Source organism: Neobacillus ginsengisoli (assembly GCF_030813055.1).
The window spans coordinates 57672-115342 of sequence record NZ_JAUSTW010000010.1 but is presented as its reverse complement, the minus strand read 5'-3'; the positions used below and the strand labels follow the sequence as shown (position 1 = coordinate 115342).

At 40.7% G+C, this 57671-nt stretch carries 53 protein-coding genes (2 of these 53 cut by a window edge); 47 read left to right on the top strand and 6 right to left on the bottom strand.

All coding sequences use genetic code 11. From position 1 onward, the window contains the following. The 5 genes in view from purF to purD are tightly spaced (at most 15 nt apart) and all read left to right on the top strand, a layout consistent with a single transcriptional unit that may run on beyond the window. On the top strand, positions 1-244 hold the 3' end of the coding sequence (gene purF, locus J2S10_RS23925; RefSeq protein WP_307413121.1) for an amidophosphoribosyltransferase. 1169 nt of this gene lie to the left of the window's left edge; 244 of the gene's 1413 nt are visible here — the last part of the coding sequence; its start codon lies beyond the left edge, outside the window; its stop codon occupies positions 242-244. Between the two features lie 11 nt (positions 245-255). After that, positions 256-1290 carry a phosphoribosylformylglycinamidine cyclo-ligase gene (gene purM / locus J2S10_RS23920; RefSeq protein WP_307413119.1) on the top strand — a complete coding sequence of 345 codons (1035 nt, stop codon included), beginning with the start codon at positions 256-258 and terminating at the stop codon, positions 1288-1290. Then, complete coding sequence (gene purN / locus J2S10_RS23915; RefSeq protein WP_307413117.1) at positions 1287-1889, top strand: phosphoribosylglycinamide formyltransferase; 603 nt, start codon at positions 1287-1289, stop codon at positions 1887-1889. Before purM ends, purN begins: the two co-directional genes overlap by 4 nt. Then, the gene (gene purH / locus J2S10_RS23910; RefSeq protein ID WP_307413115.1) at positions 1864-3402 is read left to right on the top strand and encodes a bifunctional phosphoribosylaminoimidazolecarboxamide formyltransferase/IMP cyclohydrolase; all 1539 of its coding nucleotides are present in this window, start codon (positions 1864-1866) and stop codon (positions 3400-3402) included. The genes purN and purH overlap by 26 nt, the downstream gene beginning before the upstream one ends. A 15-nt stretch (positions 3403-3417) precedes the next feature. Beyond that, on the top strand, positions 3418-4683 hold the full coding sequence (purD, locus tag J2S10_RS23905; RefSeq protein WP_307413151.1) for a phosphoribosylamine--glycine ligase: 1266 nt from the start codon (positions 3418-3420) through the stop codon (positions 4681-4683). A gap of 52 nt (positions 4684-4735) precedes the next feature. Here the strand turns inward: purD and J2S10_RS23900 are convergent, their stop codons facing one another. Further along, positions 4736-5038 (bottom strand): YgaP family membrane protein, encoded by a 303-nt coding sequence (locus tag J2S10_RS23900; protein ID WP_307413112.1) that lies wholly within the window; start codon positions 5036-5038, stop codon positions 4736-4738. Between the two features lie 166 nt (positions 5039-5204). Between J2S10_RS23900 and J2S10_RS23895 the strand changes: the two genes are divergently transcribed. The 8 genes from J2S10_RS23895 (at position 5205) to pruA (ending at position 16523) form a co-directional block, all read left to right on the top strand. Further along, the gene (locus tag J2S10_RS23895; RefSeq protein ID WP_307413109.1) at positions 5205-6947 is read left to right on the top strand and encodes an adenine deaminase C-terminal domain-containing protein; all 1743 of its coding nucleotides are present in this window, start codon (positions 5205-5207) and stop codon (positions 6945-6947) included. 77 nt (positions 6948-7024) lie between these two features. Continuing rightward, on the top strand, positions 7025-8077 hold the full coding sequence (locus J2S10_RS23890) for a DUF3048 domain-containing protein (RefSeq protein WP_307413106.1): 1053 nt from the start codon (positions 7025-7027) through the stop codon (positions 8075-8077). A gap of 23 nt (positions 8078-8100) precedes the next feature. Continuing rightward, on the top strand, positions 8101-8418 hold the full coding sequence (locus J2S10_RS23885; protein ID WP_307413103.1) for a YerC/YecD family TrpR-related protein: 318 nt from the start codon (positions 8101-8103) through the stop codon (positions 8416-8418). Positions 8419-8620: 202 nt separating this feature from the next. Further along, on the top strand, positions 8621-9304 hold the full coding sequence (gene pcrB, locus J2S10_RS23880) for a heptaprenylglyceryl phosphate synthase (protein ID WP_307413101.1): 684 nt from the start codon (positions 8621-8623) through the stop codon (positions 9302-9304). 68 nt (positions 9305-9372) lie between these two features. Then, on the top strand, positions 9373-11613 hold the full coding sequence (pcrA, locus tag J2S10_RS23875; protein ID WP_307413098.1) for a DNA helicase PcrA: 2241 nt from the start codon (positions 9373-9375) through the stop codon (positions 11611-11613). Positions 11614-11689: 76 nt separating this feature from the next. Next, positions 11690-13696 carry an NAD-dependent DNA ligase LigA gene (gene ligA, locus J2S10_RS23870; RefSeq protein ID WP_307413096.1) on the top strand — a complete coding sequence of 669 codons (2007 nt, stop codon included), beginning with the start codon at positions 11690-11692 and terminating at the stop codon, positions 13694-13696. 14 nt (positions 13697-13710) lie between these two features. Then, entirely contained in the window at positions 13711-14856 is a 1146-nt protein-coding gene (locus J2S10_RS23865) for a CamS family sex pheromone protein (RefSeq protein WP_307413092.1), read from the top strand. Between the two features lie 119 nt (positions 14857-14975). Continuing rightward, positions 14976-16523, top strand: a complete 1548-nt coding sequence (pruA, locus tag J2S10_RS23860; RefSeq protein ID WP_307413090.1) for an L-glutamate gamma-semialdehyde dehydrogenase — start codon at positions 14976-14978, stop codon at positions 16521-16523. 131 nt (positions 16524-16654) lie between these two features. On the opposite strand, the gene J2S10_RS23855 is transcribed toward pruA, so the two are convergent. Beyond that, positions 16655-17407, bottom strand: coding sequence for a hypothetical protein (locus J2S10_RS23855; RefSeq protein ID WP_307413087.1), 753 nt, complete (start codon positions 17405-17407; stop codon positions 16655-16657). Between the two features lie 397 nt (positions 17408-17804). Between J2S10_RS23855 and J2S10_RS23850 the strand changes: the two genes are divergently transcribed. The 11 genes from J2S10_RS23850 to J2S10_RS23800 all read left to right on the top strand — a co-directional run bounded on the left by J2S10_RS23850 (position 17805) and on the right by J2S10_RS23800 (position 29724). Then, positions 17805-18038: a hypothetical protein gene (locus J2S10_RS23850; RefSeq protein WP_307413086.1), complete on the top strand. Its 234-nt coding sequence runs from the start codon at positions 17805-17807 to the stop codon at positions 18036-18038. 20 nt (positions 18039-18058) lie between these two features. After that, on the top strand, positions 18059-19045 hold the full coding sequence (locus tag J2S10_RS23845) for a hypothetical protein (RefSeq protein WP_307413082.1): 987 nt from the start codon (positions 18059-18061) through the stop codon (positions 19043-19045). Positions 19046-19248: 203 nt separating this feature from the next. Continuing rightward, complete coding sequence (nirB, locus tag J2S10_RS23840; RefSeq protein ID WP_307413080.1) at positions 19249-21678, top strand: nitrite reductase large subunit NirB; 2430 nt, start codon at positions 19249-19251, stop codon at positions 21676-21678. Beyond that, entirely contained in the window at positions 21675-21995 is a 321-nt protein-coding gene (nirD, locus tag J2S10_RS23835) for a nitrite reductase small subunit NirD (RefSeq protein ID WP_307413078.1), read from the top strand. Before nirB ends, nirD begins: the two co-directional genes overlap by 4 nt. Positions 21996-22033: 38 nt before the next feature. Further along, positions 22034-23482, top strand: coding sequence for a uroporphyrinogen-III C-methyltransferase (cobA, locus tag J2S10_RS23830; RefSeq protein ID WP_307413076.1), 1449 nt, complete (start codon positions 22034-22036; stop codon positions 23480-23482). A 2-nt stretch (positions 23483-23484) separates the two neighbouring features. After that, positions 23485-24180 carry a sirohydrochlorin chelatase gene (locus J2S10_RS23825; RefSeq protein ID WP_307413074.1) on the top strand — a complete coding sequence of 232 codons (696 nt, stop codon included), beginning with the start codon at positions 23485-23487 and terminating at the stop codon, positions 24178-24180. Further along, a complete protein-coding gene (locus J2S10_RS23820; RefSeq protein ID WP_307413072.1) occupies positions 24177-24794 on the top strand; it encodes a precorrin-2 dehydrogenase/sirohydrochlorin ferrochelatase family protein in 618 nt (205 codons plus the stop codon). The genes J2S10_RS23825 and J2S10_RS23820 overlap by 4 nt, the downstream gene beginning before the upstream one ends. Before the next feature lie 97 nt (positions 24795-24891). Next, positions 24892-25941, top strand: coding sequence for a glycoside hydrolase family 15 protein (locus J2S10_RS23815; RefSeq protein WP_307413070.1), 1050 nt, complete (start codon positions 24892-24894; stop codon positions 25939-25941). Positions 25942-26163: 222 nt separating this feature from the next. Continuing rightward, complete coding sequence (gene aceB, locus J2S10_RS23810) at positions 26164-27756, top strand: malate synthase A (protein ID WP_307413069.1); 1593 nt, start codon at positions 26164-26166, stop codon at positions 27754-27756. 35 nt (positions 27757-27791) lie between these two features. Continuing rightward, positions 27792-29081: an isocitrate lyase gene (gene aceA / locus J2S10_RS23805; RefSeq protein ID WP_307413067.1), complete on the top strand. Its 1290-nt coding sequence runs from the start codon at positions 27792-27794 to the stop codon at positions 29079-29081. Between the two features lie 211 nt (positions 29082-29292). Beyond that, the gene (locus tag J2S10_RS23800) at positions 29293-29724 is read left to right on the top strand and encodes a YueI family protein (protein WP_370876275.1); all 432 of its coding nucleotides are present in this window, start codon (positions 29293-29295) and stop codon (positions 29722-29724) included. A gap of 67 nt (positions 29725-29791) precedes the next feature. On the opposite strand, the gene J2S10_RS23795 is transcribed toward J2S10_RS23800, so the two are convergent. Beyond that, entirely contained in the window at positions 29792-30244 is a 453-nt protein-coding gene (locus tag J2S10_RS23795) for an OsmC family protein (RefSeq protein WP_307413063.1), read from the bottom strand. Between the two features lie 140 nt (positions 30245-30384). Here J2S10_RS23795 and fosM point away from each other — a divergent pair, with 140 nt between their 5' ends. After that, positions 30385-30807 (top strand): FosM family fosfomycin resistance protein, encoded by a 423-nt coding sequence (gene fosM / locus J2S10_RS23790; RefSeq protein WP_307413062.1) that lies wholly within the window; start codon positions 30385-30387, stop codon positions 30805-30807. A gap of 196 nt (positions 30808-31003) precedes the next feature. On the opposite strand, the gene J2S10_RS23785 is transcribed toward fosM, so the two are convergent. Further along, the gene (locus J2S10_RS23785) at positions 31004-31654 is read right to left on the bottom strand and encodes a lysozyme family protein (protein WP_307413060.1); all 651 of its coding nucleotides are present in this window, start codon (positions 31652-31654) and stop codon (positions 31004-31006) included. A gap of 349 nt (positions 31655-32003) precedes the next feature. Here J2S10_RS23785 and J2S10_RS23780 point away from each other — a divergent pair, with 349 nt between their 5' ends. The 6 genes from J2S10_RS23780 (at position 32004) to gatB (ending at position 39256) form a co-directional block, all read left to right on the top strand. After that, positions 32004-33479, top strand: a complete 1476-nt coding sequence (locus J2S10_RS23780) for a MurT ligase domain-containing protein (protein ID WP_307413059.1) — start codon at positions 32004-32006, stop codon at positions 33477-33479. Then, positions 33388-34086 (top strand): type 1 glutamine amidotransferase, encoded by a 699-nt coding sequence (locus tag J2S10_RS23775; RefSeq protein WP_307413150.1) that lies wholly within the window; start codon positions 33388-33390, stop codon positions 34084-34086. The genes J2S10_RS23780 and J2S10_RS23775 overlap by 92 nt, the downstream gene beginning before the upstream one ends. 205 nt (positions 34087-34291) lie before the next feature. Beyond that, positions 34292-35827, top strand: a complete 1536-nt coding sequence (locus tag J2S10_RS23770) for a peptide MFS transporter (RefSeq protein WP_307413057.1) — start codon at positions 34292-34294, stop codon at positions 35825-35827. A 221-nt stretch (positions 35828-36048) separates the two neighbouring features. Continuing rightward, positions 36049-36342, top strand: a complete 294-nt coding sequence (gene gatC / locus J2S10_RS23765) for an Asp-tRNA(Asn)/Glu-tRNA(Gln) amidotransferase subunit GatC (protein WP_307413056.1) — start codon at positions 36049-36051, stop codon at positions 36340-36342. 16 nt (positions 36343-36358) lie between these two features. Next, positions 36359-37816: an Asp-tRNA(Asn)/Glu-tRNA(Gln) amidotransferase subunit GatA gene (gene gatA, locus J2S10_RS23760; protein WP_307413055.1), complete on the top strand. Its 1458-nt coding sequence runs from the start codon at positions 36359-36361 to the stop codon at positions 37814-37816. A gap of 12 nt (positions 37817-37828) precedes the next feature. After that, a complete protein-coding gene (gatB, locus tag J2S10_RS23755; protein WP_307413052.1) occupies positions 37829-39256 on the top strand; it encodes an Asp-tRNA(Asn)/Glu-tRNA(Gln) amidotransferase subunit GatB in 1428 nt (475 codons plus the stop codon). Positions 39257-39711: 455 nt separating this feature from the next. Here gatB and J2S10_RS23750 read toward each other — a convergent pair whose 3' ends face one another. Next, positions 39712-40623: a DNA-3-methyladenine glycosylase family protein gene (locus tag J2S10_RS23750; RefSeq protein ID WP_307413051.1), complete on the bottom strand. Its 912-nt coding sequence runs from the start codon at positions 40621-40623 to the stop codon at positions 39712-39714. A 142-nt stretch (positions 40624-40765) separates the two neighbouring features. Here J2S10_RS23750 and J2S10_RS23745 point away from each other — a divergent pair, with 142 nt between their 5' ends. The 11 genes from J2S10_RS23745 to J2S10_RS23695 all read left to right on the top strand — a co-directional run bounded on the left by J2S10_RS23745 (position 40766) and on the right by J2S10_RS23695 (position 50795). Continuing rightward, complete coding sequence (locus tag J2S10_RS23745) at positions 40766-41389, top strand: bifunctional transcriptional activator/DNA repair enzyme AdaA (RefSeq protein ID WP_307413148.1); 624 nt, start codon at positions 40766-40768, stop codon at positions 41387-41389. Further along, on the top strand, positions 41373-41921 hold the full coding sequence (locus J2S10_RS23740) for a methylated-DNA--[protein]-cysteine S-methyltransferase (protein ID WP_307413049.1): 549 nt from the start codon (positions 41373-41375) through the stop codon (positions 41919-41921). Before J2S10_RS23745 ends, J2S10_RS23740 begins: the two co-directional genes overlap by 17 nt. After that, entirely contained in the window at positions 41914-42627 is a 714-nt protein-coding gene (locus J2S10_RS23735; RefSeq protein ID WP_307413045.1) for a 2OG-Fe(II) oxygenase, read from the top strand. Before J2S10_RS23740 ends, J2S10_RS23735 begins: the two co-directional genes overlap by 8 nt. Positions 42628-42653: 26 nt before the next feature. After that, the gene (locus tag J2S10_RS23730) at positions 42654-43472 is read left to right on the top strand and encodes an SPL family radical SAM protein (RefSeq protein WP_307413044.1); all 819 of its coding nucleotides are present in this window, start codon (positions 42654-42656) and stop codon (positions 43470-43472) included. Between the two features lie 446 nt (positions 43473-43918). Continuing rightward, positions 43919-45166, top strand: a complete 1248-nt coding sequence (locus J2S10_RS23725; RefSeq protein ID WP_307413042.1) for an NAD(P)-dependent malic enzyme — start codon at positions 43919-43921, stop codon at positions 45164-45166. A gap of 149 nt (positions 45167-45315) precedes the next feature. Further along, positions 45316-46917, top strand: a complete 1602-nt coding sequence (gene dcuS, locus J2S10_RS23720; protein ID WP_307413040.1) for a DcuS/MalK family sensor histidine kinase — start codon at positions 45316-45318, stop codon at positions 46915-46917. Then, positions 46914-47621, top strand: coding sequence for a response regulator (locus J2S10_RS23715; protein ID WP_307413038.1), 708 nt, complete (start codon positions 46914-46916; stop codon positions 47619-47621). The genes dcuS and J2S10_RS23715 overlap by 4 nt, the downstream gene beginning before the upstream one ends. A 274-nt stretch (positions 47622-47895) precedes the next feature. Next, on the top strand, positions 47896-49101 hold the full coding sequence (locus tag J2S10_RS23710) for an NAD(P)-dependent malic enzyme (RefSeq protein WP_307413036.1): 1206 nt from the start codon (positions 47896-47898) through the stop codon (positions 49099-49101). A 42-nt stretch (positions 49102-49143) separates the two neighbouring features. Then, complete coding sequence (locus J2S10_RS23705) at positions 49144-49326, top strand: YolD-like family protein (RefSeq protein WP_307413035.1); 183 nt, start codon at positions 49144-49146, stop codon at positions 49324-49326. A gap of 163 nt (positions 49327-49489) precedes the next feature. Continuing rightward, positions 49490-50026, top strand: coding sequence for a DUF1697 domain-containing protein (locus J2S10_RS23700; RefSeq protein ID WP_307413033.1), 537 nt, complete (start codon positions 49490-49492; stop codon positions 50024-50026). Between the two features lie 214 nt (positions 50027-50240). After that, positions 50241-50795, top strand: a complete 555-nt coding sequence (locus J2S10_RS23695) for a thioredoxin family protein (RefSeq protein WP_307413031.1) — start codon at positions 50241-50243, stop codon at positions 50793-50795. A 38-nt stretch (positions 50796-50833) separates the two neighbouring features. Here the strand turns inward: J2S10_RS23695 and plsY are convergent, their stop codons facing one another. Next, positions 50834-51460 carry a glycerol-3-phosphate 1-O-acyltransferase PlsY gene (gene plsY, locus J2S10_RS23690; RefSeq protein WP_307413029.1) on the bottom strand — a complete coding sequence of 209 codons (627 nt, stop codon included), beginning with the start codon at positions 51458-51460 and terminating at the stop codon, positions 50834-50836. 108 nt (positions 51461-51568) lie between these two features. Between plsY and J2S10_RS23685 the strand changes: the two genes are divergently transcribed. From J2S10_RS23685 to rlmD, 5 genes are all read left to right on the top strand, one after another. Continuing rightward, positions 51569-52351, top strand: coding sequence for a class I SAM-dependent methyltransferase (locus tag J2S10_RS23685; RefSeq protein ID WP_307413027.1), 783 nt, complete (start codon positions 51569-51571; stop codon positions 52349-52351). A gap of 87 nt (positions 52352-52438) precedes the next feature. After that, on the top strand, positions 52439-53071 hold the full coding sequence (locus tag J2S10_RS23680; RefSeq protein WP_370876274.1) for a pentapeptide repeat-containing protein: 633 nt from the start codon (positions 52439-52441) through the stop codon (positions 53069-53071). A 197-nt stretch (positions 53072-53268) separates the two neighbouring features. Beyond that, complete coding sequence (locus tag J2S10_RS23675; RefSeq protein WP_307413146.1) at positions 53269-54210, top strand: diacylglycerol kinase; 942 nt, start codon at positions 53269-53271, stop codon at positions 54208-54210. A 238-nt stretch (positions 54211-54448) separates the two neighbouring features. Further along, entirely contained in the window at positions 54449-55912 is a 1464-nt protein-coding gene (locus tag J2S10_RS23670) for a nicotinate phosphoribosyltransferase (RefSeq protein ID WP_307413023.1), read from the top strand. Positions 55913-56383: 471 nt separating this feature from the next. Continuing rightward, positions 56384-57671, top strand: partial view of a 23S rRNA (uracil(1939)-C(5))-methyltransferase RlmD gene (rlmD, locus tag J2S10_RS23665; RefSeq protein WP_307413021.1) — the 5' portion only. Its footprint extends 83 nt past the window's final position; only the first 1288 of its 1371 coding nucleotides appear in the window; it begins with the start codon at positions 56384-56386; the stop codon falls past the right edge of the window.

Sequence of the window (57671 nt, the reverse complement as noted above, 5' to 3'; positions counted from 1 at the left end):
TCCGTGTTTCTATGGGATTGATACATCAACGAAGGAAGAATTGATAGCTTCTGGTAATTCAGTAGAGGAAATAAGAGAACTGATTGGTGCGGATTCACTAACATTTTTAAGTGTAGAAGGAATGGTTGAAGCCATCGGTAAAAAAGACGGTGAGGGAACAGAAGGGTACTGTCTTGGTTGTTTTACCGGAAAATACCCAACAGAAATTTATCCTGATACATTGCAATATTATTATCAAAAATAGGAGGGGCAGTCATGGCTAATGCATATAAAGCAGCAGGAGTAGACATCGAAGCGGGCTATGAAGCTGTTTCGAGAATGAAAAAGCATGTTCAAAAAACGGCACGGGCCGGAGTACTGGGAGGCTTGGGCGGTTTCGGCGGCATGTTCGATCTGTCAGCCCTAAACTTAAAAGAACCCGTTCTTGTATCAGGGACCGACGGGGTCGGTACGAAGCTGATGATTGCCTTTATGATGGACCGACACGACACGATCGGCATTGATGCTGTAGCGATGTGTGTGAATGACATTGTGGTACAAGGTGCTGAGCCGTTATATTTTCTCGACTATATTGCCTGCGGAAAAGCGGTTCCTGAAAAAATCGAAGCGATTGTTAAAGGCATTGCCGATGGCTGCGAGCAGGCCGGCTGTGCGTTAATTGGCGGAGAAACGGCAGAAATGCCCGGTTTATATAGTAAAGATGAGTACGACCTCGCAGGTTTTTCAGTGGGCGCCTGCGAAAAATCTGCTGTAATCACAGGGGAAACGATCCGCTCCGGAGATGTGCTCATCGGCCTCTCTTCAAGCGGGATTCACAGCAATGGCTATTCACTTGTTCGGAAAGTATTTGCAGATTCGTCGTTAACCGAATTTGTTGCGGAACTAGGGTGTACATTAGGCGAGGAACTACTCAAACCGACAAAAATTTATGTGAAACCGATTTTATCTGCTATGAAAAAATTCACCTTAAAAGGGATGGCTCATATCACCGGCGGCGGTTTTATCGAGAATATTCCAAGGATGCTGCCTGCAGGTCTTGGTGCGGAAATCTATGAAAACAGCTGGAGCATTCCACCGGTGTTCCGTTTGCTATCTTCCCTTGGACAAATCAATCCGCAAGAGATGTATAATATCTTTAACATGGGAATCGGCATGGTAATAGCAGTCGATCGCAAAGATGCTGACGCAGTGTTGGAACATTTTAGTCAATGCGGTGAAACGGCGTATGAAATTGGTGTTGTAACGGAAAATGACGGGATCACGATTACCGGTGATGGAGGAAGAAAATGAAAAATATCGCTGTGTTTGCGTCGGGTAGCGGAAGCAATTTTCAAGCCATTGTAGATGTTGTTCAAGCAGGAGAGCTTGATGCAAACCTTTCTCTTCTCGTTTGTGATCGACCGGGTGCAATTTGTCTCGAGCGAGCCGAAATGGCAGGGATTCCCAGCTTTGTTTTTAAGGCTAAAGACTATAGCAGTAAGGAAGACTATGAAAATGAAATCTTGGCAGAATTAAAAAAACATCAGGTGGAATTTATTGTCTTAGCAGGTTACATGCGGTTAATTGGTTCAACATTATTAAGAGAATTTGAAGGGCGGATTGTCAACATCCATCCATCCTTGTTGCCTGACTTTCCCGGTAAGGATGCAATTGGCCAGGCATTGGTTGCCAGAGCGAAATGGAGCGGTGTCACCATCCACTTTGTTGACGAAGGAATGGATACAGGACCGATTATTGTCCAGGAGCGGGTGCGCTTAGATAAAAATGAAACAAGAAAAAGCCTGCAAGAGAAAATTCATAAAATTGAGCACAAGCTATATCCATCGATTTTACAGATGCTGCTAACACAAGGAGGAGTTACAAATGACAAAAAAACGCGCGCTTATTAGTGTTTCCGATAAAAATGGAATTACCGAGTTTGCCAAAAATCTTGTCAGCCTCGGTTTCGAACTCATTTCTACGGGAGGGACGAAAAAAGCCCTTCAAGAACAAGGAATCCCTGTCCTAAGTGTGAGTGATGTAACTGGATTTCCTGAGATCCTGGAAGGACGTGTCAAGACGTTAAACCCTTTTATTCATGGTGCCCTTTTAGCCAAGCATGATGATGAGCAGCATCAACAGCAATTGAATGAACACCAAATCCAGCCCATCCAATTAGTGTGTGTGAATCTCTATCCATTTCAGCAAACGATTGAAAAGCCCGGGGTGACTGTTGCTGATGCGATCGAGAATATTGATATTGGCGGTCCGACAATGCTTCGTGCTTCAGCGAAAAATCATCAATATGTGACAGTTGTGGTTGACCCGGCTGATTATCAAACGGTTTTAACAGAATTAAAGTCTGACGGTGAAACAAGTCTGGCAACGAGAAGAAAGCTGTCGGCGAAGGTTTTCCGCCACACGGCAGCCTATGATGCATTAATCGCTGAGTACATGACTGATTTAGCTCAGGAGGAAATGCCTGAAAAATTAACAGTGACCTATGAATTAAAGCAAGCACTGCGTTATGGGGAAAATCCTCATCAAAATGCAGCTTTTTATAAGAGACCGCTCGGATCAACGTTCTCTATTGCTAATGCGGAGCAGCTTCACGGAAAAGAGCTTTCCTATAATAATATCAATGATGCTGATGCCGCACTTCAGATTGTGAAGGAATTTACAGAACCAGCTGCAGTAGCGGTAAAACATATGAATCCATGCGGTGTTGGTACAGGAAAAACGGGATATGAAGCTTTTACAAAAGCGTTCGCTGCAGACCCTGTTTCTATTTTTGGCGGCATCATTGCTTTTAACCAGGAAGTAGATGCTCAAACTGCACAAAAACTACATGAAATTTTCTTAGAAATTATTATTGCCCCTTCTTATTCAGAAGAAGCTCTCGCTATTTTAACGGGGAAAAAGAATCTTCGTTTATTGACGATTCCATTTGAACAAGCGAAAAAAGCGGAAATGAAGATGACAACAATTGAGGGCGGATTGCTCGTTCAAGAACAAGACCGCTTTACATTAGAGGATGCGAACATCACGATTCCGACGAAAAGACAGCCAACTGATGAAGAGTGGGAGTCATTAAAGTTAGGCTGGAAGGTTGTTAAACATGTGAAATCGAATGCGATTGTTGTTACAAGCGAGGATATGACCATTGGAATTGGTGCAGGACAGATGAATCGCGTTGGTGCAGCAGAAATTGCCTTAAAGCAGGCAGGTAAAAAAGCTGAAGGCGCATCCCTGGCATCTGATGCCTTTTTCCCAATGGGTGATACCGTAGAGGCAGCAGCCAAAGCAGGAATAACAGCAATTATTCAACCAGGTGGCTCCATCCGTGATGAGGACTCCATCAAAAAGGCGGATGAATATGGGATTGCCATGGTATTTACGGGAGTAAGACATTTTAAACATTAAGCGGGGGTGTGAATGGTGAAGGTTTTAATCATTGGCCAGGGCGGAAGAGAGCATGCCATCTGCCGAAAAGTTAAGGAAAGCCCGCAAGTTAACAAGGTATTTGTAGCACCGGGTAATCCGGGGATGGTAGATGTGGCAGAGCTCGTCTCTATTACAGACCATGAACAGCTTCTGCAATTTGCCAAAGAACAGCAAATTGATTTGACGATTATCGGGCCGGAGGTACCGCTCCTAGAAGGGCTCGCCGACAAATTCATGGAAGCAGGCTTAGCTGTATTTGGACCACGGAAAGCGGCTGCTGAAATCGAAGGCAGTAAAGCATTTGCGAAGGAACTGATGGACAAATATCAGATTCCTACTGCTGAGTATGCGGTGTTTACCTCTTTTGAAGAGGCGCGTCTATATATAGAAGAAAAAGGGGCACCGATTGTCATTAAGGCAGACGGACTAGCGGCTGGAAAAGGTGTAACGGTTGCCTTAACCATTGAAGAGGCAATCCAAAGTCTTGAAGAAATGCTTATTGGCGGGAAGTTCGGTGAATCCTCCTCCCGGGTGGTCATTGAAGAATTTTTAAGCGGTGAGGAATTTTCATTGATGGCTTTTGTAAATGGGGAAACCGTTGTTCCGCTTGAAATTGCACAAGACCATAAGCGGGCATTTGATGGTGATCTAGGGCCGAATACCGGTGGAATGGGTGCTTATTCACCGGTTCCGCATATTAGTGATAATGTGGTCCATATGGCAATTGAAACTGTTCTTAAGCCCGCAGCAAAAGCGATGGTACAGGAAGGTCGAAGCTTTTGCGGAATCCTGTATGCAGGTTTAATTGAAACAGAAAATGGTCCAAAGGTAATTGAATTTAACGCCCGTTTCGGTGATCCTGAGACGCAAGTCATTTTACCAAGATTAAAATCGGATTTAGTCCAAACCATTATTGACCTGCTAGACGGAAAGTGTCCGGTTCTAAAATGGGATGAACAGGCAATGCTTGGTGTTGTGGTTGCTGCAGCAGGTTATCCTGAAGCAGTTGAAAAGGGTGCGGTATTAGAGGGGTTATCGGAAATAGATAAAGATGTTTTTACCTTCTATGCGGGAGTTTCCAAAAATAAATCCGGTGAATTAATTACGGACGGCGGCCGGGTTCTCCTTGTCGGGGCGAGAGCGGAAAATTTACATGAAGCTCAGAAAAAAGTGTATGTGGAACTGAAGAAATTAACGTGTGACGGAGTCTTTTACCGGAAAGATATCGGTGGAAAAGCAATAAAGCACTTTATTTATTAAATTCCCAAAACATATTCGCGGACTGACCAATAAGGTCAGTCCCTATTTCTTCTTAAGAAGGATTGTAAGGGAGTACCTGATCGATATCGGTATTTGATCCATCCGCCTCTTCAACGGAATTCTGTGTACGATTTTGGTCTTCCATCCAATTTTGATATCTTTCACATAAGGCAGTAACAGGGCAAAAACGAACAATACCCTCGGCAACCTTCATTGCTCCGCATAATGCAACAAACAGATAGGAATCTCTCCAAGGCTGTTTAACAAGTTTTGCCGTGCACCAAGATAAGACAGTTAATCCAATCGTGATTCGTATTAAAGCATTCAAAATACTTATATTCGGTTTAATATTCACATTGTTCACTCCTTCACAATATTTTTACAATATTTATCAATTCTTTAATGCTTTAAACAGTAAAATATGATAGTATAGAAACAAAAGATTTTTTGTAAGGGCTTTCTTTACTGCTAAATCAACCTTTATATAGATTAATAGTATTTTTAAAAGGGAGGGATATTGTATGCTAGAACAACGTTACCGCTGGAAAAACAGACATTTACGCATGCATGTATCCATTTTGGATGGCAAAGAATCACCGACGATTTTATTGAAAAATGCTTTGTATTTAAATCAAACCTTTCGTCAATGGATGAGGGCAAATATTTGGATTTATGAAGATCGAATTGTTTATGTTGGAAAAAATTTGCCCGCTCATATTGGAAACTGCGAAATAATTGATTGTACGGATGAAATTCTTGTACCGGGATACATCGAACCGCATGCTCACCCATTTAATTTATATAATCCCCATACGCTCGCGGCCTATGCATCCCAGTTTGGAACGACGACCTTAATCAATGACAACATGCCCATGCTTTTAAATTTAACTAAAAAGGAAGCGTTTTCATTATTGAAAGATCTGCGTTCTATTCCGACTACCATGTTTTGGTGGAGTCGTTTTGATTCGCAAACGGAGCTTTTAAATGAAGATGAAATTTTTTCCCACAGCAATATTAAATCATGGCTTGAGCATGATGCCGTTCTGCAAGGCGGGGAATTGACAGGGTGGCCAAAATTGTTGGACGGCGATGATATGATGCTTCATTGGATTCAGGAAACAAAGAGGATGCGAAAGAAAATCGAAGGACATTTTCCCGGTGCTTCCGAAAAAACACTGGCCAAAATGATGCTGCTTGGAGCAGATAGTGATCATGAGTCGATGACCGGTGAAGAGGTGTATAACCGGTTAATGCAAGGCTATATGGTGTCATTACGTTATTCGTCAATCCGTCCGGATTTACCTGAATTATTAGATGATTTAAAACGATTGGGAATTCAGGCATATGATCGCTTAATGCTTAACACGGATGGTTCATCATCGACCTTTTATGAACAGGGAATAACGGATCAAATGATTAGGATTGCAATCGAAAAAGGGGTTCCAATCATTGATGCCTATAATATGGCGACAATTAATATTGCCCGTTATTACGGTATTGACCATTTACATGGTAACATTGCCACAGGACGTGTAGCCAATATCAATTTTTTATCAGGTATTGAAGACCCTACACCGGTTTCAGTACTTGCAAAAGGAAAATGGGTCAAACATCGCGGAGAGAATACAAATGCATACGGCTCTATCAACTGGGGGGAATATGGTTTAAAACCGATGGAATTGGATTGGGAATTATCTATGGATGATTTGCAATTTTCCATGCCTTTTGGGATCAAAATGGAGAATTCTGTCATCACGAAGCCTTATTCTATTGCGATTGATGTTTCAGGAGATGAGCTGGCAACGAATTATGATGAATGCTTTTTTACCCTCATTGACCGAAATGGGAAATGGAGAATTAATACGCTTTTAAAAGGTTTTGCTACAAATTTACCGGCTTTGGCCAGTTCTTTTTCCAGTACGGGCGATATCATCTTAATTGGGAAAAGCAAACCGGATTTGCTCCATGCATTTAACAGAATGAAAGAACTTGGCGGAGGAATTGTCATGACAGAAGGCGGCGAAACCATTTGTGAGCTTGGTTTACCATTAGGTGGAGCTATGACGGACCTTCGTATGGAAGAGTTAATGAATCAAGAAAAAGAATTGCTGGAAAAATTGCAGGAGCGGGGCTATGCGTTTTCAGATCCCCTTCACTCCTTGTTGTTCTTTTCATCGACGCACTTGCCATATATACGCATTACCCAACAGGGAATGTATGATGTGATGAACAAAACTGTACTCTTTCCGTCAATAATGCGTTAAAATGTAAATGTACTAACGAACTACAGCGAGAAAGAATTGACACCGTAGTTGGATTAGGAAACAGAGGTGTTCATAATATGAGAAAATGGGCGGTTGCGATAATTGCTGTTCTTTTATTACTCGCAGGCTGCAGTGATAAAAAGGCCGTCAAAGAGCCTGTCAAAAAGGAAAAGGAAGTAACAAAGCCTGCGAAAAAAGAAGAAGAGAAAAACCAATACCCTTATTATTTTCCTTTAACGGGGAAGGGCTCTCAAACACAAACTGACGGCAGAGCCATTGCGGTTATGGTTAACAACCATCCTTTGGCAAGACCGCAATCCGGGTTGAACAAGGCTGACATCGTTTATGAAATTCTCGCAGAAGGAGATATTACCCGCTTTCTTGCTGTATTTCAAAGTGAAAAACCGAGAAATATCGGACCTATTCGAAGTGCCAGAAAATATTATATGGAACTGGCCAAGGGACTGGATGCACTGTATATTCATCATGGTGAAAGTCCGGAAGCAGAAGAAATGCTAAAACAGGGCTATATTAATGATCTTGATGGTATGGTCTATGATGGCACCCTTTTTCAACGGGCAAGCTTTCGGAAAGCGCCTCACAATTCCTATATTACGTATGAAAACATTTTAAAAGGTGTGAAGCTAAAGAAATATTCAATGGATCAGACACCTCCTGCCTTCACGTTCATGCCTGAGGAAGATAGTAAGAAGATTACAGGAAACGATGCGTCATCCGTAATGATTTCCTATTCTTCCAGCCATACCTCTGATTCATCTTTTGTGTTTGATGCAACTCTTGGCAAATATAAGCGGTTTTCAGGTAGTGAACAAACTGTTGATTTAGAAACAAAAGAGCCAATTTTACTTGATAATGTCTTTATTGTTGAGGCTGTCCACAAAATTGTAGACTCAGGGGGACACAGGAGCATTGATTTAGTATCCGGTGGAAGAGGCTACTTATTGCAAATGGGCAATGTGAATGAAGTGGAATGGAAAAATGAAAACGGAAGAATTGTTCCGGTGAAAAATGGTAAAGTTGCTCCATTTGTCCAAGGAAAGACATGGGTAAATGTTGTCCCAACAAACCCTGGTCTCGAAAAAAGTGTTTCGTTCAATGTGAAACAATAATATCAATTAAAGGGGTAAAAAATATGCAAATAAATAAATTACGGGGAAAAGAGCTCGATCAATTATTCCTGGGAATTCTTTCATTAAAGGATTTGGAGGAATGCTACCGCTTTTTTGATGATTTGTGCACGATTAATGAAATTCAATCGTTAGCACAGCGTTTAGATGTAGCAAGGATGCTTCGCGAAGGAAACACCTATCATAAAATCGAAACAGAGACAGGTGCTAGCACAGCAACGATTTCACGTGTAAAACGTTGCTTAAACTATGGAAACGACACGTACGAATTAGTGCTTGAAAGGCTTAAAGAAGAAAACAGTACAAAAGTTGTGGAAGAATAATAATGCCAAACCGGAGAGAGAACTCTTCGGTTTTTTTATGTCCGGCTCTGCGCCCGGCGACAGTTGTACTTCGCTTAATGGAAACTTACGCTTTTCTATCAATGGTTAAGATTTCTATTTAGAGAATTACGGTTTTCTTTTTGTATCGTTTCGGCCTAATGCTATAATGGTGTAATGGAAAGATGAATGGGAGGATTTTGGGATGTATGATTTTCGCGAGTGGTGCCATGTGTTTAAACTCGACCCAAATAAAGAGATATCGGACGAAAAATTAGAAAAAATTTGTGAATCAGGTACCGACGCGGTCATCGTAGGTGGAACAGATGGGGTAACACTCGAAAAAGTCCTCGATTTAATGGCAAGAATTCGCCGGTTTACCGTTCCTTGTGTACTCGAAATCTCAAGCATCGAAACGGTGACACCGGGATTTGACCTGTATTTTATTCCGACAATAATAAATAGTAATGATCCAAAGTGGATAACGGGACTTCACCGGCAGGCTGTAAAAGAATTCGGTGACATTATGGATTGGGAAGAAATCGTCATGGAAGGCTATTGTATCCTGAACAAGGATTGCAAAGCGGCAAAGCTGACATCTGCCGATTCTGAGTTAACGACTGAAGATGTCAAAGCTTACGCCATGATGGCAGAAAAAATGTTTCAGTTGCCGATTTTTTATTTAGAATACAGCGGTCAATATGGCAATGTAAACTTGGTAGCTGATGTAAAAAAGGTGCTTAATAACACAACATTATTTTATGGCGGTGGAATTACTACCCCTGAAAAGGCAGCAGAAATGGCTAATCATGCAGATGTAGTAGTGGTGGGCAACGCCATCTATGAAGACTTTGATAACGCATTAGCAACTGTTAAAAGTGTAAGATAAAATTTGCTAGAGAACGAAAATAGCATTAAAATAAAACTAGAACAAATGTTTGGTATGGTGGTGACGAAATGCAATATTTATCAGACAAGCTTTTAAATGGCTTGAATCCGGAGCAACAAAGTGCTGTAAAAGCGACAGACGGACCGCTTTTATTGATGGCCGGTGCCGGAAGCGGTAAAACAAGAGTGCTAACGCATCGAATTGCTTATTTAATAGTAGAAAAAAGGGTTAATCCCTATAATATTTTAGCAATTACGTTTACCAATAAAGCCGCAAGAGAGATGAAAGAAAGAATCGGAAAAATGATGGGCAGGGCTGCCGAAGAAATTTGGATTTCCACCTTTCACTCCATGTGTGTGAGAATTTTACGCAGAGATATTGACAGATTAGGCTTTAATCGTAATTTTACAATTTTGGATTCCGGTGAACAGCAGTCAGTTGTGAAAGCAATCCTGAAGGATAAAAATATTGATCCGAAAAAATTTGATCCGAGGGCAATCTTAGGTTCAATTAGTTCTGCAAAAAACGAACTGATTGAACCTGAAGAGTATGCTAAAACAGCGGGAGGTTATTTTGAACAAGTCGTCAGTGATGTTTACGAGGAGTATCAAAAGCGTCTTCGCCGAAATCAATCCCTTGATTTTGATGACTTAATTATGATGACAATTCAATTATTTAGTCGAATACCGGAAGTGCTCGAGTATTATCAACGGAAATTTCAATACATTCATGTTGACGAGTATCAGGATACAAACAAAGCACAGTATCTTTTAGTAAAATTACTGGCAACTCGTTTTAAAAACCTTTGCGTGGTGGGAGACTCCGATCAATCCATCTATAGGTGGAGAGGTGCGGATATTGCTAATATCCTATCCTTCGAGAAAGACTACCCGAATGCAGCAGTTATTCTGCTTGAACAAAACTACCGCTCAACAAAGCGGATTCTCTTGGCGGCCAATAAGGTTATTGCCAATAATATGAATCGTAAAGCGAAAAATCTTTGGACGGAAAACCCGGAGGGTAATAAACTAGTTTATTACCGTGCCGACAGTGAACAGGGTGAAGCCCAATTTGTCGCAGGCAAAATTAAAGAATTAACCCGAAACGGTGAATATAAGTTGGCGGACATTGCCATTCTTTATCGGACAAACGCTCAGTCCCGTGTGATGGAGGAAGTTTTACTAAAATCAAATATCCAATACAGCATCGTTGGCGGAACGAAGTTCTATGACAGAAAAGAAATCAGGGATATGCTCGCCTATTTGCGGTTAATTTCCAATCCGGATGGCGACCTAAACTTGCAGCGTGTCATTAATGTTCCAAAACGCGGGATTGGCTCCAGTTCGCTTGATAAAATAGCCGATTTTGCGGCGATGCATGATTTATCCTTATATCAGGCACTTGATTCAATTGAATTGATCGGTTTAAGCCCGAAAATTACAAAAGCAGCAAGAGAATTCCATGATATGATTCGCAATTATTCACAAATGCAGGAATTTCTTTCTGTAACAGAATTAGTTGAAGATGTTCTTGAAAAGACCGGTTACAGGGAAATGCTAAAGGCGGAAAAATCGCTTGAAGCACAGAGCCGCTTGGAAAACTTAGAGGAATTATTATCAGTTACCAAAAACTTTGAAGAATCGAACGAAGATAAAAGTCTTATTGCCTTCTTAACAGATTTAGCACTTGTTGCGGACATTGATTCGATGGATGATGAAGGCGAGAAGGCCGATTCCATTGTGCTTATGACCCTGCACTCTGCAAAAGGATTGGAATTCCCCGTTGTCTTCTTAATTGGTATGGAAGAGGGAGTATTCCCGCACAGCCGATCGCTTACGGAAGAAGCCGAAATGGAAGAGGAACGCCGTCTTGCCTATGTAGGTATCACAAGGGCAGAACAAACTCTGTTCCTTACCAATGCACAGATGAGAACCTTGTTTGGAAGAACCAATATGAATCCTGCCTCAAGGTTTATTAGTGAAATTCCTGCAGATCTCCTTGAAGGGGTGGAGCCGGAGAAAAAAATGAACAGTCCTTTTGGGGCTTCCGGAAGATCATTTGCTTCAATAGGGACCGCTTTTGGGAATCAAGCGCCAAGAAAACCGGTTATGCGCCCTGTAGCTGCATCAACTGGCGGCGACACGATTGGCTGGAAAGTGGGAGACAAAGCGGAACACGGCAAATGGGGAATTGGAACAGTTGTGAGTGTAAAAGGACAGGGTGAAGGAACGGAGCTTGATATTGCTTTTCCTAGTCCAACCGGCATTAAACGACTCCTTGCCAAATTTGCTCCAATCAAGAAGGCGTAATTGTTCATAATTGCCCCAATTCTTGTTTTGGATTACAGTAATGCTAGATAAATCCTTTACGGAAGGGACAGGATCTATGGAACTTCAAACGGCTGAACTGAAAATCAATGAATTAAGAAGCCTATTAAATCAATATGGCTATGAATATTATGTATTAGACAAACCCTCGGTTCCAGATGCGGAATATGACCGGTTAATGCAAGAACTTTTGGAGCTTGAAGGTACGTTTCCGGAGTTGAAAACTCCGGATTCACCGTCAGAACGTATTGGCGGTGCAGTTCTTGATGTTTTTGAAAAGGTGGAGCATCGAACCCCGATGCTCAGTCTGGGGAACGCCTTTAATGAGCAAGATTTAAAAGACTTTGACCGCCGCATCCGTCAGGTAGCCGGCGATGAATTTTCCTATGTTTGCGAATTGAAAATCGATGGGCTCGCTGTTTCTTTACGGTATGAAGATGGCCTGTTTGTCCAAGGTGCCACCCGCGGGGATGGGACTGTGGGTGAAGATATAACCGCCAATTTAAAAACAATTAAATCGATTCCTCTGAGATTACGTGAAAATACCTCTTTGGAGGTTCGTGGCGAGGCTTTCATGCCAAAGCGTTCCTTTGAAGCATTAAACAAAGCAAAAGAAGAGCAAGGGGAAGAGCCGTTTGCCAACCCGCGAAATGCTGCTGCAGGATCACTGAGACAGCTGGATCCGAAAATGGCTGCTTCCAGAAATCTCGATGTCTTTTTATATGGAATTGGTAACATTGGCAAAAGCGGGGTCACCTCTCATAGTGAAGGCCTCGATTATTTGGATCAGCTAGGATTTAAAACGAACAAAGAGCGCAGGAAGTGTGCAACCATTGATGAAGTAATTGAATTCGTGAATAGCTGGGTAGAAAAGCGTCCGCATCTTCCGTATGAAATTGACGGGATTGTAATAAAAGTAGACTCTCTTGAACAGCAAAGGGAGCTTGGAACTACGGCAAAAAGTCCGCGGTGGGCAATTGCCTATAAGTTTCCGGCGGAAGAAGTTATCACAACACTAATGGATATCGAATTAAGCGTTGGCAGAACAGGTGTGGTGACGCCAACGGCGATTCTAGTGCCTGTAAAAGTAGCCGGAACGACCGTCCAACGGGCTTCATTGCACAATGGAGATTTAATCCGTGAAAAGGATATTAAAATCGGCGATAAAGTTGTGATCAAAAAAGCAGGAGATATTATTCCGGAAGTCGTGAATGTGCTTGCCGATCAGCGAACAGGACAGGAAGTCGATTTTCATATGCCGACCCATTGCCTGGAATGTGAAAGTGAGTTGGTTCGCCTTGAGGGCGAAGTGGCACTTCGGTGCATTAATCCCAAATGTCCAGCGCAAATTCGCGAAGGTTTAATTCACTTTGTATCGCGTGATGCGATGAATATTGATGGTCTCGGTGAAAAAGTAATCAGCCAGCTTTTTTCTGAAGAGTTAATCGCAGATGTTGCGGATATTTATAAGCTGACCCGTGAGCAGCTTTTAGCTCTTGAACGAATGGGTGACAAATCTGTCTCTAATCTTTTAAAAGCGATTGATGCGTCAAAAGGAAATTCCCTTGAAAAGCTATTATTCGGTCTTGGGATTCGCCATGTTGGGGCCAAAGCTGCCAAAACACTTGCACTAAAGTTTGGGACAATGGACCAACTGACCGCAGCTTCCAAAGAAGATTTAATCTCAATTAATGAAATTGGCGATAAAATGGCAGACTCGATCGTTGCTTTTTTTGAAAAGGAAGAAGCGATGGACTTGATTCATGAATTAAAAGAGTATGGCGTCAATATGGAATACAAAGGTCTTAAGCCAGTATCGGTTGAAGAGTCCAATTCTATTTTTGCGGGAAAAACAGTCGTCCTTACCGGAAAACTGGAGCAATTATCCAGGAATGAAGCGAAGGAAAAAATTGAAGCACTCGGCGGAAATGTATCGGGGAGCGTCAGCAAAAAAACGCATCTGGTCATTGCCGGAGAGGATGCCGGTTCCAAACTAACGAAAGCACAAGAACTGGGAATCGAAGTGTGGGACGAGGAGAAGCTCCTTGTAGAATTAAATAAATAAGAGGTGTTATCGACGTGAGAAAACTCTCATTGCTCGCTCTTTCCCTTGTTTTTTTGCTTAGTGCCTGTGCACCAAACTTTCAACAACAAGATCAGGTGGTACAAACAAAAAATTCATCAAAAGGGAAAGCGATTATTCCAAAATATAATATTTCAGATAATTATTATCGGACCATTTTGCCGTTTGAGCCAGGGGAAACACGCGGTATGACGGTTGCTAATCTTAATACAAGATATGATATTGACGAATTTGAAACAGGCTTGATGAGAATTGCCCAGAATAATTTTCCTACGGACAAATATTTGTTCCGTGAAGGCCAGGAAATTAAGCGGGATACGGTTAAGCTTTGGTTAAATCGCAAGTTTACGGCGGGACAATTAGCTGCAAATAAAATGAAAGATTCGGATAATATTGGGTTAAATCCAACTGATGATGGAAGCGGGACTACCCCGATTTATTTATCTCAAATTTTAGAGCACGATTATTTAACAAAAGATGATAAAGGGAATGTTTCGCTTGGCGGTGTGACTATAGGTCTTGCCTTAAATTCAGTTTATTATTATCAAACAGTGCAATACGGTCCAACTTATGAGAAAATAATTCCTGTTAATGAGATGGAAAGCCAAGGAAAAAGTATTGCAGCAGAGGTAATTAAGCGCCTGCGTAGTATGAAGGACTTGCAGAATGTTCCAATTACGATCGCATTATTTGCAGAGCAAAGTAAATCATCTGTAGTTCCAGGGAATTTCTTCGCGTATGCTGGGGTTGACAAAGGCAGTGCGAATATTGGTAATTGGCAGCCCGTTAATGAAAAGTACTATTTGTTTCCTTCAACAGACGCTCAAGATGCCCATCGTGATGATGTTACGGCGTTTTTAAACTTTAAACAGGACGTGGAACAGTACTTTCCAAACTTTAATGGGGTTATTGGCAAAGCTTTTTATGTTGGTGACCAATTACAGAACTTGGATATTACAATTCCAATTCAATTTTATGGTAAAACGGAAGCAATTGGTTTTACTCAATATGTTACTGGGCTGGTTATGGAGCATTTTCCTAAGTATATAGCTGTTTCGGTAAGCGTTACTTCCGTTGACGGGCCGGAAGCGATTATTGTCCGCAAAGCAAATGAAACTGAACCGTTTGTTCATATTTATTGATGAGAACTGGCATATAAGCCAGTTCTTTTTTTCAGGTTTGAATCGTTGATACTAAGAAATGAATCATGTAGAATGGAAAATGGATGTAAACGTTTTTAATACATAGGAGGGTTTAAGAAATGGTACAACCTTACAAGCATGAACCATTCACAGATTTTACGACAGAAGAAAACCGCCAGGCCTATCTTAAAGGGTTAAAAACAGTTGAAGGTTATTTAGGTCAGGATTACGATCTTTTCATCGGCGGAGAAAGAATTTCTACAGAAGACAAAATTGTTTCCTATAATCCTGCGAATAAAGAAGAAGTAATCGGCAGCGTGTCAAAAGCAAATAAAAATCTTGCCGAAAAAGCAATGCAGGCTGCTGTTGAAGCATTTAAAACTTGGAAAAAGACAAAACCGGAAGTTCGAGCAGATGTGCTGTTTAAAGCAGCAACGATGATTCGCCGGCGGAAGATGGAGTTTTCTGCACTTTTAACAAAAGAAGCAGGGAAATCATGGAGAGAAGCCGATGTTGAGGTAGCTGAAGGAATCGACTTTCTTGAATATTATGGACGCCAAATGCTGGCTCTAAAAGATGGCGTACCAGTTAATAGCCGTCCAAATGAATATAACCGTTATCACTATATTCCACTTGGGGTGGGAATTATCATTTCACCATGGAACTTCCCATTCGCCATTATGGCAGGTACTACGGTAGCAGCCATTGTATCCGGTAATACCGTTCTATTAAAGCCAGCTTCAACAACACCGATTGTAGCGGCTAAATTCGTTGAAGTGATGGAAGCAGCAGGTCTTCCAAAAGGTGTACTAAACTTCGTACCGGGCAGCGGTGCTGAAGTGGGCGACTACTTAGTCGACCATAAAGATACCCGTTTCGTTAGCTTCACAGGTTCACGTGAAGTAGGACTACGCATTTTTGAACGTTCATCTAAATTGAACGAAGGCCAAATTTGGATGAAGCGTTTGATTGCTGAAATGGGCGGAAAAGATACAATCGTTGTGGACAGTGAAGCAGATCTTGAGCTTGCTGCACAATCGATTATGGCATCAGCATTCGGTTTCTCCGGCCAAAAATGTTCTGCATGTTCCCGTGCGGTTATTGTAGAAGATGTGTACGATCAAGTATTGAACCGCGTTGTTGAATTAACCAATCAATTAACGATTGGAGATCCGGTAGACACAGGAAATTATACCGGACCGGTTATCGATAACAGTGCTTTCAAAAAAATCATGGAATACATTGAAATTGGTAAGCAAGAAGGTAAATTAATGGCCGGCGGTGAAGGGGATAGCTCTAAAGGCTACTTCATTAAACCAACTATCATTGCTGACCTTGATCCAAAAGCCCGCATCATGCAGGAAGAAATCTTCGGACCGGTTGTTGGTTTCACAAAAGCAAAGAATTTTGATGAAGCAATTGAAATTGCCAACAATACGGAGTATGGTTTAACAGGAGCGGTTATCACAACAAACCGTGCCCACATGGAGCAAGCCCGTGAAGACTTCCATGTTGGTAACCTTTATTTTAACCGCGGCTGTACAGGTGCAATTGTTGGCTATCAGCCATTTGGCGGCTTCAATATGTCTGGAACGGACTCAAAAGCAGGCGGCCCAGACTACCTATTACTTCATATGCAAGCAAAAACAACATCTGAAATGTACTAGAAAGAATAAACCTCTTCTCAATTTGGGAAGAGGTTTAATTATGACTTTAAAACAGGGCTAATCTGGAAAGTTATGTCCTTTAAATCTACTTTCAAGGACAGTTCGATCTTTTCCTAATGAAGTTTTGTCCTTCACCCTACATTCTTCATCTCCGGTACATCGACAACAAATGGAACCACTATCACCCGGTTTTCATACTGAAATTGCCCCCATATTTTATATACCCCTTTTTTCGGGAAAAAGGTCATAAAGGTAACCTTAGGGCCGGTCCCTTTAGCGGTCATAGGATGAATATGCAGGTATTGCTTTAAATCCTTGCTTATTGCCACGCAATGCCCCATGGCCCCTAAATAGGGCTGCAGGTTTTTAATTGGTTTATTTGTAGCAGCATCACTTAACGTAAAGGTCATATTCAACGACATGCCCGACATTAATTGATCAAATGAAAGTGTTGCTTTTACCCCATCGACAACTTTCGTAAGCGTACTATCTTGAACAATTGATTTGGCTGTTGGGACAGGGCCGTCAATATGTAACCAATGTTTTTCAACACTGTTATCACCTGCACCGTGAGGAGTAACCTCTGCGATGAGCTGATAGTCACCGCCTGCAGGAAAAGCAGTGGTGATATCAAATTCACCATTCCCATTATATTCCGGATGGATATGAGAAAAATAGGATAAATCCTTATTTACAATAATAAGATGCATCAGCTTTTCATGGACAGTATCAAATTTTGTGATTGGCTTATTGGATTTATCTTTAATGAAAATGGAGATTGGAATGTTCTCGTTTGCTTTTAAAGGTTGCGAACCGGTTTTCCATTCTGACTTAATCGGAATCACATTCATTTGCATGGAACCCATGTTCGTTTTTTTGTCCATTGTCGACTTCGGGACTCTTATAGCATTACAGGCTGTTAGGATGACAACAGTAAAAAGTGAAAATATGATTAGGATTAAAAATCGTTTCAGATGGCATTCCCCTTTCATGAACCAATGAAGTTCATCTGCGCTGATTCCAATTGATTTAAGGTTGGTTTTCCAATTAAATTTTATTCAGACAACATGGAGAAGTAAAGGATTAAGGCAGGTACATGCAGTCTTATGTAAATTTAATTTTTATTTAATCCTTTATTCACAAGCATCGTTTATAATAGAATTGATACGTTTTTCCTATTTAACCCAATAGGTCCAAGATATGTAAGGGATAATAGTTTAATTCGATAAGGGCAAAAATAGGGTTAAACTCAAGAATGATTATTTTGGAGGGGGCAAAAAATTGTTACCACATTATTTACTGCATGTGACAGCAGTGCCTCATACTGAAAGCCCAAGTTTAATTTGGTCATTAGTAGCAGGTAATCTCTTTCTAGTGATTGCAGGAATTGTATTTATCTATAACTTATTTAAACAAAAAAATGTTCGAAATTCGGGAATTACGTTTGGACTTGCGCTACTTCTTAATTATATCCTTGTGGCAATATACGGAACGATTTTTGACCTGTTAGGTTAAGGAAAAAGGGAGGTAGAAGTTTGAAATATTACCGCTTATGGGTAACTGCATTTTTATTGAAATTTATTGGCTCTGCATGGGATGCGTCATATCATTTTAAATATTTATTTGAAGAATATTCGATTCCACATATTGTGAATTTTTGTGGTTTTACACTTGGAGCTTTTTTGCTGGTCAAGGAATGGAGACAGCTCCATTATATGGACCGATTTTCCCGGAATCTGATTACCATTGGCTATTCCTTATTTTTAATTGGGATTCCGTTAGATTTTAGCTATCATATCGCCTATGGCATTGATTTAACCACTTGGAGCCCAACCCATTTTATTTATTATATTGCTACAGACATTATGATTATTGGTGTGTGGCGCGGATTTAATAAATTTACGGAAAATGAAAAGCCGACTTGGAGGTCACTGCATACTTGGTTTGCGATGTTCCTGCTTGAATGCTTGGTATTCCCGAATATGCAGCAGGAGAACGGGGCAATTTCGTATAACCAATATATCCATCATCAATCGATTGCTTCGAAAGAAATCCTGGCACTGATTTCAAACCCTGAATCACAAATTTTTGGGGGCATCCCCGAATGGGTTTATCCGATTTTTTCAGTAGCGATGGTTTCCCTACTAACTGTATTAGTCATCCGGCTAATAGGTGACTATACAATACCTGTGATGGCGACAGCTCTTTATGTATTATTACGATTTATCGGCAAAACCATATTTCTTGCTATCCACTATCCAACATCGTATGTTCCGGTTACACTTATATTTATCCCGATTTTCTATTTAGTGTTTAGAAGGGATGATTGGTTGGCAGGGCTTGCCGGGAGTTTGTTTTACTTCCTAACCTTGTTTACCATTAATCGGTTGGGTTTGCTGATTACACCCCCATTGAAAGTATGGGAGCTCATACCGGTTGTAGTCGTCGGCATTTTGGTACCGGTGGTAAGTTCGTTGGTGAAACGAATACCACAAAGGCAAAAAAATAAACAGACGGCGTAGAGATATATTTAAAAAAAGAGGATGTCCTATTTAAAAGGGTCATCCTCTTTTGTTGTTTATGACAATAATGTGAAGTTTTTCACAAAAACTGTTGAAATGTGATGTACTTCACAAATTTTTAAAACGCGGGAGATTACAATTTAGCTATAGAAAAAACCTACATTAAACGTAAACATTAATTGATTAATAGGGAGAGACCCAACATGAAAAAATTAGTTATGGTCGGGAACGGAATGGCCGGAGTTAGAACCATCGAAGAAATCCTGAAAATTTCTCAAGATCAATTTGAAATTACTATTTTTGGTCAAGAGCCATACCCAAACTATAATCGGATTAAGTTATCTAATATCCTTCAGGGAGACACAAGCTTTGAAGACATTATCATAAATCCATTAGATTGGTACAAAGAAAACAACATTCAATTATTTACAGGGGAAGCGGCTGAACGGATTGATGTGGAAGGGAAAATGATTTTTACAGATAAAGGCCGTGCAGTAGAATACGATGAACTGATTATTGCAACGGGATCAAATTCTTTTATCCTGCCAATTCCGGGTGCGGACAAAAAAGGCGTTACAGGATTTCGTGATATCAAAGATTGTGAAATGATGATCAAATCAGCAGGCGAATATAAAAAGGCGGTTGTCATAGGTGGCGGACTTCTCGGATTAGAAGCAGCCAGAGGATTACTAAACCTTGGAATGGTAGTTGATGTTGTCCATTTGATGCCTGACTTGATGGAACGCCAGTTAGATTCAGTTGCATCCGCGATGTTGAAAAAAGAACTCGAAGCACAAGGTATGAACTTTTTAATGGAAAAACAGACAGTTGAAATCCTTGGAGATGAGCGGGTAACAGGTCTTCGTTTTAAAGATGGATCCGAAATTGAAGCCGACCTTGTGGTCATGGCAATTGGGATTAAATCCAATACCGGGTTTGCGAAAAACAGCGGAATTTACGTAAATCGTGGAATTGTTGTCAATGACTATATGGAAACAAGTGCACCGAATGTATACGCAGCAGGTGAATGCGCAGAGCATCGGGAAATCGTCTACGGCCTCGTTGCTCCATTGTACGAGCAAGGCAAAGTCCTTGCAGGAAGAATTTGTGGGGTTGATGTAGCTCCTTATGAAGGGTCTGTAACAGGAACACAATTAAAGGTTGCAGGCGTAGACCTCTTCTCAGCAGGAGAGATTTTTGAAGACGAAACGACAAAAGCAATTAAAGTTCACAATGAATTTGATGGCATTTATAAAAAGATTTTAATCAGAAATAATCTGATTGTCGGTGTTGTTTTATATGGAGATACAAAAGATAGCACCAAGTTATACCGGATGCTGACAAAAAAGGAAGACGTCAGCGGAATGACGAGCATTTCCATTTTGCAAACTGAATGCGACGCCGGAGGAAGTGACGATGTTGCCTCCATGCCGAATGATGAATTAATTTGCGGCTGTAATGGGGTCACCAAAGGCGCAATCGTTGATGCCATTCAAGCAAAGGGGTTAACGACACTTGATCAGGTTAGCCATTGTACCAATGCAGGCCGTTCTTGCGGACGCTGTAAGCCGATGGTCAGTCAAATTCTTGCCCTTACGCTTGGTGATAAGTTTGATGCTGCAGCAGCGGCAAAGATTAGCCTTTGCGGTTGTACTCACCTGAGCCGCGATGAAGTGGTAGCTGAAATTAAAGCCAAAGGGTTAACAAGCGTTAAAGAAGTCATGAATGTGCTTGAATGGAACAATGAAGAAGGCTGTACAAAATGTCGTCCTGCTTTGAACTATTACCTTGGCATGATTTACATGGATACCTATAAGGATGATCGTGATTCCCGCCTGGTAAATGAAAAAATGCATGCCAATATCCAGAAGGACGGAAAATACTCTGTTGTTCCAAGAATGTATGGCGGGGTAACAACTGCAGCAGATTTGAAGAAGATTGCAGAAGTCGCTGAAAAATATGATGTGCCACTAGTCAAATTAACGGGCGGACAACGAATCGGTTTGTTTGGAGTGAAAAAAGAAGATCTTCCAAGTATGTGGGAAGAGCTTGATATGCCATCCGGTTATGCTTACGGAAAAACACTTCGTACCGTTAAAACATGTGTCGGGGCTCAATTTTGCCGCTATGGTACACAGGATTCTATGGCATTGGGTATTGAGCTGGAGAAAAAGTTTGAACGTCTTGATACACCGCATAAAGTCAAAATGGGCGTATCTGCCTGTCCAAGGAACTGCTCTGAAGCAGGAATTAAGGATATTGGTTTTGTTGGTATTGACGGTGGCTGGGAAATTTATGTTGCCGGTAACGGCGGGGTTGACCTTCGCCCTGGAGAATTATTATGCACGGTAAAAAACCAAGCTGAGGTTATGGAAATGACAGGTGCCTACCTCCAGTACTACCGTGAAACAGCTAATTATCTTGAACGTACTTCTAAATGGATCGACCGTGTCGGCTTGAAGCATGTGCAAGAAGTTCTGGCAAATGAAGAAACCCGCAAAGCATTAAATAGCCGTATGGACCAAACATTACAAAAATACATTGAGCCTTGGAATGAAGCAATCCAAAGTGAAGAAATCCAGGATAAATATTATGCAAAACACACCATTATGGTAGGGAGTGAAGGTAAATGATTTCAACAATAACCCGTATTCCTGTAGCAAACTATTCTAATCTTAAGGTAAGAGCAGGCTATTCAATTAAAATTGATGATAAAGAAATCGCCTTATTTAAATTAACAAACGGTGAAGTATATGCGATTGAGAACCGCAGTCCACACCCAAAAGGCGGCGTGCTTACCGAAGGACTCGTTAGCGGTGAATACGTTTTTTGCCCGGTTTATGATTGGAAAATATCATTAACAGACGGTAAAGTTCAGGCACCGGACGTAGGTCAAGTACGGACATATCAGGTTGAGGTAGATAACGACATTGTTTTTATAGTAATCTAAGAGAATAAGTATCGGTTGAATGGAAGGAAGGCTGCAGGATGAAAACAGGAAAAGTATTTCTAGTAGGAGCAGGGCCCGGGGATATTGGTTTAATTACGGTAAAAGGGTTGGAGGCCATTAAGCAAGCAGAAGTCATTTTATATGACCGGCTTGCCAATCCAAAGCTATTGGAATTTGCCCCGGCTGATTGTGAATTGATTTACTGCGGCAAATTGCCTGACCGCCATACATTAAGACAGGAGAATATTAATGATCTTTTAGTAGCGAAAGCGTTAGAAGATAAAATGGTTGTCCGTCTTAAGGGCGGAGATCCCGGTGTTTTCGGCCGTGTAGGTGAAGAAGCGGCAGCCCTGGCCGACTATCAGATTCCCTTTGAAGTCGTTCCCGGCATATCGTCGGGGATTGCAGCCCCCCTCTATGCGGGAATTCCTGTTACTCACCGTGAGTATGCGGAATCGTTTGCGGTCGTAACCGCCCATGATAAATCAAAAGACGGTAAGCCATTACTCCACTGGGAAGGCCTGGCACGCGGCGTTGATACGATTGCCTTTTATATGGGTGTCGGGAATTTACCGTTTATTTGTGAAAATCTCATTACGCATGGCAAGCAGGCTAACACCCCCGTTATCTTAATTCAATGGGGTACATTTGGCCGTCAGAGAACATTGCAAGGGACGTTGGCAGATATTACAGCTAAGGTTGCGGAAGCAAAGTTTAGCAATCCTGCGATTATCCTCGTAGGTGAAGTCATTTCACTCCGTGAAAAAATAAGCTGGTTCGAGAAAAAGCCGTTGTATGGCCGGCAAATCGTGCTTGCTCGTACAGGTGAAAGCCCCAGCCAATTAGCAAAAGAACTTCAGGAGCAAGGTGCAGATGTTATTGAGTTTCCTAAATGGAAAAAGACAGCAGTGCCAGTTGATCTTGAAAAAGCATCTGCCTATGAAAAAATTCTCTTTGCTTCCCCGGAAAGTGTGGGTGAATTTTTCTCAGCTCTTGTGGAAAATAGGGTTGATATTCGGAACATAAACGCCGACTTCTTTGGAGCCTCTGTCAAAACAATTAAAGCATTAAATGAGCGTGGATTTTGTGCAAGTTTGGCTGCTGAGATGCCTGATTCAGGGGAATTGCTCATTATCGGTGATGACAGCATTTTGAAAAATAAACCGGAATATGGCGACACTTTAGTTACGAGTAAAAAGGTAGTGGATTCGCAATTCTTTCCGATTTTTAAAAGAATGTTGGAAGAAGCAGAGGTAAATACGATGGTGTTCCCAAGCAGTGCAGCTGTCGAACCTTTTTTTGAGGCGTTAAAAGAATGTGAGATCGATGCGCGGGAATTTTTTAAAAGTTTACACGTAATTTGTATGGGGAAACAAACGATGGCTGCCGTTGAAACGGCGGGGCTAAAGCAAGCGGAGATGCCCGAAAAAGCAACAAAACAGGCATTGATTGCTTTATTAGCGGGAAAGCCTTTTGTGGCCGAATGACAATGGAAGCAATCATTTATATTGCCCATGGAAGCCGTCGGACAGCTGCAAATGAGAAATTTATTTCTTTTATACGAAGGATAAAAAATAAGCCCGGGGGGGCTATCCACGCTTATGGATTTCTCGAACACGCCGAACCATCAATCTCTCAGGCGATTGAGATGTGCATCGATAAAGGCGCTAATAAAATAACGGTTGTCCCCGTATTACTTTTGCCGGGAATTCATGCGAATGAGGATATTCCGAATGAATTCAAAGGCTATCCTGATATTGTGTTCCGATATGCCGAGCCGCTTGGTGTCGATGAAATAATGGTTGAGGTATTAATGGATAGGCTGAAAGCGGCGGGATTTGAGCAAACTGAGGATAATGCTGTCCTGGTTGTAGGGCACGGGAGCAGAGAGCAAGAAACGGCTATTGAATTTGAAACACTGGCACGGAGGCTGTCCGGGGAGATGAACGTAGAGGTCCACACTGCCTATTTAACTACCCCTGTTTTCTATCTTGAAATGGTAGAGAAGCTAGTGGATAAAAGAATCTATGTTCTCCCTTATTTATTGTTTTCAGGCGGATATAAGGCCAAAATGGAGAAAGAATTACGAATGTACGATGAGAGCATTAAGCTTTGCGACCCTGTTGGTTTTGATGAAAAGTTAATTCCGCTTATCCAAAAGAGGGCAGGTGAGGTGAGGACATGATGGAAATCTACCCGATAATGCTGCGGCTAAAAGGGAAAAGAATAGTCGTTGTTGGCGGCGGGAAAGTGGCAGAGCGAAAAGTAGCCGGCTTGCTTGGGACAGGAGCGAGGATTATATTGATTTGCCCTGAAGCGAGTGATGGACTAAAGCAACTTGCGCTTGATGGAAAAATCGATTGGAGGCAAAAGTCTTTTTCCGAAAGCGACCTTCAGGATGCGTTTATGATTTTTGCGGCTACAAATGATACGGAATTAAATCGTTTGGTGAAAAATTCAGCGGCGGATCATCAGCTTGCAACCATTGCGGATGACCCTAATGGCTCAGATTTCCATGTACCATCCCACTTGAAGCGAGGCCGTTTAAGTATTGCCGTATCGACAGGAGGCGCGAGCCCGACACTTGCGCGCAAAATCCGTCAGCAGCTTGAATTGCAATTTGATGACTCCTATGAAAGTTATCTCGAATTTCTTTTTGAGACGCGAAAATGGATTTTGAATGAAGTGGAAGATGCAGCAATTAAACGTAATCTTTTAAAAGCGATTGTAAGCCCGGAGTTTTTAAACAGTAAAAATCGGGATGAAGATTTTCAGCGATTATATGAAGAGTTAAAGTGAAGCAGGTACCCTGAGGCGGGTACCTGCCTTTTTGCGTATAAAAAGTTATCGATGTGGCTAGAAAGAATGGTAAAAAGAAAGAAACTGAGGGGCAAAAATGAACGAAAAGGTTTTCAATAGTTATCAAATTCTGGATCATTTACGTCTGCCGCATGGTTTGTATGTAGCTTCCCCGTCTACAGACTACAGTTATGTTTGGTTACGTGACTCCTTCTATATGTCTTTACCTTATTTGAATCAGTGTAATGGTATTTATGAAATGACCTATCATCGGATATTGGATTTATTTAAGGAATATGAATGGAAACTGGATATACATACAAGGCAAAAGCCGATAGAGCAATGGGAATACATTCATTCCAGGTATTCAGCCCATGATGTCAGGGAAATGGAATCTCCATGGGGGCATGCTCAACACGATGCGGTTGGAGCAATTCTTTGGGGAATTGGGAAGGGGGAGAAAAGCGGAAAAAGAATCATCCGAGATGGAAAAGACCACGAGATTGTTCAAAAACTTGTGGGCTATTTAGGATGTGCCGAGTATTGGGATGATGCTGATAATGGAATGTGGGAAGAGTGGAGAGAGGTCCATTCCAGTTCAGTTGGTGCTTGTGTGGCAGGGCTTCAGGCAGTTAGAGACCTCGTCTTTGTTCCGGGAGAATGGATTGCCAATGGATATCAAACCCTGTCCTCACTATTTCCGCGTGAAAGTAAAGACCGAACATACGACTTAGCCCAAATGAGTTTAGTATACCCTTACCGTGTTTTGAGCAGAGAAGCAGCGGAAGTGGTGGTCGAACAAACTGAAAGCTATTTGCTGCGGGAACGTGGTGTCATTCGATATAAGGGAGATTCCTATTATTCAACAGTGGAACATGAGGGAAGGCATCATGAACTTTCATTTTATTTTGATACGGAGGCAGAGTGGACATTTGGCCTTCCATGGCTGGCACTATGCCATTTAGAATTAGGAAACATCGAAAAAGCAGGGGAGTATATTAAAAAAACTGAGAATGTAATGCTCAGTGATGGAAGTTTGCCGGAATTGTATTTTGCCAAATCAACAAACTATAATTCGAATACACCATTAGGGTGGGGAAGCGCCATGTACATTTTGGCAAAAGAGAGATATGAGAGAATGATCTAACTAAAAAAAGTGTTAAAAGGCTGTCGATCGTAATCGGCAGCCTTTTTGGTAATTCCTATTGAAGGTAAACCAAATGGATGAGATTAAAATAAAAATGCTACTATAGGTTTATTTTTCCTATTTTTATAAAATTTTCTGAAAAGTAGTTCCTTTTTTGATTTTTGTGTTATATAATACAAAGCGAGGATAGATACTGTAGTATAACAAGAGGTGATAAAGTTCATGTCCACGCAAACAACAGGTATTAAAGTAGTCGGGCCCTTGAGAGCCCAGTATAAAGAGATTTTGACGCCTGAGGCATTAATTTTTATTGAAGAACTCGAGCGGAATTTCGGTGAAAGAAGAGTGGAGCTGTTACAGTACAGACGAAAACGCCAAGAAGAAATCAACAGCGGAAAGCTCCCGGATTTCCTTCCGGAGACAAGAAATATCCGGCATGGAGACTGGACGATTGCGCCTCTGCCTCAAGACCTTCAAGATCGCAGAGTAGAAATTACAGGACCGACTGACCGGAAAATGGTCATTAACGCCTTAAATTCGGGTGCGAAAGTTTTTATGGCCGATTGTGAGGATGCTACTTCTCCGACATGGGAAAACATTGTCGAGGGACAAATTAACTTACGGGATGCCGTAAATCGGACTATTTACTATGAAAATCCCTCAGGTAAGAAATATGAACTGAACGAAGAAACAGCTGTACTGTTTGTAAGACCCCGCGGACTGCACCTGGAGGAAAAACAAGTGTTATTGGATGGCAAACCAATCTCCGGTAGCTTTTTCGATTTCGGGATGTACTTTTTCCATAATGTGAAAAACCTACTTGCTGGAGGAACAGGTCCCTATTTTTACCTGCCAAAGCTTGAAAGTCATCTAGAAGCAAGGCTTTGGAATGATGTATTTGTATTTGCGCAAGAAAAGCTTGGGATTCCAAATGGAACCATTAAAGCAACTGTCTTAATTGAAACCATCATGGGCGCATTTGAAATGAATGAAATTTTATATGAGCTAAAAGAACACTCGGCGGGCTTGAACTGTGGGAGATGGGATTATATTTTCAGTTACTTGAAAAAGCTGCGTAACCACAAGGATGTCATATTGCCTGACCGTTCCCAAGTAACGATGACCGTTCCATTTATGCGTTCCTACTCGATGCTGACGATTCAAACCTGTCATCGCCGCAAGGCACCGGCTATTGGCGGGATGGCAGCGCAAATTCCAATTCGTGATAACCCTGAGGCAAACGAAGAAGCCTTTCTTAAGGTCCGTGCCGATAAAGAGCGCGAAGCACGAGATGGGCACGATGGGACATGGGTTGCCCATCCGGGTCTTGTACCGGTTGCCCTGGAAGTATTCAACCGCGAAATGCCCGTAGCCAACCAAATTCATACAACCAAGCAACAGAAAATAGAAGTTACTGCTAAAGACTTACTTGAAATACCCGGTGGAAACATTACGGAAGAGGGCGTACGGGTCAATATCAATGTGGGGATTCAATATGTGGCTTCATGGCTATCCGGCAGAGGGGCAGCGCCCATCCATAACTTAATGGAGGATGCCGCAACAGCGGAAATTTCACGGGCACAGCTGTGGCAGTGGATTCGCCATCCGAAGGGTGTTTTACAGGACGGTCGAAAAGTAACTGTCGACATGTATGAACAATACAAGGTTGAGGAATTGGAAAAAATTAAACAGGAAATCGGTGATACAGCCTATAAGAATGGCCGATTTACTGAAGCTATCGAACTGTTTGATCAACTGATTTTGAATGATGAGTTTGCTGAGTTTTTAACCCTACCCGGGTATGAGCTTCTATAAAAAATATTTTAATAGATTAATAGGAGGAATTTTAAATGACAAATTCAAGAGTTAATCAATTGCAGGAAAGCTGGGAAATGGATCAACGTTGGAATGATGTTACAAGACCATACACTGCGGAGGATGTGATCAAACTGCGCGGTTCGATTGATATTGAACATACATTAGCGAAAAAAGGCGCTGAAAAACTTTGGAAGCTATTAAATGAAGAAGACTATGTAAATGCACTGGGCGCACTTACAGGAAATCAAGCCGTTCAACAGGTGAAAGCAGGTCTCAAAGCCATCTACCTAAGCGGCTGGCAAGTGGCAGCGGATGCCAACCTTTCCGGACATATGTATCCGGACCAAAGCTTGTATCCGGCAAACAGTGTTCCAAATGTCGTGAAAAAAATTAATCAGGCCCTTCAGCGCGCTGACCAAATTCACTATGCCGAAGGAAACAACTCGGTTGATTGGTTTGCTCCAATTGTGGCTGATGCGGAAGCAGGCTTTGGCGGTCAATTAAACTGCTTCGAATTGATGAAGGGGATGATTGAAGCAGGAGCATCAGGTGTTCACTTTGAAGATCAGCTATCTTCAGAGAAAAAATGCGGCCACTTGGGCGGAAAGGTATTGTTGCCGACGCAAACAGCCGTACGCAACTTGATTGCAGCCCGCCTGGCAGCAGACGTTATGGGTGTTCCAACAGTATTGGTTGCCCGTACTGATGCAAACGCTGCAGATTTGATCACAAGCGATATCGATATGAATGATGCACCGTTTATTACCGGTGAGAGAACTGCTGAAGGATTTTACCGAACAAAAGCAGGGATTGACCAGGCGATCGCTCGTGGTTTGGCTTATGCACCATACGCAGACCTTGTTTGGTGTGAAACTTCCGAGCCGAATATTGAGGAAGCCAGACAATTTGCCGAAGCTATTCATGAAAAATTCCCCGGCAAACTATTAGCCTATAACTGTTCACCGTCCTTCAACTGGAAAAAGAAACTCGATAAAGAAACGATTGCGAAATTCCAACAGGAGCTTGGAAAAATGGGCTACAAATTCCAATTCGTTACACTTGCAGGCTTCCACGCCTTGAATCACAGTATGTTTGAACTTGCCCGCGGTTACAAGGAACGCGGCATGGCAGCATATTCCGAATTGCAGCAAGCGGAGTTCGACAGTGAGCAATATGGTTATACTGCAACACGTCATCAGCGTGAAGTAGGTACAGGTTACTTTGACCAAGTGTCGATGATTATCTCCGGCGGAACCTCTTCAACAACGGCATTGAAAGGTTCAACAGAGGAAGAACAATTTACCGGCACCTCTAAAAAGTAATGCTTAAACGGCAGAGCCTTCTCTCCTTTTGGAGGGAAGGATTTTTTTAAAAGATAAGAAAGTATAAATTTTGACTTTGAGATTTGTCTTTATCTCATACGGTGCGCTCAAGCCCTGTCGTGCGCTAAATGGGCGCTTGCGCATTTCTAAGGGAACATTTTTTCAGGTAAAATCATACATAGTAATAGCCTTGTAATTGGAGATGATGTGTTTGAAAAAGCCTACCGTTGACGAGGTTTTACAGCAAGGGATTTACGGCGCATTAGAAACAAAACCGGAGGAACGGCGAAAATTTCTAGGGACTTTACGCGAACGAATCATTGTCGCCCTTAAGAAGAGTCAGGTAAGAGAAACCGAAGTTTATCCTCAAGTCGAACTTTATATGAAGAAATTTCCGCAATCCCATCTTTTTTTAAATGGAAACATGAATTACGGCGAGTTATCAAAGTATGTAAAACTAGCAACAAAATATAAAATCGAACATACGATTGTGACCAATAAAGAGCATAACACGGAAATCGGGTTAGTTTTAGCCATGGACCATGCAATAGATAAAGACGAGATTTATATTACTAAGAAAGACCCGAAAAAACCTGAAATCAAAAAGAAAAAAAGTCTTTTTGCTAAAATATTTAAACGGTGAGAAGTTAAAAGACTCATCAAGGCATTAAATAGCGCGGGGGTTCATTATTAGAAACCCCGCGCTATTTTTAGTCAGAAGCCACTTCAACAGTCGCCTGTAATTCAATCTCTACATTTCCTTGAACGGCGCGGCTGATCATACAAGAGGTTTCAGCTTTTTTGGCAAGCTTTTGCGCCAATTGATAATCTTTGTCAATGGCATTCGCTTTCAAGACAATATGTGGCCGATGAATAATTTTTTTATAGGTAATCACTCCATTAGTTACATCAACAATTCCTTCAGACTCCATCGTTAACTGTTCCTTCTCTAAATGGCTGCGCTCCATCATCGCGGCAAGTGTGATGATATAACAGGTAGCCGCAGCTCCAAGAAGCATTTCATCGGGATTCGTCCCGACACCAGGTCCATTCATTTCCGGCGGGATTGAAACTTTTGTTTTTAAATTACCGGTTTCAATTTCGCCTACACCATTCCGTAATCCGGGCCAGTTTGCTTTTAAAGAAAAAAGATGTTCAGCCATTCGCTCAGCCTCCTTGAGTGCTTCTTTTATTAGTGTAAGCCGGTTAGATAAGAAATACGACGAAAACGTATTTTGTTTTTGCTTAAGGGTGGTATTTTTAGTATATAGGATTTCCCCAATTAAAAATGGAAGGTGATTAGGTGTCAATTAAAGGTTTAAACCATTTTTTATTCTCCGTTTCTAATTTAGAGAACTCTATTGAATTTTACCGAAATGTTTTGGGTGCAAAGCTGTTAGTTAAGGGGAGAAGCACGGCCTATTTTGATCTTAATGGGATGTGGCTTGCTTTAAATGAAGAAAAAGATATTCTTAGAAATGATATTTGCTATTCGTACACACATATAGCTTTTTCAATAGACGAAGCTGATTTTTTAAAAATGCACGAGAAACTTAAGGATTTGAACGTAACCATTCTTTCCGGTCGTACAAGAGACGAAAAAGATAAAAAATCGATCTACTTTACAGACCCAGATGGTCATAAGTTCGAATTTCATACAGGTACATTGCAGGACAGATTAAATTATTATAAACAGGAAAAGAAACATATGGAATTCTACGATTAAAGGGAGATGGGTGATTTTACATCAAAATTTTGTTTATATGCAGCAAAACCAAGTGCACTAATTGAAATACTAAAAGCTAAGTGGCAAATTAGATTGAAGTATCAGAATAGTGTTGACACATTAGGACTCTAATCAGTTAGAACTTTTTTATAATCATCCGCCACTACAGAACTAAAAAAAAACAACCTATGGATCTTCAAAAGGATTCACTGGTTGTTTTTTTGCTACTGATTACTGAAACACTATCTGCTAGCGAATGAACATTTTTTGTTACTTTTGTGCTATAGGTAAAATCACCATAGCAGTAGGGATAACGAAAATTATTTTTATTGTCCCTGCAAGTATAAATGTTTGGTTTCTTTTGAACTTGGAGAAGCGAGAATTGTTTCGCTAAATCCTCACTGTGTTTGCCACCATGCTGTGCCACATAGTCAATATAACCGATTCCCATGTTGTAAGCCTGAATTATGGTTGGAAAATCAACCTTTTTCTGGTTCCCATACGTAAGTGCCCGCTGAAAATGCTTTACCCCCACTTGGATGCTTTGTTTTGGATCCTTAATGGTATTTGGCGCTAATCCTGCCGATTCGGAAGCCTGCATAGGATCGCCGCCTTTCCCGTGGCTTTCCTGCTGCATTAAGGCTATTACGACAGTAGTGTAATTTTCGAGATGATATTTTTCTAATTCATTTTGGATTAAAGGACTATATTTTTTTACGTCAGCAAATGGGTCGCTTTTTACAGTATGTGGAGTTCTATGTTGAAAATAATTTTGAATCGCGGCTAAAGCGCAAAAAAGCATCAGCAGGACGAAAATGGTTTTGAACTTCTTTCGTCTTCGTTTCATTGATTTACTCTCCTAAACACACTTTCTCTTTTGACTATTATAAGGCAAGATAGCCTTTATGTCTGCAAGGAAGCTTTGTGGCAGTTGATTCATAAAACCCCGAAACTATAGTCAAAATAGGTATTCATCTATGGTTTAACCCATTATTTTCTAGTATCGTAACAATATTTCCAGCGGTCATAGAAATTGTTATAGTACATAAAATACTAAAAGAATAAAAGAACAATGGAACCGATTCTTTCTTTTAAGTCCCAAAATGTGGACAACCATGCCAGTAAAAATTGAATCATAGTTGTTTTTGAATGGCTAGTCTATTGTGCAATAGATTCAATACCGTTGGAGGAATAAAATGAAGACGCAAGTAGCCATTTGGGCGGGGAAAACAGCAGGATCACTTAGCCGAGTAATTGGATATGGCGGGAGTACCATCCCAGGTGTCGTAGCAAGGAAGTTGGATCATGGCTTTTTACGGCATTTGCGAAAAAATGCAAACACCATTCTTTTTATCACAGGAACCAATGGAAAAACCACCACCGCAAACCTGATTTCTCATCTTCTTGAGTCCTCAGGAAAAACGGTGATTGCCAATCGTGAGGGTTCTAATATGGTTACTGGGATCTCTGCTGCCATGGTACGCAATGCCCCTTTAATAGGGTGGTTGAAGAATGATGCCGCAGTATTGGAAGTAGATGAAGCAAGCCTGCCAAAAGCGGTATCAGAGTGCCCCCCTGACTATCTGATTGTGACCAATTTTTTTCGAGATCAGCTAGACCGTTACGGAGAAGTTGATTTATTAATAAAAAAAATGAAAGATTGTCTGAAAGAAATTGACGTAAAGCTCATTTTAAACGCGGATGATCCTTTTACCCACAGGTTTTCCGACCTTCAAAAGGAAAATGTATATATTGGTTTAGATGCTAATTCCTGCCGGTTCCAATCGTATGCAATGGCAGAATCGAAATATTGTCCAAATTGCCAGGATGAACTCGTGTACAGTGTTTTACATTTTGGTCAGCTCGGGCATTATCATTGTCCCTGTGGGTTCGAACGCCCTAAAGTTACCGTAAACGCTGAAAAGATCTTCCAAGATGAAAAAGGGATTCGGCTCATTGTAAATGGAGAGGAATATCCGACAACGTTAAAAGGAACGTATAATGCTTATAATGCTCTTTTTGCTATTAGCGCGTGTCAGGCTTTAGGAATGCCCCTGAAAGAAATCAAGAAGGGAATGACCACCTACCAAAAAACGGACGGTAGAATGCAGGAGTTTGTTATTGGGAAAGAAAGGTGGAAGCTGAACCTTGTTAAAAACCCGACAGGTGGAAACGTAACGCTTTCAGAGTTTTTGCAATCAAATGAAAAGAAACAATTAATGTTTTGTTTAAACGACCATCTTGCTGACGGGGAAGACATCTCATGGATATGGGACATCGACATGGAATTGGCCAATCGTGAAGAGGTAGAGACATTTATTGCAAGTGGAAAAAGGGCCTATGATGCTGCCCTCAGAATGAAATATGCTGGTATACCAGAAGAAAAAATCAGAATCCTGCCAAGTTTGAAACATGCAGTGTTCTTTGCCAAAGAGATGGTTGTTCCTGCCTATATCATGGCTACTTATACCTGCCTTTCCCCGATGGTTTCAATTTTATCGCAGGAGGCAAGAGTAATAAGAAAGGAGGAACCGAACAATGGAGTTACTACTATACCATTTTTGCCCAGACACTCTAAACCTGTATGGGGACAGAGGAAATATCATATGTTTAAGAAAGCGCTGCGAATGGAGAGGAATCACCGTTCGGGTAGAGGAAATCAAGAATCCTGATGAGGTTCGAGGATCTGGATGTGATATATTCATGATCGGCGGTGGCAGCGATCGTGAACAGGCTATCGCTACGAATAGACTAGCTCCCCTTGTAAAGGAAATAAAGGCATGGGTGGAAGATGGTGTGTCCGCCCTGACTGTCTGTGGAGGATATCAGTTTTTAGGTGAATATTATGAAACAAAAAACGGAGAAAAATTAGAAGGAATGGGTATCCTTCCGTTTTACACCAAAGCTGATGAAGACAGACTGATGACGAATATTTTAGTGGAATCCGAAACATTTGGGAAGGTCGTTGGTTTTGAAAACCACGGGGGAATGACCTATCATGACTTTCCAACGCTTGGAAAGGTCATTAATGGTTTTGGCAATAACGAAGAAAGCGGCGAAGAAGGCCTTCATTACCATAACTTAATTGGAACCTACCTTCATGGGCCCATTCTTCCTAAAAATCCGAAAATAGCTGATTACTTGATTGAAAAAGCATATGAACGAAAGACAGGAAGGAAATTAGAGCCACTTGAAGATGAATTGGAAAAGCTAGCGAATCAAACCGTTTGGAACAAATTTCTGACTAGTAAGCGAACCAAATATAAGAATGAAGTGTAAGGTTTTCACTAGGAATTCATGTTTCTAAAAATTATTACTATTGATTATATCAGAAAAATATTAATTAATTAGATTATTTACTTCTTTTGAAAATTATCAATATCAATACAAATTTAAATTAAGAAACTTAATTAGAAAAAAATGATAATTGACAATTATAAAATATTAAAATATTATTATAGTATATTAAAAAGGAGGTCTAACTATGTCTGCAATAAAAAAAGAGAAAATTATTGAAAGCGCTTCACATAAAAGTTTAAATAGACAGAAAATTGTGGAAAGCGTCCCGCAAAAAGGATTTTTTGGTCATCCTAAAGGCTTATTTACGTTATTTTTCACTGAGTTCTGGGAGAGATTTTCCTACTATGGTATGAAGGCAATCCTTGTATTCTATATGTATTATTCAGTTTCAAAAGGCGGATTAGGAATCGATCAGCAAACAGCTCTTGCAATTGCGTCGGTATACGGTTCATTAGTGTATATGTCGGGAATCATTGGGGGCTGGCTATCTGATAGAATTTTTGGAGCCTCGAAAGGCGTGTTTTACGGCGGTATATTGATAATGTTCGGGCATATTGCTCTAGCGATACCTGGAAGCATGACAATGTTCTTTGTTTCGATGGTTCTGATTGTAATCGGTACAGGATTCCTGAAACCAAATATTTCTACAGTATTAGGGGAAATGTATGATATTAAAGACGCGCGCCGCGATGCAGCATTCAGCATTTTCTACATGGGCGTTAACCTTGGCGCATTTGTTGCACCGCTAGTTGTCGGAACAGTTGGAATGCAGTATAATTTCCACTTAGGCTTCGGGCTTGCTGCAATTGGTATGTTCTTGGCATTAGTGGTTTATATTGCTACAAAGAAAAAGAATCTCGGTCTTGCCGGTACTTTTGTTGCCAACCCGCTGCCATCAGCAGAAAAGAAAAAAGCTTTCACCAAAATTGGTTTTGTTGCACTTATTGTAGTTGTATTAATTGCTGTTGCCGTTTCAACCGGCACTTTAACTATTTCATCATTTATTAACCTTGTGGGAATCTTGGGATGTGTCATTCCAATCCTTTATTTCCTATTTATGTATCGAAGCCCGAAAACAAGCAAAGAAGAGCGTTCTCGTCTGATTGCTTATATTCCGCTATTTATTGCGTCAGTTATGTTCTGGTCGATTGAAGAACAAGGTTCAACAATTTTGGCAAACTTTGCTGATAAGCGGACACAATTAGACTTTGCAGGAATGCATATTTCACCTGCTTGGTTCCAGTCATTAAATCCGTTGTTTATTATCGTTTTTGCACCGATTATTGGCTGGCTTTGGGTAAAATTAGGCAACAAACAGCCGACATATACACAGAAATTTTCATTTGGTCTATTGTTTGCAGGATTGTCTTTCGTTGTGATTCTTGTACCGGCAATGATTGGCGGTTCACATGCACTTGTTAATCCATTATGGCTTGTACTAAGCTACTTCATTTGTGTTATTGGTGAATTGTGTTTGTCACCTGTTGGATTATCAGCCACAACAAAATTAGCACCATCGGCCTTCTCGGCTCAAATGATGAGTCTATGGTTCTTATCAAATGCTGCAGCTCAGGCACTCAATGCACAACTTGTTAAATTTTACACACCTCAAAACGAAATGGCTTATTTTGGAACTATTGGGGTAGTATCAATCGTTTTATCCATCATTTTATTTGCCCTTTCACCAAAAATGCAAACCTTTATGAAGGGGATCAAATAAATTATTTCACAATAAAAATGATTTAAAAACTACGGAGCAAATCACCCCGTAGTTTTTTCTTTTTTCTTTTTACAACATTTGTTAAAGTATTTAGCGAAAATTCAATCTAAAAATACATTCTCTTGCCTATAATGGATGAGGAATCATTGCGGTAAAGCAGAAAAGTCTGTTATTATCAATATTAAATGAATTAAGATAAAAGGGATTGGAGGTCACGAAAAATGTCACGAATTTCAAATGAGCAGGTAAAACATGTTGCTAATTTAGCACGATTGGCGATAACGGAAGCAGAAGCAGATAAGTTCACCAAACAGCTTGATGCGATTATTACTTTTGCAGAACAGCTAAATGAGTTGGATACAGAAAATGTGGAACCTACATACCATGTCCTTGATATGAAAAATGTTATGCGGGAAGACATTCCTAAAAAAGGACTTCCGCGTAAAGAAGTGCTTAAAAATGCGCCGGAGCATCAGGATGGCCAGATTAAAGTACCATCTATTCTAGGGGAGTAAGGGAGGATTAAAAAAAGTGGGTTTATTTGATTATAAGGTTTCAGACCTTCATGAGCTTTTACATAAAAAAGAATTAAAAATATCTGATCTTGTAGATGAATCGTATAAGCGAATTGGCCGGGTTGAAGACAAAGTCCAGGCGTTTTTAACGTTAGATGAAGAGCAGGCACGGCAAACAGCGAAAACGCTTGATGAAAAGCTGGCAGATGGTTCTAAGCAAGGTCTGCTGTTTGGAATGCCAATTGGTCTAAAGGATAATATCGTCACAAAAGGGCTAAGAACAACATGTGCAAGTAAAATTCTCGAAAACTTTGATCCGATTTATGATGCAACCGTTGTTCAAAAGTTGCAGCAAGCGGAAACGGTGACAATTGGAAAGTTAAATATGGACGAGTTTGCAATGGGTTCATCGAATGAAAATTCCGGTTTCAAAATGACTCGTAATCCATGGGATCTTGACCGAGTACCCGGCGGATCTTCAGGTGGTTCTGCGGCATCGGTCGCAGCGGGAGAAGTGCTGTTTTCGCTTGGATCGGATACAGGTGGTTCCATTCGTCAGCCGGCCGCTTTTTGTGGTGTTGTCGGCATGAAACCTACATATGGACGTGTATCACGTTTCGGTTTGGTTGCATTTGCATCGTCACTTGATCAAATCGGACCTGTTACGAGAACCGTTGAAGATAATGCCTACCTTTTACAAGCAATTTCTGGACTTGATCCAATGGATTCAACATCGGCAAATGTTGATGTTCCCAGCTTTGTAAGTAACCTTACCGGTGATGTGAAGGGCTTAAAAATCGCCGTTCCGAAAGAGTACTTAGGTGAAGGTGTGAATGAGAGAGTCCGTCAGTCCGTTCTGGATGCTTTAAAGGTTCTTGAGAGTCTTGGCGCTGTTTGGGAAGAGGTTTCCTTGCCGCACTCGAAGTATGCACTGGCCGCTTATTATTTGCTTTCATCATCGGAGGCCTCAGCAAACCTTGCACGCTTTGATGGCGTGCGCTATGGATATCGGACACCTGACGCTGAAAGTTTGATCGATTTATATAAAAAGACGAGAGCGGAAGGCTTTGGTGATGAGGTAAAACGCCGGATTATGCTTGGAACATTCGCATTAAGCTCCGGATACTATGATGCCTACTACAAAAAAGCACAAAAGGTTCGGACTTTGATTAAAAAGGACTTTGAAGATGTTTTTGAAAAATATGATGTAATTGTTGGCCCGACAACTCCAACTCCGGCCTTTAAAATTGGTGAAAATATTGATGACCCATTAACGATGTACGCCAATGATATTTTAACGATTCCTGTGAATCTTGCCGGCGTGCCCGGAATCAGTATTCCGTGCGGTTTTGATGGCGGTTTACCATTAGGCTTGCAAATTATCGGGAAGCACTTTGATGAAGCAACCGTTTATCGTGTAGCACATGCGTTTGAACAAGCAACAGACTTTCATAAACAGAAGCCGGGATTGTAGGGGGTGTAGACTTTGGAATTTGAAACAGTAATTGGACTTGAGGTCCATGTAGAGTTAAAAACAGAATCAAAAATCTTTTCTGCGAGCCCAAACCACTTTGGGGCCGAACCGAATACAAATACATCTGTCATCGACCTGGGTTACCCCGGGGTGTTGCCGGTCATCAATAAAAAGGCTGTAGAATTCGGGATGAAAGCCGCAATGGCTTTGAATTGTGAAGTTGCAACCCACACTAAATTTGATCGGAAGAACTATTTTTATCCGGATAACCCGAAGGCCTATCAAATATCGCAATTTGATAAGCCGGTTGGGGAGCATGGCTGGATTGAAATCGAGGTAAACGGCTATACAAAGCGGATTGGAATTACAAGAATTCATCTTGAGGAAGATGCTGGAAAGCTGAATCACGAGAAAGGGTATTCTTTATGTGATTACAATCGCCAGGGTACTCCGCTTGTAGAGATCGTTTCCGAGCCGGATATTCGTACGCCTGATGAAGCCTATGCTTATCTTGAGAAATTAAAATCGATTATTCAATATACAGGCGTATCCGATTGTAAAATGGAAGAAGGATCACTCCGGTGTGATGCCAATATTTCGATCCGGCCTGTGGGACAAGAAGAGTTCGGGACAAAAACCGAGTTGAAGAACTTAAACTCGTTTAATTTTGTCCGTAAAGGTCTTGAATATGAAGAAAAGCGTCAAAGAGAGGTTGTGTCATCAGGTGGAAAAATCGACCAGGAGACACGCCGATTTGATGAGTCTACTGGGGCAACCCTGCTTATGCGTGTAAAAGAAGGCTCCGATGATTATCGATACTTCCCGGAACCGGACTTACTCGATTTATACATCGACGAGGATTGGAAAGCAAGGATTCGTGCCGAAATCCCTGAACTGCCTGACCAGCGTCAAAAGCGTTATGTAGAAGAGCTTGGGTTACCTGTTTATGATGCAAAGGTGCTTACAGTCACAAAAGAAATGGCTGATTTCTTTGAAGCGACTGTTCATGCCGGTGCCGATGCGAAGATGGCATCCAACTGGATTATGGGTGATGTTTCAGGATATTTGAATTCAGAATCAAAGGAACTCGATCAGATTGCACTAACACCGTCCGGTTTAGCAAGTATGATTAAACTCATTGAAAACGGAACGATTTCATCAAAGATCGCGAAGACAGTTTTCAAAGAGTTGATCGAAAATGGCGGCGATGCTGAGCAAATTGTGAAGGACAAAGGGCTTGTGCAAATCTCCGATGAAGGAACACTTCTGAAAATTATTTCAGAGGTTCTTGATGCCAATCCGCAATCGATTGAAGATTTCAAGAATGGAAAAAATAAAGCTGTCGGCTTCCTTGTTGGACAACTTATGAAGGCAACAAAAGGGCAAGCAAATCCACAATTGGTCAATCAATTATTACAACAGGAATTAAATAAGCGTTAAAGAAATGGCCGGCAGAAACTTTTCTGCTGGCTAGTTTTTTGTCGATAACACGATCGACATTCTTTTTGCAATTTCCCGGGAAAAAACCTTTTACTTAGTCGGGTTTGTGGTTGATTCAATCAAACGTTTGACTAGAATCGAAAGAGAGGAATTCCTGTCAAAAGATGTAGGATTTTAGGAAATCATTCATTTTTCGATTAGAATTGCGGTCTAATTGATGAAATCGTATTAGAAATCGACTCTATTTTTACAACTTTTGAGGTATAAAATCTTTATTTATAAGGATTAAAGGGGATTTAATCAAACGTTTGATTAGTTTTTTATACTGAAAATAATCGACAAAAATTTTTTGTATTTAGAAAGTAAAAACCATATTTTAAATGGTTCATGCCATATTTAATCAAACGTTTGATTAGTAATGCCTTAAGTTGAAGCTTGTCGAAGAATGGACACAGTTAATAAAGGAATCTCCATAAATAAAAAGTGGCATAGGATTCCCAGCCGGTCCAGTTTGCAGCCAATCGTCCTATTTCTTCTTTCGTTGGTTTATTTTCTGTCCCCATTAGATGCTTAAGCGCATTGTGAAGACCAACATCATCAATCGGGAAAGCGGAAAGATATCTTAAACAACGCATTAAAACATAATTGGCTGTCCATGGCCCAATACCGCGAATTTTAATTAGCATTTTTTCTGCATTTTTTACATTCCCGGCGTTTAGCAATTGCATTTTTGTTAGTTTTCCTTCAACGATTAGTTGGGCTACATCAATAAGATACTCACATTTTTTTACAGTCATTCGTAATCCGGCCAGATCTTCCACTGCTAATGCTGCAATATCATTTGGTGTAGGGAAGATCCAAAAGTCGTCTCCATCATACTCAATTCGTCGTCCAAAGGATTCTACAAGGCGTCTTTTCAATGTATAAGCAAAAGTAAGATTGATTTGTTGTCCGATGATCCCCCAACAAATTGCCTCGAAAAGGTCAGGAATCCCCATTAAGCGCAACCCATAGAACGAACCGACAGCACCATTTAACAGTACATCTGTTTTAGCCATTTCATAAAACGGAAGCAGATCTCTATCTAAATCAAACCAATCTCTTACATAGCGGACTACGGCATCACGTATTCGTTCACATGATGGAGTTGTATCGCCTATAAAACGGATAGTCATAACGTTTTCATGATCAGCACTTATTTCAATAAGGAGTGTTTCTTCTTCTATCGGTAACGCTTTGTATAGCCGCTGATTTTTAATATGGAACAAGCATTCATTCGGAGCTCTTGATAAGTATTTCAGATTTTCATTAAAATTGAATTCTTTAGGAACAAATATTTTTAGTTCATTATTGTTTTCTTTTTGCATTATAATCCTCCGTTTGAATCTATTTCATAGTTTAATTTATACCATATACAGGACACTAATAATTTCAATATCTTGCTTTTACATTGGTGAAACGCTAAATACTAGTTATATCGGGGGTATAATAGTGGCAGAGGTGATAGAAATGGAGAACAAGGATGCGAATCAAGCCAATGTAGAAAGCGGCATGACAGATGAAAAATGGCAAGCAATTATTCACAATGATGAAAATTATAATGATCAATTTTTCTATGCTGTAAAGACCACAGGGATATTTTGCAGGCCTTCGTGTAAATCAAGAGTCCCCAAAAAGGAGAATGTCCTCATTTTTCAAAATGCACATCAGGCACTGAGCGCAAATTTTCGGCCGTGTAAACGGTGCAAACCGACAGGAGAGCGGCTTCCGGATGATGATTGGGTGACTCAGATTACCGAGTACATTGACAAGAATTATATTGAAAAGCTGTCACTGGAAACCCTTTCTGAAATCTGCCATGGCAGTCCGTATCATTTACACCGTACTTTTAAAAGAATTAAAGGGGTAACACCCGTTGAATATATACAGCAAACGAGAATAAACAAGGCTATCGAGTACTTGATCTATTCGCATACTGCAATAGCTGATATTGCTCATGCTGTGGGAATGCCCAATACCGCTTATTTTATTACATTGTTCAAAAAGAAAACGGGGTATACACCTACAGAATATCGGCTATTAAATTTCGGTAACAATACTTCGGAGGTGAAAAACAGTGGAAGTCAAGACTAAACCAATGATTTATTGGACTTTGTTGGTACATGACGGCTGGAACCTTTATCTAGCTGCAACATTAAAAGGACTTTGTTTCATAGGCTCTCAGAATCAGACTTTTGTGGAATTATCAGATTGGGCAAACAAACATTTTCCCGGTAGCCCTGTAGTTCCTGATGATGGAAAATTGCAGCCGTATTTGACCGAACTTATCGAATATTTACAAGGAAAGCGAAAGTGCTTTACTAAACCAATTGATTATAAAGGTACACCGTTTCAGCTTGCAGTATGGAATGCGCTCTGTGAAATACCTTATGGACAGACCAAGTCCTATTCGGATATTGCAAACCATATACAAAAACCGGCAGCGGTTCGTGCTGTTGGGGCAGCGATAGGTGCCAATCCAATCTTAATTACCGTTCCGTGCCACAGGGTGATTGGAAAAAGCGGAAAGCTTACCGGCTATCGAGGCGGTTTAGAGATGAAAACCCAACTCCTAAAGCTGGAATGGGAAGGTTCGCAGGTTAATGGGGGCGCGCTGCATGTCTAAGAGTATGAAAGACCGAATTACATCCTTAGACTGGCCGACATTGCAACAGATATTGGATGAGCAGGGGTACGCAAAGATTCCGGTATTATTGGACATGGACCAATGCCATGAAATCATGAAAACGTACGAGCAAGCATCCTATTTTCGGAGTACGATTAATATGGCCCGTTATCGGTTCGGTGAAGGTGAGTATAAATATTACCAAGCACCTCTCCCGGAATTGCTACTGCAACTTCGTGAAGGTTTTTATCCGGAATTGGCTAAAACGGCGAATCGCTGGCAGGAACAGCTGGGGCATGTTGCCGACTATCCGGCTACGCTTCCGGAATTTATTAAACAGTGTCACCGGCAGGAACAGCTCCGCTCAACACCCTTGATCTTAAAATATGAAATGGGTGGATACAACTGTTTGCATCAGGATTTGTATGGCGATGTGTTCTTTCCATTTCAGGTGGTTTTCTCCTTAAATCAAAAAGAACTGGATTATACAGGCGGAGAGTTCCTGTTGGTGGAGCAGCGGCCAAGGGCGCAAAGCAGGGGTCATGTGATTACGTTGGAACAAGGTGCGGGACTGATTTTTCCGACGAATAATAGACCTGTAAAAGGAACACGCGGATATTATCGAACAACGCTTAGACATGGAGTTAGCACGGTTACGTCAGGAACGAGATATACATTGGGAATCATTTTTCATGATGCTAAGTGAATCGGATCTAAAAAAGGGGATTCAGGATGAAAAATGAGTTTATCTTCAAAACTCCAAAGACATTGTTAAATAAAGGAAGCGGTTATCTTTGTGGTTACACACATTCCTTGAATCCCTATACGGGCTGTTCTTTTGGCTGTTCATATTGCTATGTCCGCCAAATGCCGGTTTCGCTGTTCCGTAAGGGTGAATGGGGGACCTGGGTTGACATCAAGCTGGAAGCAGCCGCTTTATTGCGTAAGGAACTTCAGAAAGCTAAGGCAAAAGGGAAGGTAACCATTTTTATGTCCTCCAGTACAGATCCGTATCAACCGATCGAACACAAGGAGATGGTGACGCGATCTTTACTGGAGGTGATGGTGGAGGATCCGCCTGATTTTTTATTTGTACAGACGAGGAGTCCGCTAGTCCGTAGAGATATTGACTTATTGATTCTCTTAAAGGATAGAGTTCGAGTTAGCATGACTGTAGAAACCGACTTAGAAGAGATAAGAAAACATTTTACGCCGGATGCCCCGCCGATTAACGCCAGGTTAAAGACACTTCAGTTGTTAAGGGATGCAGGGGTACCGACTCAGGCAACGATTGCACCGGTTTTACCTAGTAGTGAGGCCTTTCCGGAAAAACTAAGGTCATTGGTCAGTCGTGTCTGTGTAGATGATTATTATATGGGAGACGGCAGCGGCGGTAAACGGACAAGGAAGTTAGCCATTAAACCGTTGTATGAAAGATTTGGGTTGGAAGAATGGTATGAACCTTCTGCGTATCGGATTGTTTTTGATAGACTCAAACAAGTTTTTCCTGCAGATCAGCTTTTTTTGAGTCAGGAGGGTTTCGAGCCATAATAGAAAAAGAAAATCCCGGGATTCGACATTGTTTTTTCATGTTGGAAGGAACAATGTCTTTATTTTAAAGGGATTGAGGCATATTTAATCAAACGTTTGATTAGGATTTTTTTTGAAGAATTCAGGTCGGAAATTGGCAAATGAAATAAATATAAAGGACGTGCCAAGTGATTATTGCTATTCTAATAATTCCAATGTTTTATTACCTTCGACAGGTTCCCTCAAACTGCATCTTCGTTACCACAGTGCAAGACGAAACCACTACAATATTACTTTTTTTAATTACAAAATAGTTATTAAAATTACAAAACCTATATTAGAACCTATGAAGAAAGTAAAATGAGAGAAAAAAGGCAGGAGTACAATGAAATAAATTTTAGAAAGAAGTGCAAACGCTTACGGAGTTGGATTAAATGAAAAAACCAAACAAAGAGGAGGAATTCTGTATGTCAACTTTACGGGATGAAGCATTAAAGATGCATAAAAAATATCAAGGGAAGCTTGGTGTCTATTCTAAGGTTCCAGTACAAAATGGAAAGGATTTAAGCCTTGCGTATTCTCCAGGTGTAGCTGAACCTTGCTTGGACATTTTCGAGGACGAAAGTAAAGTATATGATTACACCATGAAGGGGAATCTCGTTGCCGTTGTTTCAAACGGAACGGCTGTACTTGGTCTTGGAAATATCGGCCCGAGTGCTGCCATGCCAGTTATGGAAGGAAAAGCAGTGTTATTTAAATCTTTCGCAGATGTAGATGCATTCCCAATTTGTTTAGGTACAACTGACCCGGAAAAAATCGTGGAGGTTGTAAAGTTATTAGAACCAACCTTTGGAGGAGTGAATTTAGAAGATATCGCAGCTCCTCAATGCTTTGAAATCGAAGATCGTTTACGAAAAGCTTGTGATATCCCGATTTTCCATGATGACCAACACGGTACAGCTATTGTGACTGCAGCAGGTTTAATCAACGCACTTAAACTGGCGAACAAAAAAATTGAAGATATTCGCGTCGTGGCAAACGGTGCCGGTGCCGCAGGTGTGGCGATTGTCAAACTCTTGCTTCAAATGGGTGTAAATGATGTCATTTTATGTGATACAAAAGGAATCATTTATGAAGGCCGTCCTGTTGGAATGAATAGATTCAAAGAGGAAATGGCTCGGATTACAAATAAAGAACAAAAAAAGGGAACGTTAGAAGATGCTCTTGTAGGAGCTGATGTATTTGTCGGGGTATCTGCAGCGGGTGCCGTTACAGAAGAAATGGTTCGTTCCATGAATTTTGATCCAATTATCTTTGCTATGGCCAATCCTGTACCGGAGATTATGCCGGAAGAAGCAACGAAAGCCGGAGCACTAGTAGTGGGTACAGGGCGTTCAGATTTTCCTAATCAAGTCAATAACGTACTTGCATTCCCTGGTATTTTTCGTGGCGCTTTGGATGTTCATGCGAAAGAAATCAATGAGGAAATGAAACTTGCTGCTGTTCATGCCATTGCTGGTTTAATTTCAGATGATGAGCTTCATACTAATTATGTTATTCCAGATCCATTTGACCCTAGAGTTGCAGCTCATGTAGCAGCAGCAGTAGCTAAAGCTGCGATACGAACGGGTGTTTCACAAAAATATGTCAATACAGAAGAAATCAAAGAACGTCTATTAGCATTAGTAGAAGAAAAAAATTCTGTTCTTGTGTAAATCCAGCACCTAAATAAATCAAATAGAAAAAAGGGACACTAAGGCTGCAAAGCGCTTCTTTTAGAAAGCTTCGCGGTCTTTTCATATTTAACCAGACGAGCTTGGAGATGATTGTCTCCTTCCGGGGTCTTACTTTATAGGAGGAGAAAATGAAAAAAGGAAGATGGAGTTTACAGTCAATCATAATTATTTTTGTTTGTATTGTTGTAGCTGTTTCACTTCTCATAACAGATTTACTTATCAGTAAAAGGGTAGCATTAAGTGTCGAGAATGCTCAGGCAGAAAAAGCAAGAAATGTTGCTCGAATGGTGGCTCATAGTCCTCTTGTCATTGAAGCCATGAACGGTAAACGGAGTGAAAAGGAAATCCAGCCGTTTGCAAATGAAATTAGAGAGGTTACAAATGTTAATTTTGTTGTTGTGATGGATATGAAGGGGATACGCAAATCCCATCCGGATATTAATCAAGTAGGGAAGCATTTTATTGGCGGGGATGAAGGTCCTGTTCTAAAAGGAAAAGAGCATATATCCTACTCAAAAGGAACCCTCGGAACTTCATTACGTTCGTTTACACCCATTAAGGATCCAGAAGGAAAACAGATAGGGGCAGTCGCAGTCGGGATATCTCTGGATAATGTAGAAAAGGCTGTCAATAAGAGCAGAATGGGTATTTATATAGGTACATTAATTGGAATTTTAATCGGTGTTCTCGGAGCAATTGTTTTAGCCAGGTATATTAAAAAAATCTTACATGGGTTGGAACCGTTTGCTATTGCCAGGCTTTTTGAGGAGCGAAGTGCTATGCTGCAATCGGTTCGTGAGGGCATTGTTGCAGTTGACCAAGAATCAAGGATTACCCTTGTCAATCGAGCTGCCCTAAGGTTGTTCCAAAAGGCAGGATTGAGTGAAACGCCTATCGGGTTAAATATAGAAGAGTATATGCCTACAACTCGCTTAAGCAAGGTTTTAAAAACAGGCAAAGCAGAATTGGATGAAGAACAAAATTTAAATGGTATTTCCATTTTCGTAAATCGCGTTCCCGTCGTAGTTGGCAAAAAAACCGTGGGGGCTATAGCTACATTTCGTGATAAAACTGAAATACAGTTACTAGCGGAACAGCTGACAGGAGTACGAATATACGCAGACGCGCTTCGTGCACAAGCGCATGAGTTTATGAATAAACTGCATGTCATTCTGGGAATGGTGCATATGGGGTATTATGACAAATTAGTAGAGTTTATTAATGATACAGTAAACCATCGACAAAACGAAATTGGCTTTGTTACAGGAAAGATACAGGACCCAGTGTTAGCGGGTTTTCTTATTGGGAAACTAAGTTTTGCAAGGGAATCAGGGGTAGAGTTATATGTATCGTGTGACCATCCGTTGCCACAGCCTGAGGATTCCCATATCACGCATGAGCTAATCACGATTGTTGGTAATTTAATTGATAATGCAGTCGAAGCTGTGACCAATTGTTCTGTCAAGAAAATTGACGTAAAATTCGAGTATGGGGATGAAATTCTTACAATAGAGGTAAAAGATACAGGAACAGGGATGAGTGAAGATCTGCAAAACAAAGTTTTTCAAAAAGGATTTTCAACAAAAGGGGAAAATAGAGGTTTAGGTTTGTATTTAGTCTTTCAAGCGATGGAAAAATTAGAAGGGGAATTAATTATTTCATCTAAGTCTGGAAAGGGAACGATGTTTGCTGTGTATCTACCATACAAAGCGGAGGGGGAGAGCTTTTGATCCGAGTGATGATTGTAGAGGATGATCCAATGGTAGCGGGATTTAATAAAAGCTATCTGGCAAAAGTGGATGGATTTCAACTGGTTGCGATGGCTAGTACAGTAGATGATGCCATAAAGATCATTGAACAACAGGAAATCGATCTTATCCTATTGGATATTTTTATGCCAGGGAAACATGGACTTGAGTTGTTAACCTACCTGCGTGAAAATGAGAAAGAAACGGATGTTATTATCATTTCAGCAGCCTCAGATATGGATAGAATTAAAAAAGCATTAAGATACGGAGTAGTTGATTATTTAATTAAGCCATTTGAATTTGAGCGTTTTAACATGGCGTTAGCAGCTTACCAAGAGAAAACAACGTTTATTCAAAAACAACAAGTGATTAATCAGGAAGAGCTTGACAATCAAATTTTACGTAGAGAAGAAAAAGCTATTCTAGAGGAGCTTCCCAAGGGATTAACAAAAGATACATTAAAAAAAATCTGGGAAGCCATTCAGTTAATGAAGGAAGCCCCGTTTTCAACAGAAGAGATTGTAAAACATGTCGGAATTTCAAGAGTTTCCACACGAAAGTATTTAAATTTTTTAAAAGATATTGGGATTCTTGAAGTGAAAGTGATTTATGGGACGATCGGAAGACCTGTTTACAATCATGAATTAAATAAATATAAAGAACATCTTATCAAAAATTTTTTGTAAGCAGTTTAAAACACTGCTTGCTTTTTTTAATTTCAAAAAAAATTATTAAATTTACATAAACTATGAAAGCGTTTTATTAAATATTATGATGTAGACATAAAGGATTGGGGTGTCCCTGGTCCAGTCAAGAATTGGCGGTTCCTCTACCGTTATATTGGCAATATTATTAATGAAACTACTAAGTTAAAATTTAATCATTTTTGTATTTAAAACAATTAAAATCTACCGGATAAACATAGAGTGCTTAGCCTAATGATAGAAGGGGAAGGTTTCAATGAATGAAAGAGACATAAAGGAACATGCATTACAACTTCACAAAGAACTGGTTGGAAAAATAGAAATTGTCAGTAAAGTGAACCTAACCAATGCATATGATTTGAGTTTAGCTTATACACCAGGTGTTGCTGAGCCTTGTAAGGCTATTGCCCAAGACAGCGAGGCTTCCTTTGAACAAACAGGGAGAGGAAATTTAGTCGCCGTTGTGACAGACGGAACAGCAGTATTAGGCTTAGGAGATATTGGCCCGGAGGCTGCAATGCCAGTAATGGAGGGTAAAGCAGTATTGTTTAAACAATTCGCAGGAGTAGATGCTTTTCCTCTTTGTTTAGCTACAAAAAATGTAGACGAGATTGTAAATATTATTAAAGCATTAGAGCCAACTTTTGGCGGGATTAATTTAGAGGATATTGCATCCCCAAGATGCTTTGAAATCGAAGAACGATTAAAAAAGGAATTAAACATACCAGTATTCCATGATGATCAGCATGGTACAGCTATTGTTGTGTTAGCGGCTCTTCTGAACGCTTTACGACTTATAAAAAAGAGTATTTATGAAGTTAAGATAGTTCTTAACGGTGCGGGTTCTGCCGGCATTGCCATTGCCAAGCTTTTGTTAAAGGCAGGATTTAAGGATCTTACGCTTGTAAGTCTAGAAGGAATTCTTTGTCCAGGTGAAGAGTGGATGAATGATAGGCAAGAGAAAATAGCAGAGGTAACAAACCTGCGAAGGTTGCGTGGAACATTGCAGGATACTATTAAAAATGCAGACATATTTATCGGGGTTTCAGGACCGAAGGCTATAACGGGGGCTATGGTAAGAACAATGAATAAAGATGCAGTCGTCTTAGCGATGGCTAATCCAATACCCGAAATATATCCTGAAGAAGCGTTGGAAGCCGGTGCAGCAGTAGTCGGAACAGGCCGCTCTGATTATCCTAATCAAGTAAATAATGTGTTGGCCTTTCCTGGCATCTTTCGAGGAGCTCTCAATGTCCGCGCTACAGATATAACAGAGGAAATGAAACTTGCGGCCGCATATGCAATAGCAGGTCTTGTAACGGACAAGGAACTTAGTGCTGATTATATTATTCCCAATGCCTTGGATAAACGGGTTGCAGCCCGAGTGGCTTCAGCCGTCTCTGAGGTGGCTATCGAAACAGGAGTTGCCAGAAAAGGATCCAGCCTGGAAAAAATCAATTAAACCATGTTATCAATACAGATATTTTAGAAAGGATATAAACTGATGATTCTCAAAGCATTAAGTAAAAATCGCTTAATTACAATCATTTATTACAAAAAAGGTTTATTACAAACATGTAAGGGCTGCATCAGCAATCTTAACCTTACTGAACAAGTGCTTTCTTTAAAAGATGAACAGGAACAGATCTACTCCATTAGTTTATCAAGTATTAAGGAGATTTATTAATTTCTTTGTAAATGATTAAAAGGTAATACGGTAAGAGCCAGTAAGATATAATTTGCTAAAAAAGTAAAGAAATAGATTTTTAAAATAATATCAAAAAATCGTTTAGTTTGTCTTCAAAATGGTAAGATTTAGAGAAGACTAATAAATAAGTGAGGCCAAGGAAATGACGATTTACATTGCGCTTTTACGGGGCATCAATGTCGGCGGACATAAAAGGATTAAAATGGCAGATTTAAAGCAGCTCTTAGAAACAATTGGTTTACGGAAGGTGAAAACATATATCCAAAGCGGGAATGTTTTGTTTGAATCGGAAGAGGAAGCAGATCTGCTGCGCCAACACATTGAAGAAGAGATCAATAAGACGTTTGGTTTCCCTGTACCGGTTATTTTAAGAACGGCGCTGGAATTTGAACGGATTTTCAATAATTGCCCCTTCCCGACAGAATCATTACCTGAAGGAGAGAGCGTAAATGTAGCATTTTTATCAGGGATACCTTCCGAAGAAGGAATTGATTATTTGCGCACTGTTGAAAGCGGAAGGGATGAATATAAAATCAAAGGTAAGGATGTATATCTATATTTTGGTCAAAGCATCCTTGATTCAAAGCTGGCGGCCCAGCTGCCAAAGTTAGGTGTTGCAGCAACAGTCCGCAACTGGAAAACAGTCACTAAGCTGGCTGCAATGGTAAAAGATTTGTAGAGTTAAAAAGAAAAACGCTCGGCCAAATGAACTGCACCCCAATTGTTAGACACAATCTAACAATTGAAGGTGAATTTCATTTAAATCCGAGCGTTTTTTACATGAGTTAACTGATCTTTAAAATAGAAATGTTTGTGTTCCTTGGCAGGCAGTTACATTGTTAGTTGTGCTTGAAACGATTATCATAAAAAGAAAATGTAAGGAGTGTTTGATGATGGGATTAAATGAATGGTTTCAAAAAGGACTGACTAGAGACCAATACATAAACTCGATGACTAAAAATAAAGATGAGATGCTCTCTATTTATGAGGGGTTTACGTTAACGGATGAAGACAAAAACAGATTGGAGTCTTTAAGAGCAAAAGAATTGAGGGCGATTGTATTAACAGAGGATTGGTGCGGGGATGCCTTACTTAACAACCCAATTTTACTGCGGGTTGCGGATGCAGCTGGAATCGATATTCGTTTCGTGCTTCGTGACCAAAATCTTGAGTTAATGGATCAATACTTAACGAATGGTACGTCAAGGGCGATTCCTATTTTTATTTTTATCGATCAAGAAGGAAATGAAGTTGGAGTTTGGGGTCCAAGGGCACCTGAGATGCAGGCGCTTGTGGAAGAGAGGCGAGCTGCCTTGCCTGATAAAGATGCGGCAGATTTTCAGGAGAAGCAAATGGAAATGTATAAACATCTGGTGGCTTCCTATCAGAAGGATGGGTCCATTTGGAAAACTGTTGCAGACAGCATTATCGGTACTCTTTTTATATGAAAATGAATCCCTGGCAGCCATTGCTGCCAGGGTCTTTTTTACATTTTAAAGCCGCCGCCTTTGGGAGGGATACGGTCCTTGTTTAGATTTTTATCGGTAATTTTTGGTTCAATGCCAAGAATGAAATTTCGGATGTTAGAGCGGTGGAGGAAAATCAAAAATAAAGAAAAGAATAAAAAGATAAGTTCAGACTCTAGCTTGGGTGAAAGGAAAGCATAGGTAAGAATGCTAAGACCAACAGAAAGGGAGCCCAAAAACACATACTTTGTTAACAAAATTACCAAAAAGAACGTAATATACGTGATGAGGAACAAGGGGAAATTGGCAATTATTAAAGCCCCGGCTGTTGTGGCGATTGCTTTTCCTCCTCTAAAACCTGCGAGGATGGGAAAGCAATGACCTAAAACCGCAGTAAACCCAAAATATAAGGGTTCAGTTTCAAGGTTGAAGTAGATGGGCAGATAGGTGGCAGCAATTCCTTTTCCAACGTCTACGAGCAGAACAAACAGGGCTGCTTTTTTCCCAAGAACCACTAAGGTATTAGTTGCCCCGGGGTTTTTACTGCCATGATCACGAATATCTACCCCATAGACCAGCTTGCCCACAATTAAGGCAGTGGGTATGCTTCCAATCAGGTAAGAAGCTAGAAGTATCAACCACAACATAAGTATCATCCTTTGTCAGTTATTCTTTCTAATTAATAGCATTTTTCCATATTTAAGTGGTATTATTTTGTTGAAATCTCATTTTTCGGCAATCAAAGGAGCATAAACATGAAACCAATTGATTTTGGTCAAGTTGCTAATAGCTATGCGAAGTCAAAAGCAGATATACCAGTAAACCTGATGGATAGTCTGTTGATTCGGAATATAAATTTTGCAGGAAAAAAGGTCGCAGTTCTCGGTGCTGGAACGGGTGCGCTAACAAGAAAAATTGCTTTGAGAAACGCTGATGTAATTGGTGTAGAACCATCCAAAGAATTATTGGAACAAGCGAAAATTTTAAATCGAATGAAGAATTTTTCGATTCCTTATCAGCAGAGGAATGCGGAGGATACAGGGCTGCCAGCTTCTGAATATGATTTTGTAACAGTTATTTGGGAGTGGCACGGGTTCAACCGTGAGAAGGCCATTTCAGAAGTAAAACGGATTTTGAAGGCAAATGGGGCATTAATCGTCATCGATACAGGTTTCCTAACTGGTTCTGTAGCTGTGGAAAAGACTTTTGGGGTTTTAGATAAATATGTAGGGGGCAGCTTGCAACCAGCAGGATCAAATGCGGAGACTAGGCAGTGTATTAACGGCTTCCCGGTTGAGTGGTTCGAAGAATGGACCCGGAACGGTTTTGAATTGAGGGACTTTTACAGGATGAATTATACAGTCAGCTTTACGAAGCTAGAATGGGTTGGACGTGTTGATTCCATATTGCGACTTGGTGGCTTTGATGAATCAGAACGTAAAATGGTACTTGAGGAGATATATCGGGCATTACCAGAGCAAGATTCATACGTGGTCCCACATGAATGCAATGTTTGTATTTTAAGATTAGTAGAATAGCGTTGCTGCGACTAGTTTATAATTAAGGAAGAGAGAGGGCAGAAGGTTGTCCTCTTTCAAATTTTATAATGGCAGAGGATGATCTTTTTGAAAAACAAAATTCAACAGCCGAAAATTCCCTCAAGTCTTACTCAGATAAACTTTGACGAACGAGAAGAAGATTATATTTATGCCTCGATCATCAGCGATTGTTCCATTATTGGCGAGGATATTGAAAAACTACGCTTTGAGGAGGTAATATTTAAAAATGTTACCTTTATCGATGTCTCTTTTAGATACCTTCAATTAACAGATTGTCTTTTTGAACGTTGCGACCTGTCAAATGCAAATTTTAATGATGCGATAATCCACCGAACGGAATTTAAAGAATCAAAGCTATTAGGGTTGAATCTGGGAGATTCGACCGTTCGAAATGCATTATTTGCACAGTGTAATATGAATTTAGGAGCATTTGGTTATGCAGATTTGAAGCAGGTGAAGTTTGATACTTGCTCCCTGCGAAATGTTGATTACTTTGAAGCTAAGCTTGATAAGGTGGATTTTAAAAATTGTGATATTAATGAGGTGAATTTTACGGGAACCTCATTAAAGGGAATAGATCTAAGCAGCTGCACATTTAGCAGTCTAAATGCATCTCTGAATAGTTTGGCAGAATGTACAGTTTCCCCGGAACAGGCAATTGGATTTGCTAAGTTATTGGGGTTAATTATTAAAGAATAACGTGCGAGACATATCGCTCGTTTTTTTTTTGCAAAAAAATAAAAAAACGGTATGATAATAGACGGAAGTAAAAGGAAAGAATAGTATTTATGGCTTAGCAGAATGTTTGAAAGGTTTGATATTCATTGGTAGAATATAGAAACACCCTTCTGTTATGAATGCCAATAGTTGATTTCAAATAATAGGATGATGAAATGATGAAAAGAGCAAGACTTATATACAATCCTACATCAGGACGGGAAATTCTTAAGCGCAATTTACCGGAGATTCTTGAAAAGTTGGAGAGGGCCGGATATGAAGCATCGTGTCACGCCACAACCGGGGCAGGAGATGCGATTCAAGCAGCAAAGATCGCTGTTGAGCGCCGGTATGATATTGTCATTGCAGCCGGCGGTGACGGAACGATTCATGAAGTGGTCAACGGTCTTGCAGAACAGGAGTATCGGCCGAAGTTGGGAATTATCCCCGCAGGTACAACGAATGATTTTGCCCGTGCGCTGCAAATTCCAAGGGATATCGGAACCGCTGTTGATATTATTACAAAAGGGGATATGATTCCCGTTGATATCGGAAAAATCAATGATAAATACTTTATTAATATTGCCGGCGGCGGCAGAATCACAGAGCTTACATACGAAGTGCCAAGCAAATTAAAAACAATGCTCGGGCAACTGGCGTACTATTTAAAAGGAATGGAAATGCTTCCTTCCATTAAACCATCAGAAGTTAGAATTGAATATGACGGGAAACTTTTTGAAGGTGAAGCGATGCTATTTCTTGTGGGACTGACAAATTCAATCGGTGGATTTGAAAAGCTTGCACCGGATGCGTCGATTAATGATGGGTTATTTTCATTGTTAATTTTGAAAAAAATCAATCTTGCCGAGTTTATCCGAATTGCCACTTTAGCCGTTCGCGGTGAGCATGTAAATGATCCGAATGTTATTTACACCCAGGCAAATCGTATTAAAGTACATTCTAGTGAAACAGTGCAGCTTAATTTAGATGGGGAATTCGGCGGCTTGCTTCCATCAGAGTTTGAAAACCTGTACCGCCATTTGGAGGTATTCGTTCCAATCGATGATATTCGCCCGCTGGACCGCCCTACTGATTGGGTGCCGGGACAAAGATACAGTTAACAAAAGTTCGTTCCAAATGGGGCGGACTTTTTTCTGTGATGTGAAAAAGGAAAAAAAGGTACATGTCTAGAATTATTGAGTATAATGAAAAAAAGACAATCGTCGTGGCAGGACATTTGTGGCGATAGATGCTTCTAGGGCATTTTGCACAATCGCCGGTGGCTATGGTTAAATAGTCTTTTAAATGGTAGAATGGTTAATAATGTTGAAAAAGCTGTATAGTATTCGGGGGTCAATTATGAAACACATTTATCATGATGATAGTTTTACTCTGCATACAGATCTTTACCAGATTAATATGGCAGAGACATACTGGAGAGATGGAATACATAATAAACGTGCGGTCTTCGAATTATTTTTCCGCAAGCTTCCGTTTGGAAATGGCTATGCTGTTTTCGCCGGATTGGAAAAGGTGATTCAGTTTATTCAAGGTTTCCGTTTTAGCGAAGAAGACCTTGAATATTTGAAAAATGAAGTTGGGTACAAGGATGACTTTTTAGAATATCTTAAAAATATGCGTTTTACAGGAACGATCCGTTCCATGAAAGAGGGCGAGCTCGTTTTCGGCAATGAGCCGATCATTCGAGTCGATGCTCCGCTCGCAGAAGCACAATTAATCGAAACAGCTTTACTTAACATTGTGAATTACCAAACATTAATAGCGACTAAAGCTTCACGAATCAAGCAGGTTGTCGGCAGTGAAGTGGCAATGGAATTTGGGACAAGACGGGCGCAGGAAATGGATGCAGCCATCTGGGGAACACGTGCAGCGTATCTTGCCGGCTTTGAAGCTACCAGTAATGTAAGAGCGGGAAAAATGTTTCAAATCCCGGTTTCAGGCACCCATGCCCATTCAATGGTACAAGCCTATAAGGATGAATACACAGCTTTCCATAAGTATGCAGAAACACATAAGGACTGTGTATTTTTAGTAGATACGTATGACACATTGCGTCTTGGCGTGCCAAATGCCATTAAGGTGGCAAAAGAATTAGGAGATAAAATTAATTTTATCGGGATCCGTCTGGATAGCGGTGACCTGGCCTATTTTTCAAAAGAAGCTCGCAAAATGCTGGATGAAGCAGGTTTTAAGGATGCAAAGATTGTGGCATCAAGCGATTTGGATGAATATACGATTATGAATTTGAAATCCCAAGGGGCAAAAATCGATAGCTGGGGAATCGGCACGAAGTTGATTACAGCATATGATCAAGCTGCACTAGGGGCGGTTTATAAAATTGTTGCCATTGAAGGTGATAATGGCAATATGGAGGATACAATTAAGATTTCCTCCAATCCGGAAAAAGTAACAACTCCAGGACTGAAGAAAATTTACCGAATTATCAATAATACGAACCACCATGCTGAAGGGGATTACATTGCGATGGAGGAGGAAAAGCTGCCTGAGAAGAAGCTTAGGATGTTCCATCCAACCCATACGTACATGAATAAGATTGTTACCAACTTTACGGCAAAAGAGCTTCATGAGAATATTTTTAGTAATGGAGAGCTTGTTTATGAAATTCCATGCCTTGAAGAATCACGTGAATATTTGAAGCAAAATCTTGAATCGCTTTGGGATGAGTATAAACGGATCATGAATCCGGAGGATTACCCGGTTGACCTTAGCCAAAAGTGCTGGGATAACAAAATGGAAAATATCGAAGAGGTTAAAGAGAAAGTTGTTGAGATGAGAGATTAGAAGGAAGGGGCGTCCTAGGGGTAGGGCGTCTTTTCATTTGGCTCTTTTCTAAAAGATTGTGGCTTTTTGTAATAGAAAACGGTTATCCCCAAATGGAAATGGCTTTTTCGCAAATGAAAGCTGTTTTTCGCAAATAAAAGCAGCTTTTCGCAAATGAAAGCGGCATTTCCGCAAATGGAAGCACATTTTTTTGCAAATAAACTCTGCATATCCACAAGTAAAGGAAGCCTATCGACTTGAAAATATTTAGTTTTGTAGCAAAAACAATATTAACAAAAACAGACTTTCATTTTTAAAGGGAAATTCAGAATTTTAGTATTTAGCCTTCTTGAAAATGGGTATTTTGCTGGATTATTTGTGAAACTCGGCGGAATAACCTTGTTTAACAGAAAATCACTCCCGTCCATTTCATACTTACCCTCATAGTATGTTACAATTTTTCTAGTCAAAATAGCGCAAAGGAAGAAATCGATGAACAAAATAATACCCGTACAAAAAAATGACTATATAGATGTAGTTTTCGAAGATTTAACCCATGACGGAGCAGGTGTAGCGAAGGTTGACGGTTACCCGCTGTTTGTCTCCAATGGTTTACCGGGTGAAAGGGCGAAGGTAAAAGTCATTAAGACTGGAAAGGGTTACGGTATTGGGCGATTAATGGAGCTTTATGAAAAAAGCCCTTATCGGGTTGATATTGCCGGTAGTGACTCCCATATGTATGGCGGCTGCCAATTGGAGCATATCAGCTATGAAGGTCAGCTGAAATATAAGGAAAATCAAGTCCGGCAAGTGCTGACCCGCATCGGCAAACTGAAGGATGTTAAAGTTCATCCGATCTTAGGAATGGCGGAACCATGGCACTACCGAAACAAAGCCCAAGTCCCTGTGGGAGAAAAAGACGGGAAATTGATTGCCGGTTTTTTTAAACCAAGAAGCCATGAAATCGTAGATACGAATGAAAGTCTGATTCAATTGCCGGAAATCAATGAAGCGGTACAGGCGGTGAAGGAAATTTGCAACGAACTCGGGATAGCTGCCTATCAAGAAGAAACCCATAAAGGAGTTCTCCGCCATATTATGGCACGTTTCGGTAAGCAAACGGGGGAGCTCATGGTGGTGATTATTACGAGAACGGCGGATATCTCTCAGAAAAATAAACTGGTGGAGGCAATCCGTGCTCGACTTCCTAAGGTAAAATCGATTGTTCATAATGTCAATTCAAAACGTACAAACGTTATTTTAGGTGAGAAAACCACCGTTCTTTGGGGCAATGAAGTTATTTATGACTATATTGGAGATGTGAAATTTGCCATCTCCGCTCTGTCCTTTTACCAGGTGAACCCTGTTCAGACAAAGGTGTTGTATGATAAAGCGCTGGAGTATGCCGACTTAAGCGGGGAAGAAAATGTGATTGACGCTTATTGCGGCATCGGAACGATTTCTTTATTTTTAGCACAAAAAGCCAAAAAGGTATTTGGCGTGGAGATTGTCCCGGAAGCGATAGAGGATGCAAAGCGGAACGCGGCAATCAATGAAATTTTGAATGCCGAGTTTGCTGTTGGGGAAGCGGAAGTTGTGATACCAAAGTGGTACAAAGAAGGAAATACTGCAGATGTACTTGTGGTAGATCCGCCGCGAAAGGGTTGTGACGAAGCTTTGCTGCAAACCATCATTGAAATGAAACCGAAAAAGGTTGTCTATGTATCCTGTAATCCGGCTACCCTTGCGCGGGATTTAAGGGTTTTAGAAGATGGAGGAT

Coding starts and splice junctions, on each gene's coding strand:
- purM (WP_307413119.1), top strand. CDS start 256: ATGGCTAATGCATATAAAGCAGCAGGAGTAGACATCGAAGCGGGCTAT.
- purN (WP_307413117.1), top strand. CDS start 1,287: ATGAAAAATATCGCTGTGTTTGCGTCGGGTAGCGGAAGCAATTTTCAA.
- purH (WP_307413115.1), top strand. CDS start 1,864: ATGACAAAAAAACGCGCGCTTATTAGTGTTTCCGATAAAAATGGAATT.
- J2S10_RS23895 (WP_307413109.1), top strand. CDS start 5,205: ATGCTAGAACAACGTTACCGCTGGAAAAACAGACATTTACGCATGCAT.
- J2S10_RS23890 (WP_307413106.1), top strand. CDS start 7,025: ATGAGAAAATGGGCGGTTGCGATAATTGCTGTTCTTTTATTACTCGCA.
- J2S10_RS23885 (WP_307413103.1), top strand. CDS start 8,101: ATGCAAATAAATAAATTACGGGGAAAAGAGCTCGATCAATTATTCCTG.
- pcrB (WP_307413101.1), top strand. CDS start 8,621: ATGTATGATTTTCGCGAGTGGTGCCATGTGTTTAAACTCGACCCAAAT.
- pcrA (WP_307413098.1), top strand. CDS start 9,373: ATGCAATATTTATCAGACAAGCTTTTAAATGGCTTGAATCCGGAGCAA.
- ligA (WP_307413096.1), top strand. CDS start 11,690: ATGGAACTTCAAACGGCTGAACTGAAAATCAATGAATTAAGAAGCCTA.
- pruA (WP_307413090.1), top strand. CDS start 14,976: ATGGTACAACCTTACAAGCATGAACCATTCACAGATTTTACGACAGAA.
- J2S10_RS23855 (WP_307413087.1), bottom strand. CDS start 17,407: ATGGACAAAAAAACGAACATGGGTTCCATGCAAATGAATGTGATTCCG.
- nirB (WP_307413080.1), top strand. CDS start 19,249: ATGAAAAAATTAGTTATGGTCGGGAACGGAATGGCCGGAGTTAGAACC.
- nirD (WP_307413078.1), top strand. CDS start 21,675: ATGATTTCAACAATAACCCGTATTCCTGTAGCAAACTATTCTAATCTT.
- cobA (WP_307413076.1), top strand. CDS start 22,034: ATGAAAACAGGAAAAGTATTTCTAGTAGGAGCAGGGCCCGGGGATATT.
- J2S10_RS23825 (WP_307413074.1), top strand. CDS start 23,485: ATGGAAGCAATCATTTATATTGCCCATGGAAGCCGTCGGACAGCTGCA.
- J2S10_RS23820 (WP_307413072.1), top strand. CDS start 24,177: ATGATGGAAATCTACCCGATAATGCTGCGGCTAAAAGGGAAAAGAATA.
- J2S10_RS23815 (WP_307413070.1), top strand. CDS start 24,892: ATGAACGAAAAGGTTTTCAATAGTTATCAAATTCTGGATCATTTACGT.
- aceB (WP_307413069.1), top strand. CDS start 26,164: ATGTCCACGCAAACAACAGGTATTAAAGTAGTCGGGCCCTTGAGAGCC.
- aceA (WP_307413067.1), top strand. CDS start 27,792: ATGACAAATTCAAGAGTTAATCAATTGCAGGAAAGCTGGGAAATGGAT.
- J2S10_RS23795 (WP_307413063.1), bottom strand. CDS start 30,244: ATGGCTGAACATCTTTTTTCTTTAAAAGCAAACTGGCCCGGATTACGG.
- J2S10_RS23785 (WP_307413060.1), bottom strand. CDS start 31,654: ATGAAACGAAGACGAAAGAAGTTCAAAACCATTTTCGTCCTGCTGATG.
- J2S10_RS23780 (WP_307413059.1), top strand. CDS start 32,004: ATGAAGACGCAAGTAGCCATTTGGGCGGGGAAAACAGCAGGATCACTT.
- J2S10_RS23770 (WP_307413057.1), top strand. CDS start 34,292: ATGTCTGCAATAAAAAAAGAGAAAATTATTGAAAGCGCTTCACATAAA.
- gatC (WP_307413056.1), top strand. CDS start 36,049: ATGTCACGAATTTCAAATGAGCAGGTAAAACATGTTGCTAATTTAGCA.
- J2S10_RS23750 (WP_307413051.1), bottom strand. CDS start 40,623: ATGCAAAAAGAAAACAATAATGAACTAAAAATATTTGTTCCTAAAGAA.
- J2S10_RS23745 (WP_307413148.1), top strand. CDS start 40,766: ATGGAGAACAAGGATGCGAATCAAGCCAATGTAGAAAGCGGCATGACA.
- J2S10_RS23735 (WP_307413045.1), top strand. CDS start 41,914: ATGTCTAAGAGTATGAAAGACCGAATTACATCCTTAGACTGGCCGACA.
- J2S10_RS23730 (WP_307413044.1), top strand. CDS start 42,654: ATGAAAAATGAGTTTATCTTCAAAACTCCAAAGACATTGTTAAATAAA.
- J2S10_RS23725 (WP_307413042.1), top strand. CDS start 43,919: ATGTCAACTTTACGGGATGAAGCATTAAAGATGCATAAAAAATATCAA.
- dcuS (WP_307413040.1), top strand. CDS start 45,316: ATGAAAAAAGGAAGATGGAGTTTACAGTCAATCATAATTATTTTTGTT.
- J2S10_RS23710 (WP_307413036.1), top strand. CDS start 47,896: ATGAATGAAAGAGACATAAAGGAACATGCATTACAACTTCACAAAGAA.
- J2S10_RS23705 (WP_307413035.1), top strand. CDS start 49,144: ATGATTCTCAAAGCATTAAGTAAAAATCGCTTAATTACAATCATTTAT.
- J2S10_RS23700 (WP_307413033.1), top strand. CDS start 49,490: ATGACGATTTACATTGCGCTTTTACGGGGCATCAATGTCGGCGGACAT.
- J2S10_RS23695 (WP_307413031.1), top strand. CDS start 50,241: ATGGGATTAAATGAATGGTTTCAAAAAGGACTGACTAGAGACCAATAC.
- plsY (WP_307413029.1), bottom strand. CDS start 51,460: ATGTTGTGGTTGATACTTCTAGCTTCTTACCTGATTGGAAGCATACCC.
- J2S10_RS23685 (WP_307413027.1), top strand. CDS start 51,569: ATGAAACCAATTGATTTTGGTCAAGTTGCTAATAGCTATGCGAAGTCA.
- J2S10_RS23675 (WP_307413146.1), top strand. CDS start 53,269: ATGAAAAGAGCAAGACTTATATACAATCCTACATCAGGACGGGAAATT.
- J2S10_RS23670 (WP_307413023.1), top strand. CDS start 54,449: ATGAAACACATTTATCATGATGATAGTTTTACTCTGCATACAGATCTT.